The following is a 57,671-nucleotide window of genomic DNA, read 5'->3' as shown; positions in this document are numbered from 1 at the left end:
TCTCGCGCCCCATCAAGGGCCACGACGGCACCTACATCTTCATCGCCACCATCGATGCCGCGCCGTGGCAGGATTCGCTGCGCGAAGTGCTTGCTGAAGTGGTCAGCCACGGCGACTGGGTCAAGACGCTGGCCGTCTACCCGCGCCGCGAACGCCCGAATCCGCCGGTCGATGCATGGATGCTGCCGACTGGGGGAGTGCACGTTGCTACGGGTACGATGTCAGCCGATGCAATGCCAGGCGACGGCGTGCAAGGCGAATCAGCCGAAACAACGCATGAGGTGGCTGCGCAAACCCGCCGCACGGCGCATACGGACGATTGGCAGCATACTGCTGCCACGAGGAGAGAATTGCTGTGGTGACTTCAATCGGCATCGTCGGCCTTGGACTGATCGGCGGGTCGCTCGCGCGTCGCGCCGCCGCCCGCGGGTATGAGGTGCTGGCGTGGAACCATACTCCCAGGCCATACGAGACCGCTCGCCGCGACGGCATCCAATGCGTGGAGACCTTGGAAGGCTTGGCGCAGGCCAGGCCGGAGCTGCTTATCCTCTGCAACCCGCTCAAGGCTATGCCGAGTATTCTCGCGCGTCTCGCCCCGGCCATCGACCCGGATGTGACCACGCTGAGTGATGTGGGCAGCGTCAAAGGCATGGTGCGTGAGCAGGTGTCTCAGGCTGGTTTGGGCGGCTGCTATGTCGGCGCGCACCCGATGGCAGGCAACGAGCATTCCGGATTCGAGGCTTCCGACCCGGCGCTGTACGACGGTGCATTGTGGGCCATTACCGTCGACGCCGACACCGAATACCGGCGTTTCGCTGATGTCGCCCGGTTCATCACCAATGGCTTAGGCAACGAGCTCATCGTGCTTGACGATGCGACGCATGATCGCGCCGCCGCGCTGATCTCCCATATGCCGCATGCCGTCGCCACCGCGATGATCAACGAGCTGTGCGCCAGCCCCGAGCGCAATATCGCCGCCGCGCTCGCCGCTGGCAGTTGGCGCGACATGACCAGGGTGGCGCTGACCGACCCGAATCGTACCCGTGCGATGATCGACGAGGACCGTACGAATGTCGAAGTCTTGCTGCGCAGCATGGCCGCGCGGCTGCTTGCATTCGCCGACGACCTGCAGCATGATGACGGTGTGCACGGTGACGCCGAGGCCGCCATTGCTGAGTTTTTCTCCGCAGGCCAGTCGTTCCGCGATTTCAAGGCACAGACCGCGCGAGGTAAGCAGACTGTGCAGGGCGAGAGCCAATTGCATGAGACCACGCTCGATATCGACCCTGCCCGTTGGCAGAGCGAGCTGCTGGAATCAGCGAAGCAGGGGGAGCGAATTACGCGCTTCCTCGATGATCGCCGCGTTACGATTCGCCGCCAGCCGATAATCTGACCGCCAGTCGAAGTAGCGTCCACCGCCGCTGCCCCTTTTGTGACGCTAATCCCTAGGTTTGCGTCACAAAAAGGGCATGACGGTGTTGACACTGCCCCTTTCGTGACGCTAATTCGCAGTAGGCGTCACAAAAGGGGCATGATGACGCTGACAGTGCCCCTTTCGCGACTTGTACTCGCAGCCAGCGTCACAAAAGGGGCATCAAGGATTCGGGAGGGGAGGGGCGTCTCAGGGCTTGACCGCCCGACTCCCGCGTTGCCCCCGCCGCTCGGGAATCGGCTTGACCGTTACGATTGTGTCGGCTTCGAGGCTCACCTCCTGCTCGGGGCGAGACCCGTTGGCCGCCGCATCGCGGGTCAGTTCGAGGCGTTGCCCATCCCACGAACGGACGTAGCCGATATAATCGCGAAACTTCATGCGGCCGTCCTGGCCATCCACGCCGTCATAGACGCGCACCACAATCCGTGCTCCGGCTGGTATGTGCTGCGGTATCGGCATATGCACCCTTTCTATGCGATATTGTGAAACATTGCGAAGCAGAAACAGACTGGAACAACAATCGCCACCAAGCGTAGTCGGCTACGACGCAGCATGTCGCTTGGAGACGTCGCCGGTTCCTTTGGTATTCTTTTTTAGAGCTGTCCGGCCATGTATAGCGGCAAACGCACTACATCGCCCTCGACTGACAAAGCCTTAGGGTGCAGCACGTATCGTACGCTGACTTGCTTGCCAAACTTGTCTTTGAACTTGTCCAACGATCTGGTGGTGTAGTGTGCTGATGATTTGACTTCGATAGGGCTGACTCTCGATTTGAGGGCGGCGTTTCGATATGGCTCGACAATGAGAAAGTCTATTTCCATACGATTCGCAGTGTTCTTGCGGTCGCTGCGCGAATAGAAAAACAGCCTATGCCCACTTGCGCGCAGCAGCTGCGCCACAATATTTTCGGTGAGCATGCCTTCATTGATTGATATGCGACCGAGCAGAATGTCGCGATATATGCTGTTACCGGTCACATCGGCATTTGCCAGGGCGAGTGTGACCAGCAGGCCAGTATCGGCCATGTAGCATTTGACGGTGGCGTGGTCTTCGCTGATGCTCAGCCCTGCGCTCGGATCAGTCGAGTTGAAGCAGTCGTTGGTTATGAATGCATCGGACAGCCAGAAAAATGCGTCATCATAGTCCCTGCTTTTGGCGTTGCCTCCCAGAGCAGTGATATTGAATTTCTTTTCCTTTTTCGAAAGCTGACCAACGAGATTATCGAAGATGCGTGTCACTCGACGACGGTCCGAACCGCCGTGCTTGACGATATCTTCACGGTACAGTTTGAGAATCAGTCGCTTGGCTTTGTCAACTGCGCCGAAATCATGTGTCTCGATATAGGCGGACACTGCTTGCGGCATGCCGCCAACCAGCATGTATTCACGAAACAGCCGCAGAGCCTTGCTGTGCAAGGATTCCGGCAAGGCCTTCTGCTCAGTGAAGGCATTGCCGATTACCGCGGATAGTGGTTTTTCCCCCATAGCCCAGAGGAATTCGTCAAAATCCATAGGATTCATACGCATCGAGTCCTCTTCGGAAGGTATGAGGATGCCCGACACGGATTCGCGGATGGACACCAGCGAGCCGGTCTCGACATAGTCATAACGGCCATCAGCCACCAGCTGTTTGATGGACTCCCGCGCCTTGGGGTAGAGCTGCACCTCATCGAAGATGATAAGGCTATCCCGCTCATGCAGCTCGATGTCGTAAAACGCGGAGAGATACATGAAAAACGTGTCAAGATCGTTGCGTAGGTCTCGAAAGAAGCCGAGGACATCATCTGGTGCCTGAGCGAAATCGATGACGATTGTAGAGGAATAGTTCTCTCGTCCGAATTCCTCAGCCACGGTGCTTTTGCCCACGCGACGTGCGCCTTCGATCAGCATGGCAGTGGAGCCTTTGGCGGTATTCTTCCACTCGACCAAACGCTGATATGCTTTACGCTCAAATATGCTTGTCATGCCATGTCCTTAAAAACCTTGCAATTACTGAGTTTTACACGAAATCAAGGGTTACTGATAGCTCTATAATACACCAAATCAAGAGTAATGAGTGAGCTGAAAATACACCAAATCAAGGGTAACGAGGCTGCTGAGAATACACCAAATCAAGGGTTATGGCATTTGGTCGTGGTCATGGCATGGAAGGACACGGTAGCGGCGGGCGCGGCTGAGACTGCGTTATGGCAGATTAGTGGATAAAAACGGGTGGATCGAGCCTAGCGGACAGCGCCGAGTAGAGAGCGCCGAGCGGCAGCGGATGCTGCGATATGCTGGGCAAGGCGAGATAATTGGTCCATGAGGCAATGGCAGGGCATGGTTTGGATTCGGGTGTGGCGATGAGCATTGACGGTAGTGCAGTTAGCAGCGTGGGCGGCGGGGCGGCTCACGCGCAACGTAACGATGTATCTGCTGGCTCGCTCGCATCCGCAATCGCAGCGGCATCCGCAACCGACACATCTGCAAACAGCCTCGCAGCCGACGAAATGCGCCGATATCTGACCTATATGCGCGCGAATCGCGGCGTGAGCGCGAATACCTTGAAGGCCTATGCCGCAGATATCACCGCATGCCTTCATCTGCTCTCTCTGCGCGGCACGCAGCGGCTTGACGAGGTGACCATCGAGGATCTGCGCTCGTGGCTGGCCGCCGAATCGCGCTCGCATGCACGTTCGAGCATGGCGCGCAAAACCGTTGCGGTGCGTGGGTTCTTCGCTTGGGCGCATGAGCATGATGTGATTGCCACGGATCCTGCGGCGGCGCTGATGACGCCGAAGATACCTGACGTGCTGCCTACGGTGCTCAACGAGTCGCAGGCGCAGCGCCTGATGGAGACGGTCGAGGAGGATGCCGCTGCCGAAAACGGTGACAGGCGAGACAGTTCGAAGGCGCAGGCCGCACAAGAGGCGCAGAACACGCAGGAGCCAGTCTCCGACGGTCTTCAGCAGTCCCAATCTGACCAGACGCAGCAGCCGGGCTCTTATGCCAAGCGACGACGCACGCCTGCCGCACACGACAGCCGCCACACCAAACAACGCGATAAAGCCGACGCACGTCAGCACGCCTTGACGCTGCGCGATGCGGCCATTATGGAAACGCTCTACGCCACCGGCATCCGCGTGGCGGAGCTGGTCGGCCTGGACGTTGGCGACGTGAGCTTCGCCAATCGTACGTTCAAGGTCACCGGCAAAGGCAATAAGCAGCGCGTGGTTCCTTTCGGCGAGCCAGCTTCGCGCGCGCTGCGGTCATGGATTGCGCAGGGCAGACCGGCGCTGCAGAGCAAAGACTCGGGGCAAGCGCTGTTTCTCGGCGCGCGTTCGGCCAGGCTCGACCAGCGCATCGCCCGCAGCATCGTCCATGAGCGCTCGCGCGAGGCCGGTGTGCCGGATATCGCCCCGCACGCCCTGCGCCACAGCGCGGCGACCCATATGCTCGACGGGGGAGCGGACCTGCGCGAGGTGCAGGAGATGCTGGGGCATTCCTCCCTGAGCACGACGCAGCGCTACACGCATGTCTCCATCGAGCAGCTCAAGGCGCGCTACGGCCAGGCCTTCCCGCGCGCATAAGCATTGTGCCGTAGGCTGCATTGATACGCTGCGGCGCGGAGTGCTGCAAAAGATCTTCCAGATACTTGAACTCTGTCTCATTTATGCCTTTTATCGCGCATTAATGTCTCAAACAAGACAGAGTTCAGGGACGGCGGCGCAATTCCTGCCAGTTGGGTGGACTACTGGCGATGTGCGTCCGTTTTGTAGCGTCCGTCCATGACCGGGCGCTACAAAACGGTCTGTAAGGCTTCGTTAGCGTCCGGATTGTAGCGTCAGGACGTAGTTAGCGCTACAAAACGGACGCTAAGCATGAAGGTGTGCCTTTGTTCCATCAGCAAGCGGCCTTGTACTGCCAGTTGCTTTGGGAGTACTGGAACGAAAACGACGCTGACGCGCTGCCAGTGGCTTTTTCCTGCCAGTTACCCCGCTGTCTTCAAGTGCATAGAGACGCATAGTGGCACATAGCGCGAGACGTGTTCACCGCGCGTTCAGCCGCGAAACCCCGTGCATTGCCCATAAATTAACGCGTTCGTAACATCAGCGCCGCCGTATTTTCTCCGCAATGCGAGTCCCGGCACCGATTGCCTAAGGCGTCCACATGCTGGAAATATATTGAAATCTCAGTGCACATGCGCTTCATGATCTCTGCGAATATGCCGCGAACACGGCTCTGCGTGGATTTTGCGAGGGCGATTGCAATTTACCGGCATGAGTACAAGAATGGAATGCGATCAGCAGAGAGGTGGGCAGTATGCGGCCTTTTTGCATGAAGCGGGGATGCTTCGGCGTCCTTGCACACTACTGAATAGGAGAAATCTATGAAGAAGAAAGCGCTTGCCCTGGCAGCGGCGGCATTGTCGTTTGCCATGCTGCTGAGCGGCTGCGGCGGCTCAGGCAGTGATGCCGGATCCAAGAGCAACGGCCCGGTCATCATTTCGTCCTACAACACCGAGCCGCAGAATCCGCTGATTCCAGGCAATACCAACGAGGTAGGGGGGGGTAGCGCCATTGACCTGCTCTTCTCCCGCTTGGTGTCCTTCGACGCCAAGGGTGATCCCTCCAACGAGGTCGCCCAGTCCATCACGCCGAGCAATGGCGGCAAGACCTACACCATCAAGATCAAGGACGGCTGGAAATTCACCGACGGCACGCCGGTGACCGCGCAGTCCTTCACCAAGGCGTGGAGCTACACGGCGAACGCGAAGAACGCCTATCTGTGCTCCTCCTTCTTCTCTTCGATCGCGGGCTATGACGCGCTGCAGGATGCCAAGACCCTCAAGGGCGACGAGCAGCTCTCCGGTCTTAAGGTCGTCGACGACCACACTTTCACCGTCGATCTGAACCAGCCCGATGCGACCTTCCCGGTCAAGGTCGGCTACAGCGGCTTCGCGCCGCTTCCGGAGTCCTTCTACAAGGATCCGAAGGCCTTCGGCGAGAACCCGGTCGGCAACGGCCCCTACAAGTTCAAGAAGTGGGACCACAATAAGGTCATCTCCGTTGTCAAGAACCCTGATTACAAGGGCAATGTCAAGGTGGAGAACGATGGCGTCGATCTTGTCGATTACACCAGCACGGATGCCGGCTACGCCGATGTGCAGGGTGGCAATCTCGATGTGATGAACACTGTGCCTGCGGCCGATACCAAGACCTTCAAGACCGATTCCACCGTGCAGGCCTACAGCAAGCCGGGTTCGGTCTTCCAGTCCTTCACCATCCCGTCGAACCTGCCGCATTTCGATACCACGACCAAAGAAGGCGTGCTGCGTCGCCAGGCCATCTCCATGGCTCTGGACCGCAAGACGCTGATCGCCAAGGTCATGAACGGCATCAACACCCCTGCCGTCGAGTTCACCTCGCCGCTCACCCCGGGCTACTCGGACTCGATTCCGGGCAACGAGAACCTCAAGTTCAACAAGTCCAAGGCGCAGGAGCTGTGGAAGCAGGCCGACGCCATCTCCAAGTATGACGGCACGCTCACCTTCTCCTTCAACGCCGATGGCGGCGCCAAGCCGTTCTACGACGCAGTTGTGAACCAGCTGAAGAACAATCTGGGCATCAACGTGGCGACCAGCCCGGTGCCGACCTTCCAGGAGTTCCGTGACGCAATCACCAAGCGCTCCATCAAGGGCGCCTTCCGCACTGGCTGGCAGCCGGACTATCCGTCGCCGGAGAACTACCTCTACCAGCTCTACGATTCCGCTGCTGCTGACGGCAACGGTTCGAACGACGGCGACTACAAGAACCCGAAGTTCGACGAGCTCATGACCAAGGCATACGCCGCGCCTTCCAATGACGCCGCCAACAAGATCTACCAGCAGTCCCAGGAGATCCTCCTCAACGACCTGCCGTCCATTCCGCTGTACTACATGAACAACAACGGTGTGGCCGCGAAGGGCGTCAAGAACTTCGCGATGAACTGGCAGGGTGTTCCTGTCTACGCGCAGATCACCAAGTAACCGATGTCATTGCCGCGTGGCTGACGCTGCGCCTGCTTGGAGCTAGCGCCATCACGCGAGGCATGTGAATTAAGGAATGCGGGGAGAACCAAGTGCAAAGCTTGCGTTCTCCCCGCATTTTGTTTGTGTAATGTTGATTATTGGTTTTCGCCGCTGTAGTCAGGCACCCGAATCGGGCACTCGAATTGTGGTATGACACACAGTTCGATGATTTCGAAACACCCAGCGAACGCTAGGTGCGGTACACTGGCGAAACAAACTTGCTGGCGGTTGCATGGGAGCTTTCGCGCCCTCAATCGCCACAAAGTCATAAGGAAGAATGGAGCAACCGATGGGCAAGTATCTTCTGCGTCGTATCGTGCAGATGATCCCCGTGGTTCTCGGAACGACACTGTTGGTGTACGCGCTTGTCTTCGCCCTGCCGGGAGATCCGGTCAAGGCGATGTTCGGAGACAAGCCGGTCAATCCAGCCGTCGCAGCCCAGATCCGCGCAGAATACAACCTCGACAAGCCGTTCATCGTTCAGTACCTTCTGTTTCTGAAGAACGCGCTGACGCTTGATTTCGGACAGACCTTCGCCGGGCAGCCGGTTATCTCGGAGATAGGGCGGGCATTCCCCGTCACCATCAGGCTCGCGCTGATGGCCTTCGTGTTCGAGGCGATTTTCGGCGTTATTTTCGGCATCATCTCCGGCCTGAAAAAAGGCAAATGGTATGACTCGGTCATCCTTGTCCTCTCCCTGCTGCTGATTTCGGTGCCGACCTTCGTCACCGGCTTCCTCATGCAGTACTTCCTTGGCGTCAAATGGCGCATGCTTCCCGTCACCGCAGGCAATGACCCCGGCTTCCTGGACCTTCTGATGCCTGCTATGGTGCTCGGTTCGGTGTCGATGGCGTATATCATCCGCCTGACGCGCGCCGAGGTCTCCTCGAATCTGTCCGAGGACTATGTGCGCACCGCGCGGGCCAAGGGCATGTCGAACCAGTCTGTGCTGCTGCGCCATGTCTACCGCAATTCGATGATTCCGGTCGTGACCTACTTGGGGCAGGATCTCGGCGCGCTCATGGGCGGCGCGATGATCTCGGAGACCATCTTCAACATCCACGGCATCGGCTACCTGACCTACCAGAGCATCCTGAAAGGCGAAGGCAATCTGGTCGTCTCGATCGTCACCGTGCTCGTGCTCATCTTCGTGATCGCCAATCTGCTCGTGGACTTGCTCTATGCGGCGCTTGACCCCCGCATTCGGTACGTGTGAGACGAGGAGGAACATATATTATGTCTAGCAACATGGCAACAACATCGTCACCAGTTTTCAGCCAATCGTCCGCTCTGCCCGGTCAGGAACGCTATGTGGCTCCGATCGACGAAACGCCGCTGCAGGACGTCGATTCCATCGACGACTCCGCGCCGGCCACCAGCCTATGGCAGGACGCCTGGCGCACGCTGCGCACGAATCCGCTCTTCATCGTTTCCGCGCTGCTGATTCTCTTCATCATCTTCGTGGCGCTGTTCCCCGGCGTTTTCACGAAGCAGAACCCGAACTACTGCAATCTTGACAATTCGCTCAATCCTCCCTCGAACAGCCATCCCTTCGGTTTCGACATGCAGGGCTGCGATGTATTCACCCGCACGGTCTATGGCACGCGCACCTCGCTGAGCGTCGGCATCCTCGCCACGGTGCTGGTTGTGCTGCTCGGCGCGCTTATCGGCGCATTGGCAGGCTTCTTCGGCGGCTGGATCGATGCCGTCCTCAGCCGGCTGACTGATATCTTCTTGGCGCTGCCGATTCTGCTTGGCGCGATCGTGGTGCTGCAGATGTTCCGCACTTCGTCATCAATCTGGAAGATCGTGCTGGTGATGACCCTGTTCGGCTGGGTTTCCACGGCCCGCATCGCGCGCGGCGCGGTGATGGAGGCGAAGAACCTTGAATTCAACACCGCCTCCACGGCGCTGGGCTCGACGCCGATGCGCAATCTGATCAACCACATCATCCCCAACTCCATGGCCCCGATCATCGTGATCGGCACCACTTCGCTGGGCACCTACATCGTGCTTGAGGCCACCTTGAGCTTCCTTGGCGTCGGCCTGCCCTCGACCACCGTGAGCTGGGGCGGCGACATCGCCAACGCGCAGACCATCCTGCGCACCAACCCCTCGGTGCTGTTCTATCCGTCGGCCGCGCTGGCCATCACCGTGCTGGCCTTCATCATGATGGGCGATGCCGTCAAGGACGCGCTGGACCCGAAGAGCCGTACGGCCTGAGCGAGGAGCAAGAGGATAACGATGAGCGCAACAATGAATACGACGAATACGACGGATGCAACGGATGCAACGAGTAGCGAAAGCAAACTCGAAGCCCTGCAGCGCGCGCAGGGACCGTTGCTTGAGGTGAAGAACCTCGAAATCGATTTCACCACGGACAAGAAGCATGCGGTCCACGCCGTGCGCGATTCCTCCTTCAGCGTCTACCCGGGGCAATGGGTGGCCATTGTGGGCGAGTCCGGATCGGGCAAGTCCACTTCCGCGATGGCGGTGCTGGGCCTGCTGCCGGGCACTGGGCATGTGGTCGGCGGCTCGATCAAGTTCGAAGGCCGCGAGCTGACCGGCGCCACGCAGAAGGACTTCGAGCAGCTGCGCGGCGAGAAGATGGGTCTCGTGCCGCAGGACCCGATGAGCAATCTCAACCCTGTCTGGCGCATCGGCGCTCAGGTCAAGGAGTCGCTCAAGGCGAACAATATGGACGTTGCGCATGAGAAGCGCTCCGACCTTGCCAAGGCGCTGGCCGGCGATGAAGTGACAATCAAAAGCGACGACGACGAGACCTTCATCGGTTCGACCGAGCTGCCGGGGCTGTTGCAGGGCGCTTCCGAGGCGTTGGCTCAGGCCGGAGTCGAGGCTGGGAAGGCCGAGGAGCTCGTGAAGGGCTTCGGCCAGAGCTGGGTTCCCGGCTCGCAGACCCGCTGGCGCGTCGCCGATGACCTCATCCATGCCGGCGTCAGCGATGACGCGGCTTGGACGCTCGCCAAGAGCCACGTCACCGGTTCCACGCAGGACGACCGCATCGCAGGGCTGCTCTCGGAGGCCGGTCTGCCGCAGGCCGCAGTGCGCGCCCGGCAGTTCCCGCACGAATTCTCCGGCGGCATGCGCCAGCGCGCGCTGATCGCCATCGGCCTGGCCTGCCGCCCCGATCTGCTGATTGCGGACGAGCCGACCTCGGCGCTTGACGTCACCGTGCAGAAGAAGATCCTCGACCATCTGCATATGCTGACCGACGAGCTGGGCACCGCCGTGCTGTTCATCACGCACGATCTTGGTTTGGCAGCGGAACGCGCCCAGCACATCGTCGTGATGTACAAGGGCCGCGTCGTGGAATCCGGGCCGTCGCTTGAGGTTTTGCAGCACCCGCAGCATCCGTACACCAAGCGGCTGGTTTCCGCAGCGCCGTCCTTGGCCTCGCAGCGCATCATCTCCGCCCATGAGCGTGGAGAGGACGTCGAAGACCTGATGGAGCATCAGGTCAAGGGCGAGAAGGTGCTGGAACGCAGCGAGCACATCATCACCGTCGACCATCTGACCAAGGAGTTCAAGCTCCCGCGCAACAAGGAGATGTTCAAGGCCGTCGATGAAGTGTCGTTCTCGCTCAAGCGCGGCACGACGCTGGCCATCGTGGGCGAGTCCGGCTCGGGCAAGTCCACCGTCGCCAACATGGTCTTGAAGTTGCTCGACCCGACCGAGGGCACCGTCACGTATGAGGGCAAGAACATCGCCGGATTCAAGGGCAAGGAGCTGCTTGACTTCAGGCGTCATGTGCAGCCGGTCTTCCAGAATCCGTACGGCTCGCTCGACCCGACCTACTCCATCTTCCGCTCGATCGAGGAGCCGCTGCGCATCCACGGCATCGGCGACAGAAAGAGCCGTGTGAAGCGCGTGCGCGAGCTGCTTGAATTGGTCGAGATGCCGACTTCGGTGATGCAGCGCTACCCCAACGAGCTGTCGGGCGGCCAGCGCCAGCGCATCGCCATCGCGCGCGCCATGGCCTTGAACCCCGATGTCATCGTCTGCGACGAGGCCGTGTCCGCCTTGGACGTGCTTGTGCAGAATCAGGTGCTCGAACTGCTCAATGACCTGCAGGCTGAGCGCTCGCTGAGCTACCTGTTCATCACCCACGATCTCGCCGTCGTGCGCCAGATCGCCGATGAAGTGGTCGTCATGCAGCAAGGCAAGCTCGTCGAGCACGCCACCACCGACGAGGTCTTCAACCACCCCCAGCAGCAGTACACCCGCGATCTGCTCGACGCCATCCCCGGCGGCAACCTGGCGCTGGGACTGGACTAAGTTAGGGTTCTGGGTTCCAGATTCTGGTTTGGTCTGGGCTAGCTTGGATTGAGGTCTGAGCTAGCCCAGATTGGGTTCGGTTTCAGGCAGCATATGCGCCTGGCTGTATGAGAATGCTCTGATTACCTCATCGCAGATTCCGTTTTAGTTTCGCTGTCATGCATGGTTCGTACTGATGGCAGCAGGAGCGGGGCAAGAGTGAACAGCACTACGATTGCGATGAGGTAGATGAGGGTCTTCGCGCCGCTGGCGTCGTAGGCGGATCCGGTGATAATCACCCCGATGGGGACTGCTACCAGAGATCCGAAGGTGTCCAATGATGACGCTGCGGGCAGGAATCGTCCGGGGACTGAGGTCTGCAGCGCTGTCTGCCAGACGATGGTGAATACTTCGGTTCCGAAGCCGCAGGGGATAAAGGCGACGAAGAGCAGCACAGATGATGGATGCAGCATGAGCGCGATCATGGGGCAGGCCATGAGCAGCGAGCATATGAGGCCAACGACTAACGGGCGCTTGAAAGAGACTTTGGACAGCAGCAGCCCGCCTACCACCATTCCAATGGCCATCGCGCTTAACGCCGTGGACCATCCTGTTTTCCCGATGCTGGTGGATAAGGCGATTTTGAGTCCTGCAACGCTTTGGAATCCTGCGAAGGCGGCGTTGACCACGGCGAAGGAAAGAACAATGCCCCATACCCAAGTGAACGACATCAGCGTTCCTAGGCTAGAGGCGAATGAGACGCGCGCGCTTTTTTCGGTTTTCGAGACGGTCATGTTCATTGGAATTCCGCATAGTGCCGTTGCCGCATACATAGCAGCTGAGACGTAAAGTCCCATAGCCGGATTCCGCTCGGTAACGACAAGTCCTGCGACTACCGGCCCTGCGACCATGGCGCCGCTTCGTAGTATGGCTATCCAGGAATTCGCGCGTCGTAGTTTCTCGGCGGGAGCAATCAGTGGAAGCAAGGATGTGAACAGGGGAAGGGTAAACGCTGCGGACACGCCATTGACCGCCTGAACGATGGCGAACATCGAAGTCGTGATGGAACCGCTGGCGATGAAGAGCGCCGCCGTAATCTGCGATGCCGCTGCGCAGAAACCGGAGATGAGGAAAATCCAGCGTACTGCAATCCTGCCTATGACGAACCCTGCAATCGGCAGCGTTACAGCCATGCCGATCGTTCGTGCGGCAACTACGATGGATAACTGCTTGGCATTGCCTCCCAACGAGAACTGAAAGCAGTAGGCGATGACCAGAGGTGCCATGTATTCGGCGAGCAGACTCACGCCTCTGGAAAAGAAAAAGGCGTATAGCAGATTCTGCCCTTGTGCCGAACGGGAGGAATGGAATCTTTCTTTCAACGTCATCGCCTTCGATCTCGTTGTCTTGTCAGCATGAGCATATTCTACGTTTGTTTTTGCTATGTTGCTATGTTGCCATGAAAGTAGCGACACACAGCCTCCGAAAACTCACACCACGGTGAGCGTGACGACTGTGGTCGTGCCTTTGGCGTCGCGCACGCGCACCTGCTGGCCGGGGGAGGGATCCTGCAGACGCACGGTGTGGGTGATGTCGCCAAGCGGCGCGGAAACCTTGACGCGCAGGCCCAGAGCCTCGATGGTCTTCTTGGCATCCTCGGTCTTCTGCCCACGCACATCGGGAATCGTGACCATTTCAGGGCCTTTGGAGATAACCACATCGACGCTGTCGCCCCAGTGCAGCTGGGTGCCGGCCTTGACGGAGGCCGAAATCACATCGCCGGACGCCACGGTGTCGCTGAATTTCTCGGAGTATTGGGGTTTGAGCTTGGCGTCGTCGAAGGCGGCCTGCGCATCGTCTTTCGAGCGGCCCACCACATCGGGCATGCTCACCGGCATCGGCCCTTTGGACAGCACGATGGTGATTGCCTTGTTGTGGGCCATCGTCGTCCCCGGGTTCGGGCTGATCGAACTGGCGGCGTTCTGTGGCAGATTCAGCGAATATTCGTCCCTTGCCACATCATGCGTGACGTTCGTGAAGCCCGCGCGTTTGAGCGCGGCCATCGGGTCCTTGCCGTTGGCCGAGGACGGATCGAGGATATCGCCGGGAATCGTCGCCTGCTTGATGCCCTGCGAGACGACCACCGTGACCTGGCTGCCGTCTCTCTTATTAACATGGTCTCCGACGTGTTCGGGCCGTGTGGCGATGACTCGGCCTTTGGCAACGGTATCACTGTAGGATTGTGAGATTTGGTAGGGGATGTTCGCCACTTTCAGCGTGCTTTCGTATGGCTGCCAAGCCGCATCAGTGATTGCACAGGGTGTGTTGTCCGAGCAGCTCACATCGCTTGGCCTTGGCATCGTCCAATAGCTGCCGGGGCCGCGCAGATACCACCAGCCCACGCCGCCGCCGGACAGCGCGAGCACGAGCGCCACGACGAGCGCGATGATAAGCGGCTTTCTGCGGCTACTGCTGTGCGTGGCGGGGTCTGTGGCGGGGTTCGGATTGGTGTTCGCAGCGGGGGATTGATCGTCCTGCTGCATGTTGAGGGCCTGCGCACCTTGCATCGGCCTCGCTGGCATCATGCCGATGGTCTGCGTTGCCTGGGTCGCCTGAGCTGCTGGCTGGATGGTCTCGGTGGATGCCCCGTCGTACTGGCTATTGCGGTTATTGCGGTTGTCGGCCTGCCTGATTGCCGGCATCACGCGCGTCGATGTGGGCGATGTGCCCTCTGGCAGCGTGCTGGTCGCCGAAAGATCATTGCCGGAGGGCGAGTCTGCGTTCGTTGCATTCGCCATCGTGCTGGTTGCGCCCGCCATATTCGCATTGCTTCCCGACTGCGAAGGCGGAGTAGGGGGAACCGGCACCGGAGCCGCACCGAGCGGGGTATGAACAGTGTCGGAGACAGCCGTGCCATCTCCTAAGGATTGCGAACCTGCACCGGCAGCGTTGCCGACACGCGCAGGATCCAGCCGATACTGCCACGCCTCCACACCCAAGCCCGTCATGATGCCGCGCAACTCGCCGAGCGCTTCCTGAGCGTTCTCGGGCCGCGCCTGCACCGATCGTGCAGTGAGATGGGCGATGAACTGCGAGACTGCCGCATCAATGCCGGGGCAGGGGCCGGCAAGCGCGGGCACATCCTCGTGCACATGCTTGAACACGAGCGTCACAGGATTATCAGAAGTGAAAGGAACTTCGCCGGCAAGCATCTCCCAGGCCATGATGCCCACCGAGTACAGGTCGCCCTGCGCGGTGGCCTGATTGTGCTCGATCATCTCCGGCGCAAGATAGGCGGCGGTGCCCAGCAGCATGCCGGTGGAGGACAGCGTGGCCTGCGACGCGGCCCGAGCCAGGCCGAAATCGGTGATCTGCACATGGCCTCGGTCGTTGAGCAGGATGTTCTCCGGCTTGATATCGCGGTGGACTACGCCGGCGCGATGTGCCGCCGCAAGCCCGTCAAGCGTCTCGGCGATGATGCGCAGCGTCTCGCGCACGCTGAAAGTGCCTTGCGTGTCCATTTCGTGACGCAGATTGACGCCGTGGACGTACTCCATCACCAGACAGGCGAGACCTTCGTATTCGCCGGTGTCGTAGACCTGCACGATATGGGCGTTCGCGATGGCGGCAGCCGATTTGGCCTCGCGGTGGAAGCGCTCGACGAACTGGTCGCGATGCGGACCCTTGGCCAGCTGCGTGTGCATGACCTTGATGGCGACGGTGCGTTCGAGCCGCTCGTCAAGCGCCTGATAGACCGTGGCCATGCCGCCGTCGGCGATTTTGCGCACGATGCGATAGCGTCCCTCGATCAGCTGCCCCTCGGGCGCGTGTGCGGCTTCAGTCATGGCGGTGTGCGCTTAATCCCTTGTTCTTCATGGATGTCTTCATGGGTGATGTGAAAATAATCACCCGAGTCAAGTCTACATGCGCATGCGTGTCGTGCGTTGGCTTTGCGGCAGCAGATGCGAGCAGCCTTCGATCAGGATGCTCGCGGCGCAAGCTTTGGCACGGGGGAATGTGCTGTCGTTATCGCTGTCGTTATCGCTGGCGTCGCTGACGTTGCCGGCACCGGTGACGTCAGCAATGATGCTTTCCGCGATGTCGTCAACGGCGCTGTCGATGGCGGCGAAGGCCAGGCTGCGCTGCTCGGCGATGCGCTGTTCGGACTGTACCAGAGCGCCGGTGCGCTCGAACAAGGCGATTGTTTCCCGCACCTCGGCGTCGGTGCGGCACGGCGCTCCGTAGATGGCGACGAGTCGGGCGCGGTCGGCGGGATTGGCGCGCTGCAGCGCATCGGCCAGCAGCACCGTGTGCTTGCCCTCGCGGATGTCGCCGCCAACTGGTTTGCCGGAGGAACGGCTCGAACCCTGCACGTCGATCAGATCGTCAGCGAGCTGGAAGGCGATTCCCAGTGGCTCGCCAATGCGCACGGCATGGCGATGCGATCGCTCAGGAGTCAGCCCCGCCGCCAGAAAGCCCAACTCAAGCGGAGCGATGGCGGTATAGCTGGCGGTTTTCCAACGGAACACTTCCAGCGATGCGGCTGCGAGCCGGGCCGGGTCATCGAGCGCAATTTCCTCGGCGGACAGATCGAGCACTTGCCCGTACGCGACATTACGCTGCATGGCGAGGAACACGCGTAGGCCCTCCACTTGATTGTGCAGCATGCCCAAAGCCTCCTGCGCAACATGCGCGCTCAGCGTGGCAAGCGTGTTGCCCAGCATGATGGCGAGCCCGGTGCCGATGCGCGTGTCGCCTGATGCCGCTTCCAATGCCTTGTGCGCGCTCGGCTCGCCGCGGCGCAGATCGGAATCGTCGATGATGTCGTCATGGATAAGCGCCGAGGTCTGGTAGATTTCCACGGCCGCAGCGAGATCGACCATCGCAATGCGTGCCGAAACATTGGCAGATTTGGGGTTTTCCGGATTGCCTTGCTGTATTGCTTGTGCCGCGTCGAAGGCCGACAATGCCAGCAATGCGCGCAGCCGCTTGCCGCCGGCATTCGATGCGGCCGCCTGCGCACGCACCGCCGGCATCAGGCCGCTATAGCCGTCGAACTGGGTGGAATGGCTGGACCGGGTGGACTGGGTGAATTGTGGAGCAATCCAGGCTTCCGTCAATTCGCCAATACGGGACTCAAGGGTGCGCAAATCATGATCCGTGCTCATGTATATGAGTTATCCACAGCGTGCTGACAAAACAAGAATGGCGTCATTGCAAGGCCTACAACCATTTATCCACATTACCCGGATTGGCTTGCGCTGCGGATGCGCGCTCCAGCATAGTGGAATGACCGGCTGCGATTCCAAGCGACCGGCTGCCAGCGGCTTCGTTGCGATGGAGTTGTTTGGCGGGCATGAGACACGGCATGAGCATAAGGAGGAGATTATGGATAGCGATACGGTGACGCTTGCTGGCGCGGATGCGCGCGTTGGCGCGGGCAAACCGAAGACCTCGAACGAACCGAAAGGCAAGGAGAGCGCCGAAGACACGGGCTGCGAGGCTCTGGCCAAGCGCTTTCGCAAGCAGCGCGGGGAAAACGGCATTGCGCAGGCCGATGCCGCATGGGTCGAACAGCCGTTTGCGGCGTGGCTGCGGTGCCTGGACGAAGAAGGGCCGTGCCCAGGCATGCAGGATCTGGAGGCGCTGGCCGTTGGCATGGCCGAGGCGCTTGCGATTAGGGACGCGCTGATCGTCTCGCTGGTGGCGGGACGCGGGCAGTGCGATATGCACCGTATGGTCGCGTTCGCCTCCCATCCGCACGATCCGCGCAATGCCCGCAGCATGTATCGCCTGCTGCGCACCGCCTTCGAAGACGAGCACGCCGAGCTTGACAGGCGACGCTGCCATGCCGGCATCGCGATGATGCGTGACACGGCCGATGCCGTTCCTGGGCGCTTCAAGGTGCAGCCGCTGGCCGTCGCCGGGTATATCCTATGGTGGATGGGTGAGGCCAGAGCGCTCGAATATGCGTTGCGCGCCTTGGGATTGGATCAGGGCTGTACGCTGGCAGCGATTGTCTGCTCCGCGCTGGAACACGGGATAGGTCCTGCAAACAGCGGGGAACGGCGAGTTCGGGGCAGACCGTCGTGAAAAGAATGGGCGGGTCGCGGGAATAATCGTCCGTGCGAGGTGGTTAACTCCAATAGTTGACGATTTGCCCTTGCCAGAAGTGCGCCTTTGTGCTATGCGCGTTCTGGCAGGATCACTCAGGAGGATAAGTTTGGCCACGAAGGAAACGACGGCGATCACGGAACAGGCTGACCAGGCTACCGGCAGCGCCTCCTCGAAGCAGGCAGCGCCGCAGCGTCCGACTTCCAAAACGGATGGCTCCAAGACGAGCAGTGCCGCCGCTACGACGAAGAAGACTGCTGCAAAGACCAGCGCCGCAAAGACCACTGCGAAGACCGCTTCCAGCAAGTCGAAAGCCACCTCTACGGCCGCTGCGAAGAAGGCGGCTGCGAGCAAGTCTTCGGCGAAGAAGAGCCCGGCCAAGTCAGCCTCACCGGCGGCATCCCGCAGCACCCATGACGACGACGAGGTTCTGGACAAGGATCACATCGACGACGAGGACGTTGAGGATATGGACGCCATCGATGCTGATGATGTCGACGACGATCAGCTCGATGATGACGTTGATAGCGATGACGACAACGACGATGCGGATGATGACGCTGACAGCGACGATTTCGACGATGCCGGCGAGGATGACCATGACGACGGCGAGGAGGAAAAGAAGCACGCCGAAGAGCCGGTGGTTCCCAAGGCCAAGGGCGTCTTCGTGGTGCGTGACGACGACGATGACGAGAATCTGACGCCTTCGGGCAACCCGAAGCGTCGCGTGGTTGCGGCCGGCGCCACAGCCGACCCGGTCAAGGACTACCTCAAGCAGATCGGCCGCGTGAGTCTGCTCAATGCCGAACAGGAGGTCGATCTTTCCGAGCGCATCGAGGCCGGCCTCTACGCCCAGCATCTGCTCGACAGCGAAGGCGAGGGCATGGAATTCCGCCGCAAGCGCGAACTCAAATGGGCGGCGAACGACGGCAAGAAGGCCAAGGACCACCTCCTTGAAGCAAACCTGCGACTCGTGGTCTCGCTAGCCAAGCGCTACACCGGCCGCGGCATGCTCTTCCTCGATCTGATCCAGGAAGGCAATCTGGGCCTCATCCGCGCCGTCGAGAAGTTCGACTGGAAGAAGGGATTCAAGTTCTCGACCTACGCCACCTGGTGGATTCGCCAGGCCATCACCCGCGCCATGGCCGATCAGGCGCGCACGATTCGCGTGCCCGTGCACATGGTCGAGGTCATCAACAAGCTTTCGCGTGTCCAGCGCCAGATGCTGCAGGATCTCGGGCGTGAGCCCACGCCGGACGAGCTGGCCCGCGAGCTCGACATGCCGGTCGAAAAGGTGCAGGAGGTACAGAAATACGGCCGCGAGCCGATTTCGCTGCACACCCCGCTCGGCGAGGATGGCGACTCCGAATTCGGCGATCTGATCGAAGACACCGACGCGATTGCCCCCTCGGACGCTGTGGCCTTCTCCCTGCTGCAGGAGCAGTTCAAGCAGGTGCTCGAAACCCTGTCGCCCCGCGAGGCGGGCGTCATCAAGATGCGTTACGGCCTTGAAGATGGCCAGCCCAAGACGCTCGATGATATCGGGCGCGTCTACGGCGTGACTCGTGAACGCATCCGTCAGATTGAATCGAAGACCATGTCGAAGCTGCGCCACCCCTCGCGTTCGCAGACGCTGCGTGACTTCCTCGATCAGTGATTCGGTCGTCGGAGCAATATATAGCGCTGGGGTGATGCCCTGTGGTTCAGGCTCTTCCCGCCGTCAGCTGGCGACGAGAAGAGCTTTTCGTTGGGTGAATTGAGGAGAATAAGTGGCTGAGGATTACAGCGCCAAGAACCTGTCGGTGCTCGAAGGCCTGGACGCCGTGCGCAAGCGCCCCGGCATGTACATCGGTACGACCGACAGCCAGGGGCTTATGCACTGCCTGTGGGAGATAATCGACAACGCGGTGGACGAGGCGCTGGCGGGCGCGTGCAGCCACATCACCGTCACGCTGCACGACGACGGCTCTATCGAAGTGGCCGACAACGGCCGCGGCATTCCCGTCGACGTGGAGCCGAAAACCAAGCTCACCGGCGTCGAAGTCGTGCTCACCAAGCTGCACGCCGGCGCGAAATTCGGCAACGACTCCTACAACGCCGCCGGAGGTCTGCACGGCGTGGGCTCCTCGGTGGTCAACGCGCTCAGCTCCCGGCTGGACGTCGAAGTCGACCGCAACGGCAAGACCTATCATATGGCGTTCCACCAAGGGCATCCGGGCATCTACAAAGACGCCAATCCGCAGCAGCCTTCGCCGGATGCGCCTTTCAAGCGCACAAGGAAGAACAAGCCTACCGAGCTCGAAATCATCGGCAAGGTCAGCCCGCGCACCACCGGCACGCGCGTGCGCTACTGGGCTGATCCCGAGATATTCAACGACACCGCCGAATTCAGCTACGACCTGCTCATCGACCGCGTGCGCCAGACCAGCTTCCTCGTGCCGGGCCTCAAGATCACTGTCGTTGACGAGCATATTCTCGAAACCGGCGATGCCGACGTTGACGATCTGCTGGAAGTCGATGCCGAATCGGCGGCTGCAGACGCTGAGAACGTTGGGAATGCTGAGGCTACGGCAGCCGACGGGGCTACCGACGATGACGATGACGATGACGGATTCGAGTCTGAGATTTTTGCGCCTTCCGCATCTGCACAGGGCGACTCGGCGCCCGCGGCGGCTGCAGCGCCGGTCTCCGTCGCTTCGCTGGTCGTCACCCAATCAGGCGGCCATACCCACCGGCGCGTAGAGGAATTCCTGCATACCGGCGGGGTCAAGGACTTCGTCGATTATCTTTCGCACGGCGAACCCGTGTGCGGCATCTGGCATATCACCGGCAGCGCGACCTACAACGAGGAAACGCAGGCCGTGGACGAGAATGGCGAACTACACGCGCAGAAAGTCACGCGCGATTGCGGCGTCGATATCGCGCTGCGCTGGATCAACGGCTATGACACGACGCTGCGCAGCTTCGTGAACGTCGTGGAGACTCCGGGCGGCGGCATGCATGTCGACGGCTTCCTGCAAAGCCTGACCAAGCAGATTCGCAAGGCCGTGGAAGACAACGCCCGCAAGCTCAAAGTCAATCTCAAGGATGCCAGCACCCGCGTCGAGCGCGACGACATCCTCGCCGGGCTCGTGGCCGTCGTCACCGTGCGTATCGCGGAACCGCAGTTCCAAGGCCAGACCAAGGATGTGCTCGGCACAGCGGCGGTGCGCGGCATCGTCTCGCGCATGACCGACAAGCAGTTCGGCGAGATGATCGCCGGCTCCAAACGCGGCTACAAAGAGCAGTCAGCCCGCGTGCTTGAGAAGATCACCAGCGAAATGCATGCGCGCATCCAGGCACGCAAGACCAAAGAAGTCACGCGGCGCAAGAACGCGCTCGAATCCGCCTCCATGCCGCCCAAGCTCTCCGACTGCCAGCCGGGCAACGACGACGTGGCTGAGCTGTTCATCGTCGAGGGCGATTCCGCGCTCGGCACCGCCAAGGCCGCTCGTAATTCGAGCTTCCAGGCGCTGCTGCCCATTCGTGGCAAGATCCTGAACGTGCAGAAGGCCTCACTCGCGCAGATTCTCGCGAACAAGGAATGCGCGGCGATCATCCAGGTCGTCGGCGCGGGCTCGGGGCCGAACTTCGACATCGAACAGGCCCGATACAACAAAATCGTCATGATGACCGATGCTGACGTGGACGGCGCGCATATCCGCACGCTGCTGCTGACGCTGTTCTACCGCTATATGCGCCCGCTGATCGAATTCGGCCATGTCTATGCCGCCGTACCGCCGCTGCATCGCATCGCGCTGACCGGCAAGCGCAAAGGCGAGTACATCTACACCTATTCAGACGACGAGCTGGCCGGCAGACTTGACGAGCTGACCCGCCAGCACATCGATTTCAACAGCGAAGTGCAGCGCTACAAGGGCTTAGGCGAGATGGATGCCGACCAGTTGGCCGACACCACGATGGACCCGCGCACGCGTATGCTGCGGCGCATCCGCATGGAGGACGCAGCGCACGCCAGCGACGTCTTCGAGCTGCTTATGGGCGACGAAGTGCCGCCGCGCAAGCAGTTCATCATCGAGAACGCCGACGACTTCGACCGCTCGCGCATCGATACCTGAGTACTTGAGTGGCATCGGCGTGTACAGAAGCTCTACGGAGAAGGGCGTGCAGCCCCCGGCACCTTCATGCTATGCCTGCATGCCGGCTGTGTTTGTTTGGTTGGGTTTTATTTGCTTTATTGGCGTCGTTCGCGGCAGGTCTGCCCGAGTCTGCGTGACAGGGCGATCGGGTCGAGCAGATCGTCGAGTTCGGCGTCGGGCAGCTGGGTGCGCTCGCCGGCTATCTGCCGCACGGTTGTGTGCTCGCGCATAGCCTCTTGCGCGATTTGCGCGGCCCGCTCGTAGCCGATGGAAGCGTTCAGTGATGCGGATATCGAAGGGGAGGACTGTGCGTGCAGCAGGCCTGCGGCGACGTTGATGGTGATGCCGTCCACGCAGTTGGCTTTGAACATATGCATCGCGTTGTCGAGCAGCTCCATGCCGTCGAGCAGCGAGTGAACGATGACCGGGTCGAAGGCGTTGAGCTGCAGTTGGGCCTCGGAGGATGCCCAGGTGACGGTGGTGTCCATGCCGAAGATCCTGAAGCAGCATTGGTCGACGCATTCGGGGATGACCGGATTGATCTTGCCGGGCATGATGCTGCTGCCGGCCTGGCGGGCGGGCACGTCCAGCTCGTTGAAGCCGTCGCGCGGCCCCGAGTTGAGCAGGCGCAGGTCGTCGGCGGCCTTCTTGAGATGGACCGCGAGGTTCTTGAGCGCGCCTGAGAGCGTGATGTACATGCTCATGTCGGTGGTGGCGCTGATAGGGTCGGGCGCGGCGGTTATCGGCAGCCCGGTGTCCTCGGCCAGTCGGGCGGTTGCAGTCTGGCGGAAGTGCAGATCGGCGCAGATGCCGGTGCCTACGGCGGTGGCGCCCAGGTTGAGCTCGCTCAGCTGGGGGATGAGGGATTCCAGGGTGAGCCAGTCGCTTTTCAGGAAGCTGGCGAAGGCGTGGAACTCCTGGCCGAAGGTCATTGGCACGGCGTCCTGCAGTTGAGTGCGGCCGATGGTCACGTCGTTGATATGCCGATCGGCGAGGTCGTGGAAGGACTTGGCTAGGGTCTTGCAGGCGATGGCTAGGGGTTTGATCTCGCTGATGAGTGCGAGCTTGGCGGCGGCGGGGTAGGTGTCGTTGGTCGACTGAGACTTGTTGACGTCGTCGTTGGGGTGGATAAACGTGTAGTCGCCCTTGGCGTGCCCGCCGAGTTCCAAAGCCCGGTTAGCGACCACCTCGTTCGTGTTCATGTTCAGCGAGGTACCGGCCCCGCCCTGCAGCTGGTCGATGGGGAACTGGCCGGCCAGGGCGCCGCCCTCGATCTCCAGACAGGCCGCGACGATGAGCCGCGCCTTGCCCTCGTCGAGCAGCCCGAGCTGCGCATTGGCCTGGGCGCAGGCGCGCTTGACGGTGGCATAGGCCTTGACCAGCTGCGGGTGGCCCGCGTCCGGGCGCCCCGAGACGGTGAAGTTGCGCGTGGCGCGCAGCGTGTGGATGCCCCAATAGGCGTCGGTTGGTACGTCGAGCTCGCCTATGCAGTCGTGCTCGCGGCGCGTGAGGCGCTGGGTCTGCGGCGCATCAGCTGTGCTGGCTGAGACCAGCTGAGTCTGTACGGTCGGTTGCGTGGACGATTGTACGATTGCCTGGGCGGCCTTGTGGGCGCCTAGCGTTTCGGTTGTGGATGTTGGCTGGTAGGACATTGTTTGGTCTGCCATAATGGGCACCTTCCATCGTTGTTGCCGCAATCAATCATCGCGAATTATGTTACGAAACATCGCATCGGCGCGGTGTGTTGCGTTATGAGGGGATACGCGTGTCGCATCTGGCGTAGGTGGGCAAGTATGCGCCAGAAGTTCAGGCGCGAGTCATATGCGTTGCGCGTCACAACTCCCGCACTAACCTGACCCTTGTGCGGGAGTTGTGATGTTTGACGGCGCTGAAATGAAACAACTCCCGCACTGTGCTCGTGGTAATGCGGGAGTTGTAACGTTTGCAGAAGGGTACGTGGCTAGCACGAGGTGCAATGAGGAAGCTGGCGGTTGCGTTACGAGCTATATGCCTATGTGCGATGGCGGGAAAGCCGCGCCGTTGAAATGCTGGGTTATCGCGTGTCGTGAACCGGTTCGTGATTGAATAGCGGAGTTATAGGAACGTTCGTACATCATGGGTGAGGGCAGCGGAACGCACTCTCTCTGGCGTGCTCGCAACGCAGCGGCCTGACCAGTCGCTGAGTCCGCCAGATTCTACCCGCAAAGGAGCTCATGTGGCCAATCTGCTGCTTGCCGTGATCTACATCGCCTTCATCAGCCTGGGGCTGCCTGATTCGCTGCTGGGGTCGGCCTGGCCCACGATGAGCCATGATCTTGGCGCTCCGCTGTCATGGGCGGGCGGCATCTCGATGGTGATTTCGGCGGGTACGATTATCTCCGCGCTGCTCTCCGACCGCATGACGCTGCGCTTCGGCGTCGGCAAGGTCATGCTGACTTCAGTGGCCACCACCGCCGTGGCGCTGCTGGGGTTCTCCCTCGCACCGAACTACTGGACGCTGCTGCTAGTGGCGATTCCCTACGGTCTGGGAGCGGGCGGCGTGGATGCCGCGCTGAACAACTACGTGGCCATCCACTATGCGAGCAGGCATATGAGCTGGCTGCACTGCATGTGGGGCGTCGGCGCCTCGCTCGGCCCCTACATCATGGGATTCGCGTTGAACCGAGGCCAAGGCTGGTCGTGGGGCTATCGCTATATCGCCATCCTGCAGGTCGTGCTCACGGTGGTGCTGACGCTTTCGCTGCCCTTGTGGAAAGGGCGGGAGTCGGCGGTCGCAGGGAAGGGCGACGCTCCCGAAAGTGCGAACAAGTCCCATGCGTTAGCCGAATCTGTCGAATCTGCCAACGCTGCCAACGCTGGCAAGGCCGTCAAACCGCTCGGCTTTAGACAGATCATTGCCATCCCCGGTGCCAAATCCGTATTCGTGACCTTCTTCTGCTATTGCGCGGTCGAATCCACCGCCGGCCTATGGGCGAGCAGCTACATGGTGCTGCACCACGGGCTGGACGCGAAAACCGCAGCAAGCTGGGCGAGTCTGTTCTACGTCGGCATCACTATCGGACGTGCGCTGAGCGGTTTCATGACGATGCGATTCAACGATCCGACGATGATTCGCATTGGCCAGACGATTATGCTGTGTGGCATCGTGCTGCTCATGGTGCCCTTCCCGGGGCAAATCATGGCGCTGGTCGGGCTGATTCTGGTCGGGCTGGGCTGCGCGCCGATCTACCCGTGCATCATCCACTCGACGCCTGCGTATTTCGGCGCGGACAAATCCCAGGCCATCGTCGGCGTCCAGATGGCCAGCGCCTACGTCGGTGCGCTTGCCATGCCGCCGCTGTTCGGCCTGATCGCCGACCACACCTCGATTTCGCTGTATCCGATCTTCCTGCTGCTCATACTGGTGATCATGGTCATGATGCATGAGCTGCTGCGAAGCACGGCGCGGCGGTGTGGTGGTTTTGCCTGAGTATGTTCTGATTGCTGGTCAATAAAATTCTGCTCACTGCTTGGGTTATTGCCGGTTTTTAAAGAATGCGAATAATTGTTTGGTTTGTATGGATGCCATTGCCATGAGCGTGCCGATCTGGGCGGTGGCGAGGGCTGCGGACAGGAGCGGCAGTTGCGTAGCGGTCAGTGTCAGGGCGTTGCTGCGTCCGCTGACTATGGCGGTGAACAGGTAGATTGCTGCGGCTGCGCCCAATAATGCGGGTAGGCTCCAAGCGAGGGTTTCGATGGCTTGTGTTTTCCAAATGTCTTGTCGGGGCAGGCCCATGTGCAGATTGTCGGCGATTTCGATACGACGTGCGCGCAGGGAGACGATGGCGATGAGCATTGCTGTGATTGGCGTGGCACAGAGCATGGTACGGGTGGCGCGCTGCCGGTAGCTGGCTGCCAGGTCGAGGTTGGAACCGAGTGCCGCGTTGGCTTGCTTGGTCTGGGTGGCGGGCGCAGAGCCGGGGGTCGCAACGGCGGTGGCGTTGAGCAGACTGGCGGCATCGGGGTTGTCGGGGGTGATGGTGGCCCAGCATTCGTCGTATGGCCCGCTGCTGGCGGTGGGAATGAGGATGGCGTAGGCGATGCGCTGGTCGCGGCTGTCGTCAGGCCATGCGAAGACGCCGGCGATGTGCATGCTGCCATGCGCGGTGGCAAGGTCGTCGCCTTCACGAGCGTGCAAGGTCTGGGCGAGCTGGCTTGAGATCCATACACCCGTGGCGGCTTGCCGGGTCATGCTGATACCGAGCACGTCGGCCATTCCCGGGGTGGCGTTCCATGCGTCCAGCGGCGAAGATGACATGGCGCTCAGGGTGATGCTGCCCGTCTGGCGCAGCGCTCCGGTGGCGGTGATGGGGTGCGCTGTCGTGCGTTCGCTGCTTCCTGTGGCTTGGGTGAGCGTGTTGCAGTCGGCGGGGTCGATCTGCTTGTCTCCTGCGATGATGTGGATGGCCGCGCCGCTGGCGAGCCATTGCCGGGATTGTTCCTGCATGGCCAGGATCGAGGTCAGGTCGAAGAGGCAAGCGGTCAGTGCTACAGCGAACAGAATGACGGCGCAGGTGATGGCGCGCGTGGTTCCGGAGACGATGTCGCGCCATGATTCTGAAACGATGCTGGGAAACTTCATCAGATGCTTGTCCTCTCTGGCTGCGTGCCGTCGACTGTCGGGCTGTCTCGCCAGGCGAGGTCGATGATGCGGGTGCAGGCGGCGCGTGTGTTTGGATCGTGGGTGGCGATGACCACGATGGCGTCCTCTTGGGCGAGACCGGCGAGGGTGTGATCCACGTCGCTGGCTGTGCGCTGGTCGAGCTGGGCGGTGGGCTCGTCGACGAGCAGCAGGTCGGGTTTGCTGGCGATGGCTCGTGCGAGCATGAGACGCTGCGCCTCGCCGCCGGAGAGTTCACGGAATTCGCGCGCGGCCACGGACGCAAGATGGAATACGCTCATGATAGCCAGGGCCTGGTCCTCGGCTTGGACGCGATTGAATCCCTGACCGAGCAGAGGTTGGACGACGTGATCGATTGCAGTGCGTCGTGCTATGCCGTGGGGATTCTGGAACACCCAGCGTATGCGGGAGACGTGCTGGCGATTGATGTTGCCGGCGGCTGGGGTCTCGAACCCGGCGATGAGCGACAGAAGCGTGGATTTGCCCGAGCCCGATGGCCCGCACAAGCCAACCGTTTCGCCGGCCTGCAGAGCGAAGTCCAAGTCCCTGAACAGCCAGGGACCCTGTGCGAACCGGTGACCTACCTTCGCGCCGGTGACTTGAGGCTGCCTGCGGGGCTGAGAATCTATGGGCGCCAGCGCTGGCGCTGCGGGAGGAAGCTCGCAGACTTCGCCGAGCTGTGCGATGAGCGGCTGGCCAGTATTGGGTTGTGTGGCGGGAATGGTCATTGCGCGGCTCACTTCCTTGCGCCATCGATTGGGCATTGGAGGCGGTCGAGGCTGTGTCCGAGCTTGATTGTGCTGATGGTCGCTTTGGCGTTGTCGGGTTGGATGAGCGTAGCTCCTAGGCCGGATCCGATAATCGTGACCGGCGTAGCGTGCTTGCCGTCCGCTGAGACGCAGGCCTTGTCTCCGGATTGGCCGGTGATGGCCGAGGGCGGCACTTTGATTGCGTTGATTGGCTGGTCGAGCGCGAGCGAGGCTGTGGGCTTCTTGCCGCCTTGGTCGGCGATGGCGGCCTTGTACCCGTCGCTGGACTGGATCTTATTCAGGAACGTCTGGTCGCCGACGCGCCCTTCGATCTTGTCCAGGGCGATGCTCGCTCCGAACAGGGTGAGCGTGCGTTTGCCCGCGCTCAGGCCGGAGGGCACGGGGAATGTGGCGGCGGTCAGTTGCCCGCCGGTCTTCATCACCTCGCCGCCGTCGGACAGCGTGGCGTTCAGACCGGCCGTGCACTGGGTCGGCGTGATGGACGTTTGCGAGATCCAGACGGTGTTCTCGGGCCTTATCCTGCCATCCGGCTTGGCCACTCCGGCGTTGGCGAGCAACTGGCTGACGCCTGCTGCGGTCAGTCGCCCGTAGGCGCCGTTGCCTTCCGAGGCGTAGCCGAGCCGCATGAGCTCCTGCTGCAGGGCCAGCACGTCGGGGCCGGCATCGCCCTCGCCGAGCTGCCGGTACAGGGGCGTACCGGTGTGCAGGGTGATGACCGGGCTGCCGTTCACGCTCAGCAGTCTGCTTCCCGAGTCCATCTGGCGTCCGGGCGAGCACAGGTCCTCGCTCACCGTGCCGGAAGCATGCGTGGTCAGTGACTGCTCCGGGCTTGTCTCGAATGATATGTCGACCGTGCGCTCGTCCGCGAACGACTGCCGTCCGGCTGTCGCCGTGTCCGCCGCAACGGCCGGTTCCAAGCCGGCTGGCGTGGGCATGGGAGCCAGCAACGCCGCGCTGAGCACGCCAGCCGCCAAGGCGCTCAGCGTTGTCAGCGTCATGGGAATAGCGATTCTCGCCTGCATCATGAGTTCCTTTCCGCTAGCTGATAGCGACTGCCAGACCGGCTCCTGCGAAACATGCCTGGGCCGCGTCGCTGGATGTGTCAAAGGGGAGATTGCGTTTGATATCGTCGCCTTGCAGTGCGTTCGCGAGTCTTTTGCCGGTCCATTCCTTGCTTACCAGGCCGCTTTTCTTCAGGCATGCCACAGCGGCCTCGTTCGAATCGGCGAGCAGATCGGGATTGCCCTGCTGTATCGCGTACAGGGATTCGATGATCTTGCTCACGCCTTGGGAGCACTGGTCCGAGATCTGCATATATTTGTCGACCTCCGCTTGCGAGGAGGGCATCGGTTCGGCTCCTAGGTATTGGTACAGGCCGTTGGGGAGCTTGTGAGTGCGTTCGGCGAACCCGTGCTCCTTCTCGCAGGCCATCTGCTTGCTGTGGGCGGTCTCGTAGTCCTCGGCGCTGATCTTGCCGGTGCCTTTGGCGCGGTGCAGCACCTCGCGTTCGAACGGGCTGAGCGTCTTCTTGGCCAGATACTGGTCGAACAACGCGTTCATGCTCGATGCAATCCGCTCTCCGGAGGGATTGCCGTCCTCGCTGCCGCTCGCGCTCCAAGGCATGGAGCATGCCGTCAGCGCGGCGAGCAGCCCCAGAGATGCTGCCAGCGCTGTCAGCCGTTTCACGCAGCTGTTGCCTGTAATCGTATTCATCATGATGCTTACCTCTGCGATGTTCGTTTATTTGCTGTTGAAGTCGGGGTCGTGGTAGTCGGGGACCTGCGTCTGGCATTGGCCTATCGCAACGTCCCGGTCCGTGTCCTTCGCATCCGAACCGGCCGATCCCGAGTGGGGGTCTTCGACGCGGAAGACGACTCGGTCGCCGTCCACGATGTCGGCGGGCACCCCGTTCTCGTTCAGGCAGTCGCGGTACTGTTCGGCGGCTTCCTTGCCTGCGCCTTTGCCGGGCTTCGGCGCATTGCCAGCCGTGCTGCCCTCCGGTAGTTCGCTGCCTTGCGTCTGGCTGGACGGAACTTGTGTTTGCGCGATGCCGCCGCTGTTGTTCTCGCCGCAAGCTACCAGCGGCATCGTAATGGCGGCCAGCAGCATGATTGCGGTCAGTTGTGTGGTCCGTGTGGTTCGCATGGAGTCCTCCCTGGGGTTCGGCTGGCCGTGTGACCGGCGACTTCCATCACAGCAGAGGCTTGGTGAGTGCTAGGTGCGTGTCGCCCTCACCTAAAGCACACCCGGAGCGTGCAGAATAGAAGAGTCGTTTTTTATATAGTTCATAGCGGAGGGAGTGCGCATGGCGAGGATTCTGATTGTCGAGGATGACGCCGATCTGTCGCCCGTGCTGGATGATTGCCTGAGGCATGAGGGCTACGCGACGGCGATGGCGGGCACCGGCGTCGAGGCGCTTGACGCCTTGTCGCGCGAAAGCTTCGACGTGATGCTGCTTGACCGGGACCTTCCAGTGCTTTCGGGCGACGAGGTCATGCGCGCCGTGGACCGACTGCACGTTCCCGTCAGGACGCTGATGCTGACCGCCGCCGGCGGCATCGACGACCGCGTGCAGGGCCTGGATCTGGGGGCCGACGACTACCTGCCCAAGCCCTTCGCCTATCCCGAGCTGCTTGCCCGCATCCGCGCCCTGCTGCGCAGAGGCGACGCGGACGCGCCCACCCTGCTCATCCACGGCCGCTTGGCCGTGGATACCGTGCGCCGCCTGGCGTATGCAGACAGCCGGCCCCTTGATCTCGCGCCCCGCGAATATGGAGTACTCGAAGAGCTCCTGCGAGCCGACGGCGGCTGGGTCGGCACCAACGAGCTGCTTGAATCCCTTTGGCCGGCTGAGGCGCGCGAGCAGCCCGACGTGGTGAAGACCACGATATATTCGCTGCGCCGCAGACTGCCCGATTCCTCACTCATCGCATCTTCACGCGGGGAAGGATACCGCATACCATGAGCGCCACCGGCAAGCACAGCAGCCGCCGGACGCGGAAACCCGCCAGTTTCCGCATCAGGCTCGCCCTTGGCGTGGGTGTCGCCTTCCTCGCCATGCTGATTGCGATTATCCTCGTGCAGAATCTGGCCCTTGACTGGGCCTTCCAGCATCAGGCGGACACCATGTCTGCCGGAACGCAAACTCGCGCGGACGATTTGGCCGCATCCGGCGAGGGCACGCAGGGCGTCCAGCCCCGCCAGCGCTCCGAATCGTGCGTCGGCGCCAGCTGCGTTGACGGAGCCGCCCCATCGGCCGGGAGCGTGCCAGATGCGCCGGCCGTCACCACCGGTATGATTACGACTGTCAGGGACGGGGTCGTGCAGTGGATGCGCTATGGCTCGATCATCATATTCGCGGTATTCGCACTGCTGGCGGTTCTGGTGATTTGGCGGCTGTCCGCCAGACTGTCTGCCAGACTTGACTCCATCAGCCGCCAGGCCCAGCAACTCGACCCCGAGCACCCGTCCGCGCGCATAGCGTTGTCCAATCCAGACGCCGAGACCCAAGGGCTGGCCGATACCCTCAACGACATGCTCGACCGGATCGAGCAGGCCAACGACCGACAGCGATCCTTCATCCGCAACGCCGGCCACGAGCTGAAGACTCCGACCACCACGATCGGCGCCAGTTTGGAAGCGCTCATGGCGCAGGGTCGATTCCCCCAGGATGTGCGGCCCACCATTCAGCACGCTATCGACGCGAATCGCAAAAGCGCAGAGCTCATCGCCAGCCTGCTTGAGCTCTCCCACATACAATCCGAACCCGGTGCGCGCCTGCAACCGGTCGACCTCGCCGCGCTGACACAAAACGTGATTAGCGAGCATGTCGTCGCCATCACGGCATCCCACTTGCAAATCGACCAGACCGGGCTCGACATCGGACAAAAGGCGGCCGACGGGGCGCACGGCTGCGTGGTGCAGGCGGATCCCCGCTATCTTCGCATAGCGCTCGACAACCTGCTGCGCAACGCCATCGTCCACAACATCGACCAAGGCACTATAACTTGTATCATGCGCGTCGATGACGGTGGCACTTCCTTCGCCATCGCCAATACCACGGCCCCATGCACGGAGGGCAAGGACACGGACGATCTGCTGCAGCCCTTCCATAGAGGCGACGCCACCCGCCTGTCCGGCAGGCCCGGGCATGGCCTGGGTCTGTCCATCGTCCAATCCTGCGCCCAGGCCATGAAAGCACGGCTCTCGATCGCCCGGCCCGAGACGGGCCGCTTTGAAGCCACACTGCGCTTTCCGTGACAGCCCGAGGCGATGCGGACCCGCTGAAGACGGGCGGTCATGAGAGTGTGCATTCATAGGATATACTGACTCCTTGGTCAATATTAAAGGTGAGGATGTCAATGAAAAGGGCGGAACGTAGACAGAGAACCCGTGAAGCGATCTTGGAGGCCGCTGCACAAGAATTCGAGGCATGCGGATATTCCAAAGCCACTCTGCAGGCGGTTGCCGACCGCCTCGGCATAGTCAAGGGCACGGTGCTGTTTCATTTCCAGTCGAAGGATGCTCTCAGGCAGAACCTCATAGAATGGGCCAATGAGAGGCTGTCCGAGGCTGTGACTGAATGCCAGGACTTCGAGCAATGGCGAAGCATGCTGACGGCGATCGCCGAACTGTATTACAAGGACGCAAGAATACGCGCGGGTCTCATGCTGCACGACGAGGACATCCAGAACGATGCTTATCATCAGCTCGAATGGGAGCAGAAGCTTGCCATACAAACGGAGAAGTTCATCAAGAGGAAGAATGACATCGGCTCCGCGATTGCCAGACAGGCCATGCAGACCATGTACAGCTCTATCATTCGCCGTCGCTGGCGAGACATGAGCGAGCTTCTGCAGGCTCTCGATTTCATGTTCTCCTTGCTGGCGGGTTATAACGAACGCGACGATTCGATAGACCGCTATAAGAAACAGTGATATCCAAAATGCCATATTATTTGACTGACTGGTCGGTCAGTAAGTATTATGGGTTCTGTCAGCCAACCGGCTGGCAAAACTCAGGCAAAGGGGAAATCCCATGAGCATCACAAAGAAGAGCACGGGCCTTACGGCGAAAATCGGAGTGGGAGTGGGAGTGGCCGTGGCCGTGGCTGCAATGGCATTCGCAGCCCCGTCTGCAAGTGCCTCCGTGAACTATGCGCTGCATGCAGGACGCGACTATGCGCAGGCCCAGACTTGGACGAACAACGGCAACCAAGGTCGCTCGTACGCCCAGCACGGCTCGCGCTCCGCCAGCACCGGCTGGACCACGCAGTACAGCGGTGCCTATGCTGACAGCGGCACTTCAAACAGCTATCATGCGCAGGTCTGGTGGCGCTAAGCGAATCGTCAAGAGGGGGTCGGGTGGGTGCATATCTGACCCCCTCTTTTTGATACCAAATAATTCTGGCATGACAGTATTCTGGCTCTTCATGTTTTGTTGTAGAGGATTTGCCAGGATTCGCTTGATTTTCCTTTTGCGACCTAAACCAATGCTGCGTGTCCCTTCTATGGACGACAAAACGAGAAAAGCTCGTAAATATAGCATGGGAACTTCCGTTTACGGTCTGTCAAACGGTCGAGTTGATTGCTGATTCGACCGCTGTGCGTGGTAGCTCAAGGCGTGTCGCATGGTTGGCTCGCAGTCGCCACACTCTGCCATAATCGAACATATGTACGAATGCTTGAACCTGTTCTCGACGCCGACCCGGGCGTGGTTCGAGCATGCATTCCGCGAGCCGACTTCGGTGCAGCAGCAAGCATGGCCGGTGATCAGCGCGGGCGGCAATGTGCTGGTGATTGCGCCTACCGGGTCCGGCAAGACGTTGACGGCGTTTCTGTCGGCCATTGACCGGCTAATGACGCATGGTGATGTTCATGAGAGTATGGGCGATGACGCACGACAGCTTGCAGACGAGACCGCGCAGTCTAATGGCACGATGCAGTCCAATGACACGGTGCAGCCTAAAGACACAGCCCAGTCCAATAACACAGCGCAGACTGTCACAAACCATGCTGCCTCGGCTAGCCAGACAAAGCTTGAGAAAGGCCGCGTCAAACGTGGTGTTCGCGTGCTTTATATCTCTCCGCTCAAGGCGCTCGCTGTCGATGTGGCGCGCAACCTCAATGCGCCACTGGCGGGAATCGCCGAGGAATGCCGCAGCGAGGGCGTCACGCCACCCGATATTCGCGTAGCCATCCGCAGCGGCGATACGACGCCGAAGGAGCGCCGGTCAATCGCCACGCATCCGCCGGATATCCTCGTCACAACGCCCGAATCGCTCTTCCTGCTGCTTACTTCGAAGGCCCGCAGCATCCTGTCCACTGTCGAGACGGTGATTCTTGACGAGGTACATGCCTTGGCCGGTTCGAAGCGTGGCGCTCATCTAGCGCTGAGCTTGGAACGACTTGACCTGCTTACGGCTGCCCCAGCGCAGCGCGTGGGGCTGTCCGCCACCGTGCGCCCGGCCGCGGAGGCAGCGCGGTTCGTCGGCGGCGGTCGCGACGTTGCTATTATCGAGCCGAAAGAGCGGCCAGCCATGGATCTGCGCGTCGTGGAGCCGCTGGCTGACATGCGCGATATCCATACGTCGAAAGCCGTGGCATCGGCCAGTTCTGGGACGCGCGGGCACATCAGCGGGGTGAGCCCTGCCATGCAGCGCCTCGCTGAACGCTCGGAGATCGTAGCGAAGAAGTCTGCCCGCGGTAGTTCATCTCATCTTGGGCAGCTCCCTAGCGGCACTGACAAGGATTTCTCGGGGTCGATTTGGCCTGCCATCGAACGCGATGTGCTCGATGAGATTCTGCGGCACCACACCACGCTGGTTTTCGTCAATTCGCGCGGGCTGGCGGAGCGTCTCACCGCCAAGCTTAACGACCTTTACGCCGAAAGCCTTGGCGGTGCTGGTTCCCAAGTCCAATCATCATCGCGGCATGACTACGGTTCCGCAGCCCATTATGATTCGGCGGTCGGCTCCTCGACAAACCTCGTCGAATCCCATGACGGTGACACGACCATCGCCATGGCCCATCATGGGTCGGTCTCCAAAGACCGGCGCAAACGGATCGAGGAAGACCTCAAGCACGGCCGGCTGCGCTGCGTCGTCGCCACGAGCAGCTTGGAACTCGGCATCGATATGGGTTCGGTCGATCTGGTGATACAGATCGCGCCGCCGCTTTCGGTGTCATCAGGACTGCAGCGTGTCGGCCGCGCCGACCATCGTGTGGGTGGCGTCTCGCACGCCCTGTTCTACCCCTTGACTCGCGAGCAGCTCATCGGCTCCGCGGCATGCATCGAAAGCATGACCAAAGGCGATATCGAGCCGCTGAGCGTTATTTGCAGCCCCTTGGATATCCTCGCCCAGCAGACTGTCGCTGCGGCCGCAATGGATGATCTCAAACCCGACGACTGGTATGCGACCGTGCGCCGGGCAGCGCCATTCGCCACGCTCGAGCGCGATATGTTCGACGCCGTGCTCGGCATGCTCACCGGCAACTACGACAGCGAGGATTTCTCGGCGTTCCGCCCGCCACTGCAATGGAACCATGAGAGCAATGTCATCTCGGCGCGCCCTGGCGCACAACGTCTGGCCGTCACTTCGGGCGGCACCATCCCCGATCGCGGCATGTACACAGTCGTTCTGCCCGAAGCGCAGGCGGGGCCAGGGCCGCGTCGGGTGGGCGAGCTTGACGAGGAGATGGTCTACGAATCGCGGGTCGGCGACGTGATTACTTTGGGAACCTCCACATGGCAGATCAAGGAGATTACCAATGACCGCGTCATCGTCAACCCGGCCCCCGGCCGCACCGCGCGGCTGCCGTTCTGGCATGGAGAAGGCAACGGGCACGATGTCGGCTTCGGCACATCCAAGGGCCGCTTCATCCGCGAAGTGACGCAAGGGCTGATATCAGCGCACGACGGCGAAAGCGCACGATTCAACGAGCCTATTACGCGTCGATTGCACGATGACGGGCTTGACAATAATGCCTGCGCGAATCTGGCCGGCCTGCTCAGCGAACAGGTCGCCGCGACCGATGCGGTTGCCAATGATCAGCAGCTCGTGGTCGAGCGCTGCGAAGATGAGGAAGGCGATTGGCGCGTCATCCTGCATTCGCCCTTCGGCAGGCGGGTGCATGAACCGTGGTCGATGGTCGTTGCCAACCGGCTCAAGGCACGCTACGGCTTCGACGGGCAGTGCTATGCAGCCGATGACGGCATCGTGGTGCGCATACCCCAGACTGATGCTGATATTCCTGCGGACCAGATATTCCTGTTCGACCCGGACGAGCTGCAGCGTGACGTCGAGAATCAGGTTGGTGAATCGGTGCTCTTTTCCGCGCGATTCCGCGAGTGTGCGGCGCGGTCGTTGTATCTGCCGCGTACCAAGCCCGGCAAGCGCGTGCCGCTCTGGCAGCAGCGCCTGCGCTCCGCTCAGCTCTTGCAAGCCGCCAGAACGCAGCGCAACTTCCCACTGATTTTGGAAACTGCGCGCGAATGCCTGCAAGACGTCTACGACCTGCCAGCGCTACGCCGCATCATGACTGCGCTGGACAGCGGCGACATGCAGCTGCATGATGTGTACACCGAAACGCCCTCGCCGCTGGCAGGCAATCTGCTGTTCGGCTTCGTCGGCTCGGTCATGTACCAGTACGACGTGCCGCAAGCCGAGCGCGCCGCCTCGCTGCTGTCGATGGATCCGGAAGTGCTCGAACGCCTGATAGGCGGTAATCGCATTGCGGAGGTGCTTGACGAGCAGACCACCCACGACGTCGAAGAAGAACTGGCGCAGACCCATTTCTGGAACGAGCTGGCAAGCGACGACGTGACCGGGCGGGTCACGCGTTACGCCAAAACGCACGGGCCATTCACCGCTGATGAAGCGATTGCGGCGCTGGGATTTGACGCCGTCAGCGTGGTGCGTGAACTGGATGCCTTGGCTGCCCGAGGTGACCTGCTGAGCGGACATTTTACGGGGGAGGGGACTGGTGTTGCTGGCGTTGCACAGTATCTGCATCGCGACGTGTTCCGGCGCATCCGCAACCGTTCGCTCGCCAAAGCGCGAGCCGCCATCAAACCTGTCAGCAGTGCGGCTTATCAGTCGTATCTGATTCGTCGGCAGGGAGTAATGAGCGTGGGCGCTGCTGCGAGCGAGGGAACTGACCCTACTGGTCATGCGGCCGTTGGTGCTCATAGCGCCGATAACAGAGCATTCGAAGGCATGTCTTTCGAAGGTGTTGACGGCCTTCTGCGCGTTATCGAACAGATGGAAGGGCTGTCATTGCCAGCGTCGCTGTGGGAATCCGCGATATTCCTGGCACGTATCCGCGATTACCAGCCATCCATGCTCGACGAGCTGCTTTCCAGCGGCGATATCGTCTGGGTTGGCTCAGGCAGTCCCGCGCACGGCGAAGCCGGTCAAATCGCCTGGCATCTCGCCGATTCTCCGCTACTTGTGGCTGCTGCCGTCGATATCGTGCAAACGCGTGACAATGTCGAATCAACAAGTCCAGCAACATCACGCATTATGCCTGATGACGCGATCATGCAGACGCTGGAATCGGGCGGTGCCTATCCGATTCATCGATTGGCAGCGTTGTGTACCGAAACCGCTGAACAAGTGATGACCAATAGTAGTGTTACATCGTTGATGGTGAACGAGTCGACTGGCGAGCTTTCCGCCCCGTGGACGGAAAGCGAGTTCCAAGAGTCACTATGGAATCTGGTATGGTCCGGCGCAGTGACGAACAGCTCATTCGCCCCCGTTCGAGCACTGAGCGCCCCTCGTTCCGCTCGGCGTGCCGTGCCTCGCCGCCATGGTTGGAGCTCCCGGGCGCGAGTGCGTGTCACGGTGCCGCCGGCGCTCAGCGGATTGTGGTCATTAGTGCCGCGGGATTCCGATAATCAAAGCTATGGTAATGAATCTTTCGGAAGCCAGAATCATGAAGGCTTCGAACGCATAGCCGTAGCCCGTGTGGAGGCGTTGCTGGAACGGTACGGAGTCATCGCGCAGCCGGTAATCGACCGAGAATCGATTCCGGGCGGTTTCGCGGGCATCTATCCGGTGCTCAAAGCGATGGAGGAAGCCGGCAAACTCGTGCGCGGCATGTTCGTCACCGGCCTGTCCGGCGTCCAATTCGCCGAACGCCAGACCGTGGACGCCCTGCGCGCCCAACAGCGCGAGCTTGACGCGCAGCGAGACAACGAACCGCAGGCAGTGCAACAGCATGCCGAATCAACGCAACTCCAGTCCGAGCCGAGAGATCCTCAAGCATCGCAATCCTTCGGAAGCCAGCAAGATAAAGCCGCGCTGCAAGCCGTGGCTCTAGATGCACTCGACCCGGCGAATCTCGCCGGGGGAGCCGTCCCATGGCCGCAGACCCTGTCGGAAGGCGGCCGCAAGCCTTCGCGCCGCGAAGGCAGCAGCGTCGTCATGGTGCGAGGCGAGGCAGTGCTCTACATGTCTCAGCGGCATCTCCTGGTCTTCTCGAACAACGACGCCATTCTCATCGCCGCACTGCGTCAACTCATTCCAGCGCTGCAACGCAACCATCACGGCGGCATTGTCATCGCCGATGTCAATGGCGATCCTTTAACCTCCACAAGCCGCTACACCCGTCTGCTGCGTGCCATCGGATTCGTCCCCGCTCCCCAAGGCATGACCTTGTATCGATGAGTTAGGCGCGGGCATCACTTCGTCAAGTGCTGTTGTAAGTGAATCTTCATTCTTGCCAGTGTGAAATGGCTACCTCATTGAGGTGACCATTTCACATATGCGGTAAATACGATGCGAAGATGCAAACGACCACATCTTGCTTGAAGAAGAGCATGGTATATCGGTTATTCTCCGATGGTGTTGCCGAGTTCGCTAACCAGCTTCGCCAAGTTGGCTTCGTTGCGACGATAATGCGTCCATTGCCGCACCCGTGTCGAAATCACCAGGCCTGCTCGTTCGAGCACCGACATGTGGTTTGAAACGGTTGGCTGGGCGAGTCCTGTTTTGGTTTGGATTTGCGTGACGCAGATTCCGTATTCGTCCGGGTCTGCAATGACGTTGTCCATCGGAAAATTGGCCCGGGGCTCTTTGAGCCACACGAGAATCTGCAAACGCACGGGGTTGGCGATGGCCTTCAGCGCAGGTATGAGAGAATCCGGCGTGCGGCCCCTTGATGCTGCGTTCCCACGTATGCCAGTCTGACTCATAGTCGTTTCGCCTCATAACAACACGGATTAATCGGAATATTTCTATAAGTCTATTTGGCAAGGTGGGCAAGAGCAAATTGCTAGCCTGCGGCTGAAATGTATTGTCTGGATTTCGATGCCTTTGTTTGTGACACTGCGTAGCAACATCGAATATCTGTATATAGTTATATTGTAATATTCAAATATAAAGATACGATTTGCAATGTCACATATCAGGAGATGGGAAGCATGGAAAATGCAAAACAGTCGGAACGGCCATTGGGACTGTGGGCGCTGGCCTTGGGAGGATTCGGCATCGGGCTGACCGAGCTGTCGGTGATGGGCATATTGCCCGAGATAGCCCGAAGGTTCTCCGTCGGGGCGGACACCGCGGGGACGCTGGTTTCTGCATATGCCATTGCAGTGGCCTTGGGTGCTGTGTTCCTCACGCTGGCGGTCCGAAGAATCGATCGCAAGAATGTGCTGGTGGGTCTGGTAGGGCTGTTCATCGTCGGGAACCTGGTGTGCGCCCTGGCCCCGAGCTTCCCGGTGCTCATGATCGGGCGAATCATCGCCGCCCTGTGCCACGGCGCCTACTTCTCGGTCGGCTCGGTTGTGGCCGCCGACATGGTCAGCGAGAACAGACGGGCGGGTGCCATCTCCCTGATGTTCGCCGGACTGACCGTCTCGAACGTGATCGGCACGCCCTTCGGCGCGTTCCTGGGGCAGCGCTGGGGATGGAACACCATCTTCTGGGTGCTGACCGGCATCGGATTCCTCGTCCTGCTCAGCACATGGCTGTTGGTGGACAAGACACCGGCAGGGGGCGAGACCGACCTGCGCGGGCATCTCGCCGCCCTGCACCGCCCGAGCCTATGGGCCTCCGTGGCCCTCAGCGTACTCACCTTCGCCGCGCTGATCGGCCCGTACACCTACGTCTCGTACATCCTCACCGGAGTGGCCGGCTTCCGCTCCACGCTATTGCCAGCGCTGCTGGTGGCCTACGGCATAGGAACCTTCATCGGCAACATGGTCGGCGGACGGGCCGCCGACCGCTCGCTGGACGGCTCACTGCTCACCTTCATCGTCGGTCTCGCCGTCGTGCTGGCGCTGTTCGCAGCTCTTGGGCAAATGCTCTGGATATCTCTCGTAGCGCTGGTGCTATGGGGCGTGCTTGGATACGCCACCGCGCCCGGACTGCAGCTGCGGCTCATGAACCACGCGAAGGACGCCCCCACAATCGGCTCCTCGATGAACATCGCCGCGCTGAACGTCGGCAACGCCAGCGGAGCATGGCTGTGCGGCATCCCCCTCGGCTCGGGCGGCACCAACGCGCAAGGCACACTTTGGATCGGCGCGGTACTCGCCGCCGCAGCCGCTATGGTCCTGCTGATTTCAACAAAACTCGAAAGTCAATTCAAAGCAATCAAGCAATCATGAACATGAGCATAGGAGCTGCATTGCCGCATGTACTCAGTTCGAATTCAGGCCGGTTGCATTTTTGGCTAATCGTCGGGCCATTCTCGCCCAAACATGCCTGATGACAGTTCGGCATGCGTGCAGATACGGCGCATCGTCAACGAGCGTTTCGGATAGGGCGGCGAAAACAACACCAGCACGTCATCCGCAAGATGAAACTCCATGCAACCGTTGTAATGCCCGCCACGATTGTCAAGCACATGAGGCTCATACGAATCGCTCACCGCGCCCTCAGGCACTAGTTCGTCAGCGATGATCATGTCCAAGTCCTCGACAAGTGCCGGATGCTTGACTATCAGCCTATCGACATCGCCATCGAAATCAGTCGAATACCGGACATCAAACATCTCGCCCGGCCTTTCGGAGTTTCTCAGCGAAATACCTATGCACATCGTCAGGCGTATGCCACACGCCCACAATCTCATCGCCCTCCGCCGAATCGCTTTCGCGCACATCAGCGTCATAGGCGTAAGCATCAACCTCGCGACTTAGCTTCGCACGCAAATCAACACCGCGACGCCGCGCCTCAGCCTCAGCCTTCGCATACTTCACATCATCAAAAGTCAACACAGTCATAACAACACCTCCTTCGCATTCGATAGCTCAAGCATACAATGAGGCGCAATTCTCCTGAGGCGGAAGAGCGAGTCCTCTCCCTGCCCATAAACAGCAGGCGCATACATGCAAGCCCTAAAACCCGCGCAACCGCGCAATCTCACGCCACAAACCCGATCGGCGCATCGAGATCCACGCCTGACGCATCGCGACGCATGTCGGGCTTCGGCAGGTCGATGGGCGAGCCGGAAACCGTGCTGGCGCGCAGCGGATAGGAGTCGACCCATGCGGCGATCAGGGTGTTCTGGCCTTTGAGGAAGCGCTGGGAACGCACGCCGCCGGTGCCGCGGCCCTTCATCGGGTACATTTCGAGCGGAGTGACCTTCGCAGCACCGTTCTCTGTGCCCTCAAGCGCGTCAGAGTCCCCGGCCACGGTGAGCACCACGGCTCCGGAGGCGGAGAACAGGCCGTTTTCGCCCTCTTCGTAGGTCCAGGCGACCTTGCCGGCCTGCACCACGTTGAACGCCTGCGCCCGGCAGCCCTCGGCAAGTTTAATGCCGGCCATGCCGCCCGCCGAACGGCCTTGCGGGCGCACGACTGAACCGGCGAAGGTGAGCAGCGAGGAATCCGAGGAGATGAATACCAGCCGGTCGTCATCGGCTGCGGGCGCGGCGAACAGCACGCGGTCGCCGTCTTTGAGATCGATGACGCTCCACGAATCCATGGTCGTAGGTGACTCCCGATTCCAGCGCTTGACAACGCCGGCAGCAGTGCCGATGGCCAGCGGCGGCTCAGCGCCTCCTAACGATACGGCGGTGACGACGTGCTCGCCGGCAACCGGGTCCGTGCTTTCGGTCTGCGTCAGCAGCTCGTCGGCCTTGACCGCGCCGCTGAGCGACAACGTGACCGAGGCTGGCAGGGCGGGCAAGTCGGCCACCTGTGCGAGCACCAGCCGCCCAGCCGAAGTAATGAGACCATAGGAGGCCAGCGTCGTGGTGGGGAAGACGGTAACGATCTGGTCGTCGGCTGCGCGGCCGTCCGAAGCGGAATGCGTCTGCCAGATGTCCAAGGCGCTCGGCGTGCTGCGGGCGATCAGCCCTGAGGCGCTCATCAGCACCGTGCATGGCTCGTCGTCCAGCTGCAGCGCCGAAGCTGCCTCATCGGCGTTCCCGGCCTTGCGCGCGGCGGCGGCCGCTTCGACACCGGCGGCCGCCGAGGACACCGACGAAGCGGCATGCATGGCCGCAAGCGCCGAGGCAGACAGCGTTTCGTCGCCTTCGGCGCTCACTGGGGCCAGATCGCCGGAAGGCCCTTCATCAAGCAGCACCGTGCGGCGCGGCGTGCCCCAGGACGCCACAGCCTCGTCCATTTCGTCGGTGATGACCCGATCGAGCGCCTCGCTCGACGCCAGAATGCGTTCCAATTCCTCGATGCTGCGCTTCAAGTCATCGCGCTCGGATTCGAGCTCGATGCGGCTCATGCGCGTCAGTCTGCGCAAGCGCAGGTCGAGGATGTACTGGGCCTGAATCTCGTCGAGGTCGAACACGGCCATCAGCCGCGTCTTGGCGCTCTCGGCGTCTTCGGAAGTGCGGATGACCTGAATGACCTCGTCGATATCGATCATGGCCAGCAGCAGGCCTTCGACCAAGTGCAGCCGCTCCTGCGCCTTCCTGCGGCGGTATTCGCTGCGGCGGCGGATGACGGCACGCCGATGCCCGACCCACACCTCAAGCATCTCTTTCAGGCCCATCGTATGCGGGCGTCCGTCGACCAGCGCGACGTTGTTGATCGAGAAATTGTCCTGCAGCGGGGTGAACTTGAACAGCTGCGCGAGCACGGCGTTGGGGTCGAAGCCGGTTTTGACCTCGATGACGAGCCGGGTGCCGTTATGCCGGTCGGTCAGGTCGATCGCGCCGGAAATGCCTTCGAGCTTGTGGTTCTTCACGCTTTCGGAGATGCGTTCGAGCACCCGCTCCGGGCCGACCATGAAGGGCAGCTCCGTGACGACAATCGCCCGTTTGCGAGCCGTTACGTTTTCCAAGTGCGTGGCCGCGCGAGTCGTCAGCGTGCCACGGCCGGTCGCGTAGGCCTCGCGGATGCCGTCGCGGCCGATGACGATGCCGCCGCCGGGCCAGTCGGGCCCAGGCACGAAGCGCATGAGATCCTCAAGCGTGGCGTCGGGATGATGCATGAGATGCTTGGCTGCGGCCACCACTTCGCCGAGGTTGTGCGTGGCCATATTCGTCGCCATGCCCACTGCGATGCCCGACGCTCCGTTGACCAGCAGATTCGGGATAGCGCTGGGCAGCACGGATGGCTCGCGCAGTTTGTTGTCGTAGTTCGGCGCGAAATCGACGGTATCCTCGTCGATGCTGGCGTTCATCCCCAGCGCTGCCGGAGCCAGCCGCGCCTCGGTGTATCGGGAGGCCGCAGGGCCGTCATCAAGCGAGCCGAAGTTGCCGTGGCCGTCGACCAGTGGCAATCGCATCGCGAAAGGCTGCGCCAGACGCACCATAGCCTCGTAAATGGCCGAATCGCCGTGCGGGTGCAGTTTGCCCATCACCTCGCCGACCACGCGCGCTGACTTCATATAGGCGCGGTCGGGCGTGAGATTCATCTGGCCCATCTGGTAGATAATGCGCCGCTGCACCGGCTTCAACCCGTCGCGGGCATCCGGCAGCGCGCGCGCGTAAATCACCGAGTACGCGTATTCGAGGTAGGACTTGCTCATCTCCTCGTTCAGCGGCGTCTCGACGATATGCTCCTTGACCGTGCGCGGGTCGAAGGCCGCCTGAGCCGATTTGCGAGCACGTGCCATGCCGGAACTCCCTTGCCTGTCGAGTGCGATTGAGTGTGAACCGCCCCATGATATCCCAAACGGTCGGCCAACAGCGTTTCCGGTTGCAGCAGTCCTGTTTATCGGGCTTGTTCGGCAGTCTTGTTTGGCAGCGCGAAATTCGGGTGGAGACATGCGGAGATACGAATGCGATAATGCGATTTCGCTCGATTCCAAGCCATTTTCGTGCTGCGGTGCTTGAATGGTGCGTATGAGTGTTGAAGTGCCGGATCGCAAGACGTTGCTGGGATTTGTGCCGACGGCGCAGTATGGGGACTTCGATGGCGCTGCAAGTGCAAGTGACTCGGGCAACAATCCTGCCGATATCACCGTGCAGCGGGGCGGCGCAAGGCATCTGTCATCCGTGCTTCCAGCGCTGTCCAGTGCCATCGGCCACCCGATAACCACCGCTGTGCATAAGAATCCCGCTGCATTGCAAGGTGCGCTTGGCATTCCCGACGCACGTTCGGCCATCATCGTGCTTGTGGACGGCTTGGGATTCTGGAATCTCAATCTGCGCATCGGGCATGTGCCCTACCTGCGCTCGCTGCTGCGTGATTGCGCGAACCAGCGGCCCATTTCGACCTGCGCGCCGAGCACTACGGTGGCTGCGATGGCCACCTTCGGCACTGGCACCTGCCCAGGACTTACGGGCATGGCAGGCTACACGCAGCGCAATCCACAGACGGGGGAGCTGTCGCAGCTCATCCAGTTCAGGCAGGCGATTGCGCCGCATGACTTGCAGCGCCAGCCCACGGTTTTCGAGCGCTTGGCCGAGCAGGATGTGCCAGTAACCAGCTCGGGGCTACCCAAGTTCGCTGATTCACCGCTGACTCAGGCGGCGCTGCGCGGCGCGCGATACGTCGGTAACACGAAGCCAGAGGACAGGGTCAGGGCGGCATGCCAAGCGGCGCGGAATCCGGGTCTGACGTATCTGTATCTCCGTGATACCGACAAGGTGGGGCATGCGTATGGCTGGAATTCGCCGGAATGGATAGCAGCCCTCGAAAGCGTCGACGCGCAGCTGGGCATGCTGCATCGCAACGCCCCGCGCGGCACGCTTATCGTGATCGTGGCTGACCACGGCATGGTTTCCGCGCTGCCCGAGGAGCGCATCGACATCGCGTTGACACCGCAGCTCAGCGACGGCGTGGCGCTGGTCGGCGGGGAGCCGCGGGCCGTGATGCTGTATGCCGAGCAGGGTTGCACGGCCGATGAGATTGCCGGGCGTTGGCGGGATTATCTTGGGTCCCGCGCCTTGATACGTACACGCGACCAAGCCATAGCGGAGGGCCTGTTCGGGCCGGTCAATTCGCGTGTCGAGCCGATGATTGGCGATGTGGTGGCGCAGTCCTCAGGCAATATGACCCTCGTGGACTCGAGCACCCAAACCGACAAGGCCACGCGGCTGCCGAGCGTGCACGGCTCGCAGACCATGATGGAGATGGATGTGCCCTGCCTGATCGACGTCATCTGACTAGTGTCAGCTGACGGCTTGCAGAAGCCACGCTGATAGCTAATTAGCCGATTAGCCAATGCCGCACCACCCATGCGTTGCGTTTCATACGCTACGACGATGCTGACATATGAAATGTTACATATGAAGGCCCTATTGCGTTGCGTTTCGTACGTCAGCCATGAGTTAGCGTGCAAAAGGCGACGAAGTACCAGTACATGTACCTGAGAGTCAGCCGAGCTGTCTTCAGTCGCCGAAGAGAATCTCATCCCAGCTGGGCACCGCCGAGCGCCGGGACTTGCGCTTTGACGGCTTTGCCGCGTCGGACTTCGATTCCTTCGACGTCTTGCGCCCTGATTGCGTAGCAGCATCATCCGTGCCGTTGCCGGAGGCAGTACCATGCTCTTCGGCAGAAGCAGCGGAAGCGACGGAATCAGCAGCGACGGCAGCAGAGTCTTCGGCGTGCGACGTGGCTGTGTCGGCATCGATGCCTGCATCCGAGGCAGCGGAACCAGCCGACGCGGCATTGCGCGGGCTGACATCCAGTGGCAGAAGGTTCAGCGCCGAAGCGTCAGCCGATGCCGACGCGCTCGCATCGACGCGCCCGTCGGCGCTGGCCTGCTTCCTAGGAACGACTGTTCCCGGAAAACCCCGCGTGTCGCGTTCGTCGGCAGCAGGATGCCCAGCCGGTGCCGACGAACCCTTAGCGCCGCCTGAGGCAGACTTTGCCGAATGTGCGGAACCTCGCAGCATATCCCGCGACCCATCCTGTGGCCTGTTCTGCGGCTGCGCCTCGCCTTCGCCCGCCCCCCACGCGGATACTGCCCGTTCGATGCGCGCCGAGCGAATCGAATCACCCGGTATCCCCAGCACGATGGAGAACGCGTCGTCAAGCTCGCCGTCCGTATTCGCAGCCGTATCATCCGCATCGCGATCATGGGGATTAAAGCCCCCCAGCAGTCGTGTCGCAGTCGGATTGAGGCAGGTGACCGCGTTGTCATGCATATTCCACGTCCATTCGGCGCGCAGATGGCGACCCGCCGAATCGAATGCGGCCGTAATTCGCCACGGCTCAAGTCCCCGGCGTGTCGCAGTCCATTTCAGCGATTCCATGCCGATGCGCGCGGTGGCCAGCGTGCGCTCGATGAGTTCGGCCATGGTGTGCACGCGGCTTTCCTTCGGCGCGGGGACGATGAGGAACTGTTCGATGGCGTACTGCTTCTCGGTCTGCACCGAAGCCGAGAAACGCCTGACCAGCGCAGGGCTCAGCCCGTATCGCTGAGCCACATGCGCGGGTTCGGCACCGGCGCGAATCAGCGTCTGAATCTGCGAAATCGGCAGGCTCTGACCGCTCGAAGGCTGCTGAATGTCAAGGGATTCGGACTTGATCTGCTTGGCCTCGAGGATCGCGCGTTCCAGCGTGTCATTCACCTCGAGAGCGAATTGTGAGCCGTCAGCCGAAAAGACAAGATCGCCCGACGGGCTCACCGTGACGAAACTTGCCTGCGTGAGTGGCTTCTCCGGCATTGCGCACCGCTTTCCTCATTGTTTCTCGTCTATCGTATTACTTATTTCCATTGTGCCCCACGTGTCGTATTTTACGAGCTTTTCGAATCGTGTATCCTATGCGGGGTAAACGTCATGTATTCTATGGCGCATAATACGACGTCACGGATGAAAGGATTGCGATGGCTCAGGATTATGATTCCCCTCGCAACAAGGACGAGGACGAGGAATCGCTGCAGGAGCTCGGCAAGGGTTCGCAGAATTCCTCCAATGAGATCGACGACGACGAAAACGCCATCGCCGAGGATTATGAGCTGCCTGGGGCGGACTTGAGCAACGAGGATGCCTCGGTCACGGTCATTCCCATGCAGGGCGACGAGTTCGTCTGCTCGCAGTGCTTCCTGGTGAAGCACCGCAGCCAGCTGGCTTATATGGACGAGGATGGTCAGCCGGTCTGCAAGGAGTGTGCTGCCTGATGGCCTACGACGAGGCATACAACGAGCCGGAGCAGGTCGAGGTGCTGGTGCGCTCCATCGACCCGTCGCAACCGGTGACATTGTCCTATGCGATTGCGGGGGATGCCGGCGCAGATTTGAAGACCACTGAGGATTTCTCGCTCAAGCCCTTCCAACGGGCCTTGGTGCCCACAGGCGTCGCCATCGCGCTGCCTGCCGGCTATGTCGGCCTGGTGCACCCGCGCTCGGGTCTTGCGGCCAAACAGGGCGTCACGGTGCTCAACGCGCCAGGAACGATTGACGCCGGCTACCGGGGGGAGATCAAGGTGCCGATCATCAACCTTGATGCGGAGCATACTGCGGTGTTCCACGCGGGCGATCGCATCGCGCAGCTCGTCATCCAGCGGTATGTTGAGGCGCGTTTCGTCGAAGCCGAAACGTTGCCCGGCTCCGATCGGGCGCAGCGCGGCTTCGGCTCGACCGGCATCTCGTCGTGATTGACGTTTCAGCCGGTCAGGCGCTGTGAACACTGGATGCTGCGAGCCGCTGTACGACGGCATCACAGCCGGAGAGACCATGCTGCGGCGTGCCGACAGTGAAACGCTCGAAGCGAAGGTAGGATAAGGAAGCAATGCGAGGGAGGTGGATCGATGTCCGGCAAGGAAAACGAAAGCGGATCGGCTCGTATGCTGGGTTGTGAGATCAGCGGCGATCCGCTCGATCCGCTCGCCCCAATCGTGCGAGTGTGCTCATACCATCATCCCGACGGGGATATGGAGATACTCGAGCGGGCCTACCGACGGGCGGTCAAGCAGCACTCCTCGCAGCGCCGCAAGTCCGGCGAGCCTTACATCATTCACCCGCTGGCGGTCTCCCAGATTCTCGCCGACCTGGGCATGGGGCCCATCGTCGTGGCGGCGGGCCTGCTGCACGACACGGTTGAGGACACCGACTACAGCCTGGAGCAGTGCCGCGCCGAATTCGGCGATACGGTCACCGGCCTGGTCGATGGGGTCACCAAGCTGACGAAAATGGACTACGGCGATTCGGCGCAGGCTGAAACGATTCGCAAGATGGTCGTGGCCATGAGCCGTGATGTGCGCGTGCTGGTGGTCAAGCTGGCCGATCGCGTCCATAACGCCCGCACCTGGCGCTACGTCAAGCAGGCAAGCGCGCAGAAGAAGGCCCGCGAGACGATTGACGTCTATGCGCCGCTGGCCAACCGGCTGGGCATGAACGCCATCAAAACCGAGCTTGAGGAGCTGAGCTTCAAGGTCCTCTACCCGAAGATCTACAACGAAATCGTCGTGCTCGTGGCCCGCCGTGCCGGTCAGCGCGATGTGTATCTCAAGCAGATTCTGGCCGAGATCAACGAGGATCTCGCATCGCAGCACATCACGGCGGCGGTCAGCGGGCGGCCGAAGGATTATTTCTCGATCTACCAGAAGATGATCGTGCGCGGCCACGATTTCTCCAACATCTACGATCTGATGGGCGTGCGCATCATCGTCGACACGATTCAGGACTGCTATGCGGCCCTTGGCGCGGTGCATGCGCGGTGGAGCCCGGTGCCCGGCCGCTTCAAGGACTACATCGCGATGCCCAAGCTCAACATGTACCAGAGCCTGCACACCACGGTCGTCGGACCGGGCGGCAAACCGGTCGAGATTCAGATTCGCACGTGGGACATGCATCGGCGCGCCGAATTCGGCATCGCCGCCCACTGGCGCTACAAGGAGAACGGCCAGGCCGGCCGGCCGCTGAGCACGCCGGGCAAGGCCGATCGCCAGCGCGAGGACAGCGACCATCAGGAGCTGAGCGAGGCCGATAACCTCAAATGGATTCAGCAGCTCGCCGACTGGACGAGCGAAACGCCGGATTCCGACGAGTTCCTCGGCTCGCTCAAAGAGGACCTGGGCTCGGCCGAAGTCTACGTATTCACGCCGAAAGGCAAGATCATCTCGCTGCCGGCCCGCGCCACGCCGATCGACTTCGCCTACGCCGTGCACACCGAGGTCGGCCATCGCACGATGGGCGCGCGCGTCAACGGCCGTCTAGTGCCGTTGGACACCGTGCTGGAGAACGGCGACACGGTTGAGATTCTCACCTCGAAATCAGATAACGCCGGACCGTCGCGCGACTGGCTGAGCTTCACGAAAAGCCCAAAGGCGCGCAACAAGATACGCCAGTGGTTCAGCAAGGAGCGCCGCTCCGAGGCCATCGAAGAGGGCCGCGACGAGCTGATTCGCGCCATGCGCAAGCGCGGGCTTCCTGTCGCCTCGATGCTCACGCCCGGCGCGCTCATCGGCATAGCGGACGATCTCAATCTCGACAATGCCGATGCCGTATTCGCCGCGATAGGCGACGGCCAGATCTCGACGCAGAACGCCATCGCCCACTTGGTCAAGGACGCCGGCTCGGACGAAATCAGCGAGGAAGTCGAGCAGGAAGCCCTGCCGCTGCGTCAGTTCGAGCAGGGCAAGTCCAAGACCAGCTCCTCTGGCGTGGCCGTCAAGGACGTCGGCGATGTGTGGGTCAAGCTGGCCCGCTGTTGCACGCCGGTGCCCGGCGATGAAATCGTCGGCTTCATCACGCGTAATCAGGGCGTTTCGGTGCACCGCGCCGACTGCCAGAACATGCTGGACTTGGAGAAGCACCAGCCCGAGCGTGTCATCGAAGTGCAGTGGACCAGCACCAAGGGCTCGTTCATGGTCAGAATCCAGGTCGAGGCGCTTGACCGTCCGCATCTGCTTTCCGACGTGACCCGCGTGCTCTCCGACCACGGCGTGAACATCATCTCCGGCTCGGTCTCCACCGGCACGGATCGCGTCGCCACCAGCCAGTTCTCCTTCGAAATGGCCGATCCGCAGCATTTGAGTCGACTGCTGGCTTCGGTGCGCAAGATTGACGGCGTGTTCGACGTCTATCGCATCACCGGTGCCAAGGATTCCGCCGAGCCGCGCCTGCGCAAGATGTAGCGTGAGACGGTTCAGACGCAACCAAGGTACGTTCAGACTTCCAGCAGCGCCTCGGCGGTTGCGCGGTCTGTGACGAGCACATTGATGAGCCTGCCGACCAGACAGGCATGAATCGCCTTGAGCTTTCGGGCTCCCCAGGCGATGCCGATAACCATTGGTATGCGTTTGAGGCGTTCGAAGTCGATGGATATCGTCCGGTCGCACAGTTCGGTGTGGATATGGTTGCCGTCGGCGTCGATGAGATGGCCGCAGATATGGCCGACGACGCCGGTGTGCTGAATCTCGCGCAGCGTGCGTGCATCCATGTAATCATCGAAGATGTGTCCCAGCCGCTGCCCGGTGGCCGCGCCGACCCCCACGATGGCCGTGTCTGCGCCGCCACCGAGCGCCAGTGCGGTGGCGATCTGCGGCTCCTTGCGCATGGCGTTGGCGATATGGCTGGATGACAGGACCATCGGCACGGGCAGGGCGGTGAAGGTGCCGCCCAGTCGCTGCGCCAGCATGTGGCACACGGCAGGGGAGTCGATCATCGGATTGGCCGGGCTCAGGCAGCCGATCATCTGCGCGACGTTCGATTTCGGCCAGTCGCATACCGGCACTTCGCGCACGGCGGCGGCCACGGCGTAGCCATTCGACACCGTAATCAGGGAATTCGGCGCGCAGATCTCCGTGAACAGCGCCGCGGCGCAGCGAGGCACCATAAGCTCCGGGCTGTCGTCATGCGGCATCTGCGCCACTCGGGCATGCGTGAGGTGGAATTTGGCACACAGCGCATCCTCCAACGAGCGCAGGTGCTCCAAAGGATGCCCGATGGTGATATGCACGATGCCCAGATCGCGAGATTCCTTGAGCAGCCGCGAAATGGTGGAGTGCGAATAGCCGATTTCCTTGGCGATCTGCGTCTGCGTCTTATCGTCCTGGTAATAGGCGCGCGCCACCTTGAGCACCAGGCCGATATGCTCCCGCGATCCAGCAGTGACAAGCGATTCATCTATGAACATATGTTCATTTTATATCAATATGAACAATGAATTGCCGTTATTTTGCGGTAATTGTATGGATAATATGTCGCGTTTATTTTCTTACTATGAACATTTGTTCATCACTATGATGCGGATGATGCCGGTGATGACCTATCTTCTCAATTGTCAGGTTCCCCGAGCGCTGTGGGCGCGGGGCAGCGAAACGGAATAACAAAGGAGTTGTCATCATGGCATTTGCACGTACGATTCTAGGAGATGTGGACCCTGATTCCCTGGGCGTCGTCGACGCGCACGACCATCTCATCCGCGTCGGCGCGGGGGAGGTCTACATCGACCGCGACCATCAGCTTGATTCCGTCGAAAAAGCCGTCGAAGAAGGCGGCTACTTCGCACAGGCATCCAAGCAGTGGAGCGCCAACGGCGGCACCATCGTCGATATGTGCCCCATCAACTGCGGCCGCAATCCCGACAAGCTCGCCGAAGTGGCGAGGACGGTCGAAGGGCTGCAGGTCATCGCCGCGACGGGCTTCCACCGCGAGCATGTCTATTTGGAGACGCAGTCGCACTGGATCAACCGCTATTCGCTCGACGCCATCGCCGAGCTGGTCATCGCGGATGTGCGCGAGGGCATCGACAGGAACGACTACTCCGGTCCGATTGTGGAACGCACGCCGTACAAGGCAGGCATCATCAAGATCGGCACCGCCTACGGCGCGATCACGCCCTTCGAGCACAAGTGCATGGAGGCCGCCGCCATCGCTTCGATTGAGACCGGCTGCCCGATCAACACGCACACCACCTTCGGCACCTGCGGGCTCGAACAGGCGCAGACGCTCATCGAGCTGGGCGTGCCGGCCGACCGGATTGCCATCGGCCATATCCAGCGCAACGCCGACACCTACTACCTGGAGCAGATTCTCGACCTCGGCGTGTATCTGGAAATCGACGGCACGAACCGTATCAAGTACCAGCCCGATTCGAACCGGATGGCGGAGCTGGCCGCCTTCAAGAAGGATGGATTCGAGGATCGCATCCTGCTGGGGACCGACTCCGGAAAGCGCTCGTATCAGAAGGCCTATGGCTCCGTCTCCGGAATCGACTACAACCCAGCCGTCGATGGGCCGCGCATGATCGACGAGGGCTTCGACCCGGACTATGTGAACAAGCTGCTGATCGGCAATGCACGCACCTTCTTCGCATTTCGTGGGGAGGACTGATCACGATGAGCATGATTTCGCAAACCACCAAGCAAACCGAAACTAAGCAAAGTGAAGCCAAGCAAACCACCAAGCAAACTGAGATCAAGCAAAGCAGGGCATCGACGTTGCAGCGCCCGCGCTTGCAGATCGCGCTTGACACCACGGATATGCCGAGCGCGATCAGGCCACTGAATGCGGCCATCAGCCAGATCGACGTCATCGAGTGCGGCACCATTCTCATCATCGCCGAAGGCTTGCGGGCTGTCCGTGAGGTTCGCGCTCTATACCCGAACAAGACCATCCTCGCGGACGTGCGCATCGCAGAGGCAGGAGCGCTGATCGCGCGCAACTGCTTCGAAGCGGGGGCCAACTGGGTTTCGGTCGTGGCCGGGGCCTCGCTCACCACCGTCGAGCGGGTGGTCAAAGTCGCTCAGGAATTCGATGGCGAGGTGCAGATCGAGCTCGGCGAGGAGTACGACCCGGACAAGGCCAGAATATGGCGCAGACTTGGCGCGAAGCATGTCATCGTCCATCGCTCGCGCGATGCCGAAGCGGCAGGCAAGCTCACGTGGGGCGCTGATGACATCGCACGCATCCGCGAGCTGCACGACATGGGATTCACCGTCACCATCACCGGGGGCGTGAAAACTCAGGACATCGCCTTCTTCAAGGGTTCGCCAGTGGGCGTGATCATCTCGGGCCGTGGCATCGTCAAGGCTGAGGATCCGGTTGTCGCCGCGAGCGAGCTGAACGAGGCCATCGACCAAGTGTGGCCGCAATGAGCAGCGTCACTCTGGGCATCTACGAGAAGGCGCTGCGACGCACTGACGATTGGCGGGCCTTCTTTGCGCAGGTCGTCGAAGGCGGGTTCACCTTCATGGACCTGTCCATCGACGAGACAACGAAGCGCATAGCGCGCCTGGACTGGACCAAGACGCAGCGGCGCGAGTTTCGTAGCGCGGCTGAAGATGTACGTGTGCAGATTGGCGGCATGTGCCTAAGCTGCCACCGCAAGATCGGCCCAGGCTCCGCCGATGCTGCGATTCGCCGCGAAGCGCAGGAGATATTCCGCAAGGCGATCGAGCTGTGCTACGACACCGGCATCCCCGTGGTGCAGGTGGCCGGGTACTACGCCTACTACGAGCAGGCGGATCCGGGGCAGCGCGAGCGCTATGTCGATGCGCTGCGCGTCGCCGCCGAATACGCCGCCCAAGCCGGCGTCATGCTCGGCATCGAGAATGTGGACGGCAACGACGTCACCTCGATCACCAAGGGATTGGCGATATGCGACGAGGTCGGCTCGGCCTGGTTGTCCATGTACCCGGACGTCGGCAATCTCGCCGAGCAGCAGCTCGACACCGTTGCGGAGCTGGAAGCAGGGCAGGATCGTATGCTCGCCATCCATCTCAAGGATGTGCTGCCCGGCCAGCCCAGGCGCATCCCTATGGGAACCGGAATCGCTGATTTCCCTGCGGCGTTCGCGGAGCTTGAACGGCAGAACTGGTCCGGACGCATGATGATCGAGATGTGGAACGACGATTCCCTGCGCTCCAGCGCCATCTGCGCCGATGCGCGCGTGAAGATCGAAGGCTGGCTCAGCGCAGCCGGCATACAGGTCGTATCGCGCTGACGGACGGCGCTGACAGTGCTGACGATACTGATAAGCGCCGTTGCTGTGCAGGAAAAACCGCACGCCAGCTAATGAAATCAACCATCACCAGATACAAGGAAGTATTGTCATGACTACATATGATCTTTCGACCATTGGCAAGGGGCAGATCCGCTTCACCGTCGACAGCGGCGAACGGCTTATGTTCACCCGCAACGTCCGCATGAATCCGGCCTGCTCAGAAGCCAACGTAGCCGGCCTGACCGCGCAGCTCGGATGGCGCACGCTGTGGACGAGCTCGCTGCCCGAAAGCGATCTTGGCGACTACATCCTGTCCGAGTACCGTTCGGTCGGCGTCGACATGCACACTATGGTGCGCAAACCCGGCGGCCGCACCGCGCTCTACTTCATGGAGCCGGGGGCAGGGCCTATGCCGGCGAACGTCATCTACGACCGCGAATGGACGCCGTTCCGTTCCACGGGCATCGACGAATACGACTGGGATACGATGCTGGACACCGAAGTCGTCTTCCTGACCGGCATCACCGCATCCCTCACCGACACCACGGCGCAGGTGGTGCGCTACGCCGCCGATGAGGCAGTCAGGCGAGGCGCCGAGGTGATTCTCGATGTCAATTTCCGGCGCAAGCTGTGGAGCGGCGAACGGGCGCGCAAGGTCCTCGAACCCCATCGCCGAGCGCGCCAGCGTGCTGTTCTGCTCGATCGGCGACGCCAGCAAGGTCTTCGGCATCGAAGGAACGCCCCAGGAAGTGACCGCCAGGCTCATGAAGCGCTTCGGCAGCCGATACGTCGTGTCGACCGACCACATGAACGGACCATACCTGCGTGGTCCCGAAGGCTTCACCGCCTACGCGACCACAGCGGTGCCGGTCATCGACAGGCCCGGCGCGGGCGATGCGTTCATCGCGGCGACGATTCACGGATACCTGTCGGGCGACATCGCCTCGGGCGTGCAGTGGGGCCAGCGCGCCTCCGAATTCGCCATCACCCATATGGGCGATCTGACGCGCATACGGACAGGGGAGCTACGCATCCCCCTGGGAACCGACATTGATCGCTGAGCGTATATACAGGCCGTATATATCGCCTTCACTGTAAGGATGGGATTATGAATAGCATTGCAGCCGTTGCGACGCATGCCCCCGTGACGGCATACGAGCAAATCGACGCAAGGCCACTCACCGGCCACCAGAAAAGCATCATCTCGCTGGCCATCGTCGGCAACATCTCGGAGTTTTTCGACATGTTCCTGATCGGGTTCGTGGTGTCGCTGCTGACCGTCGCCTGGCATCTGACAGGAGTGGAGGCCGGGGTCATCCTGGCATGCTCCGGTCTGGGCACGGTCATCGGCTCCATTATGTGGGGCGGTCTGGCCGACCGATATGGACGCAAACGCGCCTTCCAATGGTGCGTGGTCTGCTTCGTCGTGTTCACGGCCCTCTCCGTGTTCCTGCCGACCGGAGCATGGCTGTTGCTGGCCATACTGCGCGTCGGTGTCGGCATTGGCGTCGGCGGCCTGAACATCACCTCGATTCCCTACGTGCAGGAGTTCGTGCCGTCCAAGTCGCGTGGTCTGCTTTCGGGTCTGGCTTCGGTGTTCATCCCCTTGGGCCTGCTGCTTGGCTCCATATCCCAAAGCATCGTTGGCGACAACTGGCGCGTGCTCATCGCACTGGGCGTACTGCCGGTTTTCCTGCTCGTCTGGCTGAGATTCGTTCCTGAGTCCCCTCGTTTCTACCAGATCAAGGGTCGCGATGACGATGCGCGCAAAGCTCTGGCATGGGCTTTGGAAATGCCTGTCGACCAGGTCGGCGAGCTGCCGCAGGTGACGCTTATGGAGAAGGCCAACTACCGTGTGCTGTTCTCGAAGCATCTGAAGTCCTTGGTGATCATTTCGCTTGGATCGTTCTGCTTCATTCTGGGCAGCTTCGCGATTCAGTCCTGGGGCCAGACCCTGCTGAAAGATGCCTTCGGATTCCCCATCCAGACGGTCGCCTACTTGTTCATGGGGGTTTCCGTGGCCGACTGCATCGGCCGCTTCGGATCCGCCTGGCTCGCCGACGTCAGCGGCCGCCGGTGGACGATGTTCCTCTTCGGCATCATCGGCGCGGCCGGATGCTTCTACGCGGCGTTCTTCCATGATTCCGGCTGGGAGTTCTACATAGCGGTGCTGATCATCATGACCTTCGCAGACGGCGCGTTCGGCATCCTCAACGCCTTCGGCGGTGAGCAGTTCCCCAACGACGTTCGCTCCACCGGCTTGGGAGTCGGGTATGGCATCGGCGCAATTGCAAAAGTCGTCGGCCCGGCCTTCATGGGACTTCTGGTGGGCGGCAACTTCATCGCCCAGCACATCGACATCGGCGTCATCACCACGGCATTCACCTTCTTCGGTGCATGCCTGACCATTGGCGCAGTCACCTACCTGTTCGCACGGGAAACCAAAGGCAAGAATCTCGAAAGCCTGTGACACTTGCTGCCCACGGTGATTCATTCGGCTGGTTGCGCTGCGCCCTGCAGAGCCGCTCCACTCGAAGCGTCGCAGCCTGCAACCAGCCGAATGGGCGAGGAAAACGAAAAACAGTATGGGAAAGAGGTAATTATCATGGCAACTCTAGCTGATTTCGGACCGGAAACAGTAGCCGAAGTAAAGCAGGTGCGGCAAGTCGTCGCCGATCTGCACAAGCAGCTTATCAAGTGGAATCTGGTCGTGTGGACTGCAGGCAATGTCTCGCAGCGCCTGCGCACCGCCGATCTGCTGGTGATCAAGCCATCCGGCCTGCGCTACGAGTATCTGACGCCGAGCTCGATGGTGGTGTGCGATTTGGATGGCAATGTGGTTGACGGAGCCGAAGCGCCGTCATCCGACACCGCATCGCACGCCTACATCTACCGGCACATGCCCGGCGTATACGGCGTAGTGCACACCCATTCGACCTATGCGACCGCATGGGCGGCCACCGGGCAGAACATCCCCTGTGGCCTGACGATGATGGGCGACGAATTTGGCGGACCCGTGCCAGTCGGCCCCTTCCGGCTCATCGGCTCGGAAGCGATCGGACAGGGCGTGGTGGACACGCTCAAGCAGTACCCGCATTCCTCCGCCGTCCTCATGCGCAACCACGGCCCATTCGTCATCGGCAAGAATGCCGAGGATGCCGTCAAGGCGGCGGCGATGACCGAGGAGGTGGCACATACGATGTGGGCGGCCCGGCAGCTCGGCGACATCATCCCTATTGAGCAGTCGGATATTGATAGTCTGAACGACCGTTACCAACACGTCTACGGCCAGCACTGATGCGATGGAGCGTCTTCTTCGTTACGGAAGGCTCGACGTACCCTTGTACGCCTTCGCCTTTCGCGCCTTGAAGACGCACGCATCGCATCAGTGCTGGTTCCCAGCACCGGTGTCAGAGGGCGTCCCCTGCGTTGTGGAAGGCTCGATGTGCCCTTGTACGCCTTCGCTTTCCGCACCTTGGGGTCGCACGCGTCATGTCAGTGCTGGTTCCCAGCACGAGTATTACAGGGCGTCTTCTGCGTTGCCCCTCGGTCGACGTACTTTTGTACGCCTTCCCTCGGTGCGCCTTGAAGACGCACACATCGCATCAGTGCTGGTTCCCAACGTGGTGCGGCGGGGTGAATCTGGTGGTTTTAGGATTGCTTGGTGTGCCTGATGTTGAGGGAGATTGCCGCCGCTACGACTGCTACGAAGCAGCCGATCAGTAGGCCGACGAACCCTGACTGGCTGGGAATCGTTGCGCCGCCGAAGTGCACGCTCATGCCGGCGAGAATCATGGCGATGACTGCCGAGGATACTGATGTGCCAATCGAACGCATCACGGTGTTGAAGCTGTTTGCCGAGGCCTTCTCGTTGGCGGGCACGCCGTTCATGATGAGGGTCGGCATGGCTCCGAACGCGAGGCCGGTTCCCATGCTGCCGATGACCGAGGAGACAACGAGCGCAACCAGCGAATGCAT

Annotated in this window: 45 protein-coding genes and 1 pseudogene (2 of these 46 cut by a window edge); 28 read left to right on the top strand and 18 right to left on the bottom strand. The window is 61.1% G+C overall.

The window, feature by feature from the left end; genetic code table 11:
• Together DDF78_RS06475 and DDF78_RS06470 are read left to right on the top strand one after the other, a co-directional pair.
• A protein-coding gene (locus DDF78_RS06475; protein WP_152580934.1) for a prephenate dehydratase crosses the window boundary here: on the top strand, positions 1-362 show its 3' portion. It extends 823 nt beyond the left edge of the window; only the last 362 of its 1,185 coding nucleotides appear in the window; its start codon lies off the left edge, out of view; its stop codon occupies positions 360-362.
• Complete coding sequence (locus tag DDF78_RS06470) at positions 356-1,393, top strand: prephenate dehydrogenase (RefSeq protein ID WP_152580933.1); 1,038 nt, start codon at positions 356-358, stop codon at positions 1,391-1,393. The genes DDF78_RS06475 and DDF78_RS06470 overlap by 7 nt, the downstream gene beginning before the upstream one ends.
• A gap of 228 nt (positions 1,394-1,621) precedes the next feature.
• Here the strand turns inward: DDF78_RS06470 and DDF78_RS06465 are convergent, their stop codons facing one another.
• Together DDF78_RS06465 and DDF78_RS06460 are read right to left on the bottom strand one after the other, a co-directional pair.
• Positions 1,622-1,891: a DUF6725 family protein gene (locus tag DDF78_RS06465; RefSeq protein WP_152580932.1), complete on the bottom strand. Its 270-nt coding sequence runs from the start codon at positions 1,889-1,891 to the stop codon at positions 1,622-1,624.
• 134 nt (positions 1,892-2,025) lie between these two features.
• Positions 2,026-3,396, bottom strand: coding sequence for an ATP-binding protein (locus DDF78_RS06460; RefSeq protein WP_152580931.1), 1,371 nt, complete (start codon positions 3,394-3,396; stop codon positions 2,026-2,028).
• Between the two features lie 524 nt (positions 3,397-3,920).
• On the opposite strand from DDF78_RS06460, the gene DDF78_RS06455 reads away from it, so the two are divergent.
• The 5 genes from DDF78_RS06455 (at position 3,921) to DDF78_RS06435 (ending at position 11,776) form a co-directional block, all read left to right on the top strand.
• Positions 3,921-5,000: a tyrosine recombinase XerC gene (locus tag DDF78_RS06455; protein ID WP_152581001.1), complete on the top strand. Its 1,080-nt coding sequence runs from the start codon at positions 3,921-3,923 to the stop codon at positions 4,998-5,000.
• Positions 5,001-5,800: 800 nt separating this feature from the next.
• Positions 5,801-7,438: a peptide ABC transporter substrate-binding protein gene (locus DDF78_RS06450; RefSeq protein WP_152580930.1), complete on the top strand. Its 1,638-nt coding sequence runs from the start codon at positions 5,801-5,803 to the stop codon at positions 7,436-7,438.
• Between the two features lie 331 nt (positions 7,439-7,769).
• Positions 7,770-8,696 carry an ABC transporter permease gene (locus DDF78_RS06445; RefSeq protein ID WP_152580929.1) on the top strand — a complete coding sequence of 309 codons (927 nt, stop codon included), beginning with the start codon at positions 7,770-7,772 and terminating at the stop codon, positions 8,694-8,696.
• A gap of 20 nt (positions 8,697-8,716) precedes the next feature.
• Positions 8,717-9,703 (top strand): ABC transporter permease, encoded by a 987-nt coding sequence (locus DDF78_RS06440; protein ID WP_237564582.1) that lies wholly within the window; start codon positions 8,717-8,719, stop codon positions 9,701-9,703.
• Between the two features lie 33 nt (positions 9,704-9,736).
• Positions 9,737-11,776 carry a dipeptide ABC transporter ATP-binding protein gene (locus DDF78_RS06435; protein ID WP_152580999.1) on the top strand — a complete coding sequence of 680 codons (2,040 nt, stop codon included), beginning with the start codon at positions 9,737-9,739 and terminating at the stop codon, positions 11,774-11,776.
• 122 nt (positions 11,777-11,898) lie between these two features.
• Here the strand turns inward: DDF78_RS06435 and DDF78_RS06430 are convergent, their stop codons facing one another.
• From DDF78_RS06430 to DDF78_RS06420, 3 genes are all read right to left on the bottom strand, one after another.
• Complete coding sequence (locus tag DDF78_RS06430) at positions 11,899-13,137, bottom strand: MFS transporter (RefSeq protein ID WP_162000737.1); 1,239 nt, start codon at positions 13,135-13,137, stop codon at positions 11,899-11,901.
• Between the two features lie 108 nt (positions 13,138-13,245).
• The gene (locus DDF78_RS06425) at positions 13,246-15,600 is read right to left on the bottom strand and encodes a Stk1 family PASTA domain-containing Ser/Thr kinase (protein WP_152580927.1); all 2,355 of its coding nucleotides are present in this window, start codon (positions 15,598-15,600) and stop codon (positions 13,246-13,248) included.
• A gap of 75 nt (positions 15,601-15,675) precedes the next feature.
• Positions 15,676-16,923, bottom strand: a complete 1,248-nt coding sequence (locus DDF78_RS06420) for a polyprenyl synthetase family protein (protein ID WP_152580926.1) — start codon at positions 16,921-16,923, stop codon at positions 15,676-15,678.
• Between the two features lie 121 nt (positions 16,924-17,044).
• Between DDF78_RS06420 and DDF78_RS06415 the strand changes: the two genes are divergently transcribed.
• From DDF78_RS06415 to DDF78_RS06405, 3 genes are all read left to right on the top strand, one after another.
• Positions 17,045-17,848 (top strand): DUF4192 family protein, encoded by an 804-nt coding sequence (locus tag DDF78_RS06415; RefSeq protein ID WP_162000736.1) that lies wholly within the window; start codon positions 17,045-17,047, stop codon positions 17,846-17,848.
• Between the two features lie 94 nt (positions 17,849-17,942).
• A complete protein-coding gene (locus DDF78_RS06410) occupies positions 17,943-19,526 on the top strand; it encodes an RNA polymerase sigma factor (protein WP_152580924.1) in 1,584 nt (527 codons plus the stop codon).
• A gap of 112 nt (positions 19,527-19,638) precedes the next feature.
• Positions 19,639-21,987 carry a DNA gyrase/topoisomerase IV subunit B gene (locus DDF78_RS06405; protein WP_152580923.1) on the top strand — a complete coding sequence of 783 codons (2,349 nt, stop codon included), beginning with the start codon at positions 19,639-19,641 and terminating at the stop codon, positions 21,985-21,987.
• Positions 21,988-22,103: 116 nt separating this feature from the next.
• On the opposite strand, the gene DDF78_RS06400 is transcribed toward DDF78_RS06405, so the two are convergent.
• A complete protein-coding gene (locus DDF78_RS06400) occupies positions 22,104-23,675 on the bottom strand; it encodes an aspartate ammonia-lyase (protein WP_237564580.1) in 1,572 nt (523 codons plus the stop codon).
• Positions 23,676-24,223: 548 nt separating this feature from the next.
• Here DDF78_RS06400 and DDF78_RS06395 point away from each other — a divergent pair.
• Positions 24,224-25,477, top strand: coding sequence for an MFS transporter (locus DDF78_RS06395; RefSeq protein WP_152580922.1), 1,254 nt, complete (start codon positions 24,224-24,226; stop codon positions 25,475-25,477).
• Between the two features lie 45 nt (positions 25,478-25,522).
• Here DDF78_RS06395 and DDF78_RS06390 read toward each other — a convergent pair whose 3' ends face one another.
• Genes DDF78_RS06390 through DDF78_RS06370 form a run of 5 tightly spaced genes read right to left on the bottom strand, consistent with a single transcriptional unit; the run spans position 25,523 to position 29,583 of the window.
• Positions 25,523-26,629, bottom strand: a complete 1,107-nt coding sequence (locus DDF78_RS06390; RefSeq protein WP_152580921.1) for a hypothetical protein — start codon at positions 26,627-26,629, stop codon at positions 25,523-25,525.
• Complete coding sequence (locus DDF78_RS06385) at positions 26,629-27,396, bottom strand: ABC transporter ATP-binding protein (RefSeq protein ID WP_152580920.1); 768 nt, start codon at positions 27,394-27,396, stop codon at positions 26,629-26,631. The genes DDF78_RS06390 and DDF78_RS06385 overlap by 1 nt, the downstream gene beginning before the upstream one ends.
• 8 nt (positions 27,397-27,404) lie before the next feature.
• A complete protein-coding gene (locus DDF78_RS06380; protein ID WP_237564579.1) occupies positions 27,405-28,463 on the bottom strand; it encodes a peptidoglycan-binding domain-containing protein in 1,059 nt (352 codons plus the stop codon).
• Between the two features lie 13 nt (positions 28,464-28,476).
• Complete coding sequence (locus DDF78_RS06375; RefSeq protein ID WP_152580919.1) at positions 28,477-29,154, bottom strand: hypothetical protein; 678 nt, start codon at positions 29,152-29,154, stop codon at positions 28,477-28,479.
• A 24-nt stretch (positions 29,155-29,178) separates the two neighbouring features.
• A complete protein-coding gene (locus tag DDF78_RS06370; protein ID WP_152580918.1) occupies positions 29,179-29,583 on the bottom strand; it encodes a hypothetical protein in 405 nt (134 codons plus the stop codon).
• Between the two features lie 160 nt (positions 29,584-29,743).
• Here DDF78_RS06370 and DDF78_RS06365 point away from each other — a divergent pair, with 160 nt between their 5' ends.
• From DDF78_RS06365 to DDF78_RS06345, 5 genes are all read left to right on the top strand, one after another.
• Complete coding sequence (locus DDF78_RS06365; protein ID WP_152580917.1) at positions 29,744-30,403, top strand: response regulator transcription factor; 660 nt, start codon at positions 29,744-29,746, stop codon at positions 30,401-30,403.
• Positions 30,400-31,698 carry a sensor histidine kinase gene (locus tag DDF78_RS06360; protein WP_152580916.1) on the top strand — a complete coding sequence of 433 codons (1,299 nt, stop codon included), beginning with the start codon at positions 30,400-30,402 and terminating at the stop codon, positions 31,696-31,698. Before DDF78_RS06365 ends, DDF78_RS06360 begins: the two co-directional genes overlap by 4 nt.
• Positions 31,699-31,799: 101 nt before the next feature.
• A complete protein-coding gene (locus DDF78_RS06355; RefSeq protein ID WP_162000735.1) occupies positions 31,800-32,375 on the top strand; it encodes a TetR family transcriptional regulator in 576 nt (191 codons plus the stop codon).
• Positions 32,376-32,475: 100 nt separating this feature from the next.
• A complete protein-coding gene (locus tag DDF78_RS06350) occupies positions 32,476-32,778 on the top strand; it encodes a hypothetical protein (RefSeq protein ID WP_152580914.1) in 303 nt (100 codons plus the stop codon).
• 331 nt (positions 32,779-33,109) lie between these two features.
• Entirely contained in the window at positions 33,110-38,110 is a 5,001-nt protein-coding gene (locus DDF78_RS06345) for a DEAD/DEAH box helicase (protein ID WP_152580913.1), read from the top strand.
• Between the two features lie 164 nt (positions 38,111-38,274).
• Here the strand turns inward: DDF78_RS06345 and DDF78_RS06340 are convergent, their stop codons facing one another.
• Positions 38,275-38,637, bottom strand: a complete 363-nt coding sequence (locus DDF78_RS06340; RefSeq protein ID WP_152580912.1) for an ArsR/SmtB family transcription factor — start codon at positions 38,635-38,637, stop codon at positions 38,275-38,277.
• Positions 38,638-38,865: 228 nt separating this feature from the next.
• Between DDF78_RS06340 and DDF78_RS06335 the strand changes: the two genes are divergently transcribed.
• Positions 38,866-40,056 carry an MFS transporter gene (locus tag DDF78_RS06335; protein ID WP_152580911.1) on the top strand — a complete coding sequence of 397 codons (1,191 nt, stop codon included), beginning with the start codon at positions 38,866-38,868 and terminating at the stop codon, positions 40,054-40,056.
• A gap of 65 nt (positions 40,057-40,121) precedes the next feature.
• On the opposite strand, the gene DDF78_RS06330 is transcribed toward DDF78_RS06335, so the two are convergent.
• The 3 genes from DDF78_RS06330 to DDF78_RS06320 form a co-directional block, all read right to left on the bottom strand.
• Complete coding sequence (locus tag DDF78_RS06330; RefSeq protein ID WP_152580910.1) at positions 40,122-40,442, bottom strand: type II toxin-antitoxin system YafQ family toxin; 321 nt, start codon at positions 40,440-40,442, stop codon at positions 40,122-40,124.
• Positions 40,435-40,671: a hypothetical protein gene (locus DDF78_RS06325; protein ID WP_152580909.1), complete on the bottom strand. Its 237-nt coding sequence runs from the start codon at positions 40,669-40,671 to the stop codon at positions 40,435-40,437. Before DDF78_RS06325 ends, DDF78_RS06330 begins: the two co-directional genes overlap by 8 nt.
• A gap of 139 nt (positions 40,672-40,810) precedes the next feature.
• Positions 40,811-43,468: a DNA gyrase/topoisomerase IV subunit A gene (locus DDF78_RS06320; RefSeq protein ID WP_152580908.1), complete on the bottom strand. Its 2,658-nt coding sequence runs from the start codon at positions 43,466-43,468 to the stop codon at positions 40,811-40,813.
• A 229-nt stretch (positions 43,469-43,697) separates the two neighbouring features.
• On the opposite strand from DDF78_RS06320, the gene DDF78_RS06315 reads away from it, so the two are divergent.
• Entirely contained in the window at positions 43,698-44,963 is a 1,266-nt protein-coding gene (locus tag DDF78_RS06315) for an alkaline phosphatase family protein (protein ID WP_152580907.1), read from the top strand.
• Between the two features lie 225 nt (positions 44,964-45,188).
• Here DDF78_RS06315 and sepH read toward each other — a convergent pair whose 3' ends face one another.
• Positions 45,189-46,469, bottom strand: coding sequence for a septation protein SepH (gene sepH / locus DDF78_RS12115; protein WP_152580906.1), 1,281 nt, complete (start codon positions 46,467-46,469; stop codon positions 45,189-45,191).
• Between the two features lie 161 nt (positions 46,470-46,630).
• On the opposite strand from sepH, the gene DDF78_RS06305 reads away from it, so the two are divergent.
• The 3 genes from DDF78_RS06305 (at position 46,631) to DDF78_RS06295 (ending at position 49,881) form a co-directional block, all read left to right on the top strand.
• The gene (locus DDF78_RS06305; protein ID WP_152580905.1) at positions 46,631-46,924 is read left to right on the top strand and encodes a DUF4193 domain-containing protein; all 294 of its coding nucleotides are present in this window, start codon (positions 46,631-46,633) and stop codon (positions 46,922-46,924) included.
• Entirely contained in the window at positions 46,924-47,400 is a 477-nt protein-coding gene (gene dut / locus DDF78_RS06300; RefSeq protein WP_152580904.1) for a dUTP diphosphatase, read from the top strand. Before DDF78_RS06305 ends, dut begins: the two co-directional genes overlap by 1 nt.
• A gap of 153 nt (positions 47,401-47,553) precedes the next feature.
• Positions 47,554-49,881, top strand: coding sequence for a RelA/SpoT family protein (locus tag DDF78_RS06295; RefSeq protein ID WP_152587865.1), 2,328 nt, complete (start codon positions 47,554-47,556; stop codon positions 49,879-49,881).
• A gap of 32 nt (positions 49,882-49,913) precedes the next feature.
• On the opposite strand, the gene DDF78_RS06290 is transcribed toward DDF78_RS06295, so the two are convergent.
• Positions 49,914-50,882 (bottom strand): sugar-binding transcriptional regulator, encoded by a 969-nt coding sequence (locus tag DDF78_RS06290; protein ID WP_152580902.1) that lies wholly within the window; start codon positions 50,880-50,882, stop codon positions 49,914-49,916.
• A 209-nt stretch (positions 50,883-51,091) separates the two neighbouring features.
• Between DDF78_RS06290 and DDF78_RS06285 the strand changes: the two genes are divergently transcribed.
• From DDF78_RS06285 to DDF78_RS06260, 7 genes and pseudogenes are all read left to right on the top strand, one after another.
• Positions 51,092-52,081, top strand: a complete 990-nt coding sequence (locus DDF78_RS06285) for a phosphotriesterase family protein (protein ID WP_152580901.1) — start codon at positions 51,092-51,094, stop codon at positions 52,079-52,081.
• Positions 52,082-52,086: 5 nt separating this feature from the next.
• Positions 52,087-52,845 (top strand): orotidine 5'-phosphate decarboxylase / HUMPS family protein, encoded by a 759-nt coding sequence (locus DDF78_RS06280; RefSeq protein ID WP_202613231.1) that lies wholly within the window; start codon positions 52,087-52,089, stop codon positions 52,843-52,845.
• A complete protein-coding gene (locus DDF78_RS06275) occupies positions 52,842-53,693 on the top strand; it encodes an L-ribulose-5-phosphate 3-epimerase (RefSeq protein ID WP_152580900.1) in 852 nt (283 codons plus the stop codon). The genes DDF78_RS06280 and DDF78_RS06275 overlap by 4 nt, the downstream gene beginning before the upstream one ends.
• A 109-nt stretch (positions 53,694-53,802) precedes the next feature.
• A pseudogene (locus DDF78_RS12310) lies at positions 53,803-54,330 on the top strand (PfkB family carbohydrate kinase); the annotation flags it as partial.
• On the top strand, positions 54,302-54,754 hold the full coding sequence (locus DDF78_RS12305) for a PfkB family carbohydrate kinase (protein WP_273221125.1): 453 nt from the start codon (positions 54,302-54,304) through the stop codon (positions 54,752-54,754). The pseudogene DDF78_RS12310 and the gene DDF78_RS12305, both read left to right, overlap by 29 nt.
• A gap of 47 nt (positions 54,755-54,801) precedes the next feature.
• The gene (locus tag DDF78_RS06265; protein ID WP_152580899.1) at positions 54,802-56,163 is read left to right on the top strand and encodes an MFS transporter; all 1,362 of its coding nucleotides are present in this window, start codon (positions 54,802-54,804) and stop codon (positions 56,161-56,163) included.
• Between the two features lie 135 nt (positions 56,164-56,298).
• Positions 56,299-56,991: an L-ribulose-5-phosphate 4-epimerase gene (locus DDF78_RS06260; protein ID WP_152580898.1), complete on the top strand. Its 693-nt coding sequence runs from the start codon at positions 56,299-56,301 to the stop codon at positions 56,989-56,991.
• A 353-nt stretch (positions 56,992-57,344) separates the two neighbouring features.
• On the opposite strand, the gene DDF78_RS06255 is transcribed toward DDF78_RS06260, so the two are convergent.
• A protein-coding gene (locus tag DDF78_RS06255; protein ID WP_152580897.1) for an MFS transporter crosses the window boundary here: on the bottom strand, positions 57,345-57,671 show its 3' portion. It continues 1,098 nt past the right edge of the window; only the last 327 of its 1,425 coding nucleotides appear in the window; the start codon falls outside the window, past its right edge; the stop codon is at positions 57,345-57,347.

The organism is Bifidobacterium tibiigranuli (assembly GCF_009371885.1).
Taxonomy (GTDB): domain Bacteria; phylum Actinomycetota; class Actinomycetes; order Actinomycetales; family Bifidobacteriaceae; genus Bifidobacterium; species Bifidobacterium tibiigranuli.
The sequence above is the reverse complement of the archived record's forward strand: the minus strand, read 5'-3'. Positions and strand labels throughout refer to the sequence as shown.

Excerpts from the sequence above, each read along its gene's own strand:
- DDF78_RS06280 (WP_202613231.1), top strand. The coding sequence starts at position 52,087 with ATGAGCATGATTTCGCAAACCACCAAGCAAACCGAAACTAAGCAAAGT.
- DDF78_RS06265 (WP_152580899.1), top strand. The coding sequence starts at position 54,802 with ATGAATAGCATTGCAGCCGTTGCGACGCATGCCCCCGTGACGGCATAC.
- DDF78_RS06315 (WP_152580907.1), top strand. The coding sequence starts at position 43,698 with ATGAGTGTTGAAGTGCCGGATCGCAAGACGTTGCTGGGATTTGTGCCG.
- DDF78_RS06445 (WP_152580929.1), top strand. The coding sequence starts at position 7,770 with ATGGGCAAGTATCTTCTGCGTCGTATCGTGCAGATGATCCCCGTGGTT.
- DDF78_RS06370 (WP_152580918.1), bottom strand. The coding sequence starts at position 29,583 with ATGCGAACCACACGGACCACACAACTGACCGCAATCATGCTGCTGGCC.
- DDF78_RS06260 (WP_152580898.1), top strand. The coding sequence starts at position 56,299 with ATGGCAACTCTAGCTGATTTCGGACCGGAAACAGTAGCCGAAGTAAAG.
- DDF78_RS06410 (WP_152580924.1), top strand. The coding sequence starts at position 17,943 with ATGCGCGTTCTGGCAGGATCACTCAGGAGGATAAGTTTGGCCACGAAG.
- DDF78_RS12305 (WP_273221125.1), top strand. The coding sequence starts at position 54,302 with ATGTCAATTTCCGGCGCAAGCTGTGGAGCGGCGAACGGGCGCGCAAGG.
- DDF78_RS06325 (WP_152580909.1), bottom strand. The coding sequence starts at position 40,671 with ATGACTGTGTTGACTTTTGATGATGTGAAGTATGCGAAGGCTGAGGCT.
- DDF78_RS06460 (WP_152580931.1), bottom strand. The coding sequence starts at position 3,396 with ATGACAAGCATATTTGAGCGTAAAGCATATCAGCGTTTGGTCGAGTGG.
- DDF78_RS06420 (WP_152580926.1), bottom strand. The coding sequence starts at position 16,923 with ATGAGCACGGATCATGATTTGCGCACCCTTGAGTCCCGTATTGGCGAA.
- DDF78_RS06285 (WP_152580901.1), top strand. The coding sequence starts at position 51,092 with ATGGCATTTGCACGTACGATTCTAGGAGATGTGGACCCTGATTCCCTG.
- DDF78_RS06425 (WP_152580927.1), bottom strand. The coding sequence starts at position 15,600 with ATGACTGAAGCCGCACACGCGCCCGAGGGGCAGCTGATCGAGGGACGC.
- DDF78_RS06360 (WP_152580916.1), top strand. The coding sequence starts at position 30,400 with ATGAGCGCCACCGGCAAGCACAGCAGCCGCCGGACGCGGAAACCCGCC.
- dut (WP_152580904.1), top strand. The coding sequence starts at position 46,924 with ATGGCCTACGACGAGGCATACAACGAGCCGGAGCAGGTCGAGGTGCTG.
- DDF78_RS06335 (WP_152580911.1), top strand. The coding sequence starts at position 38,866 with ATGGAAAATGCAAAACAGTCGGAACGGCCATTGGGACTGTGGGCGCTG.
- DDF78_RS06330 (WP_152580910.1), bottom strand. The coding sequence starts at position 40,442 with ATGTTTGATGTCCGGTATTCGACTGATTTCGATGGCGATGTCGATAGG.
- DDF78_RS06465 (WP_152580932.1), bottom strand. The coding sequence starts at position 1,891 with ATGCCGATACCGCAGCACATACCAGCCGGAGCACGGATTGTGGTGCGC.
- DDF78_RS06355 (WP_162000735.1), top strand. The coding sequence starts at position 31,800 with ATGAAAAGGGCGGAACGTAGACAGAGAACCCGTGAAGCGATCTTGGAG.
- DDF78_RS06380 (WP_237564579.1), bottom strand. The coding sequence starts at position 28,463 with ATGATGCAGGCGAGAATCGCTATTCCCATGACGCTGACAACGCTGAGC.
- sepH (WP_152580906.1), bottom strand. The coding sequence starts at position 46,469 with ATGCCGGAGAAGCCACTCACGCAGGCAAGTTTCGTCACGGTGAGCCCG.
- DDF78_RS06440 (WP_237564582.1), top strand. The coding sequence starts at position 8,717 with ATGTCTAGCAACATGGCAACAACATCGTCACCAGTTTTCAGCCAATCG.
- DDF78_RS06290 (WP_152580902.1), bottom strand. The coding sequence starts at position 50,882 with ATGTTCATAGATGAATCGCTTGTCACTGCTGGATCGCGGGAGCATATC.
- DDF78_RS06365 (WP_152580917.1), top strand. The coding sequence starts at position 29,744 with ATGGCGAGGATTCTGATTGTCGAGGATGACGCCGATCTGTCGCCCGTG.
- DDF78_RS06340 (WP_152580912.1), bottom strand. The coding sequence starts at position 38,637 with ATGAGTCAGACTGGCATACGTGGGAACGCAGCATCAAGGGGCCGCACG.
- DDF78_RS06375 (WP_152580919.1), bottom strand. The coding sequence starts at position 29,154 with ATGATGAATACGATTACAGGCAACAGCTGCGTGAAACGGCTGACAGCG.
- DDF78_RS06305 (WP_152580905.1), top strand. The coding sequence starts at position 46,631 with ATGGCTCAGGATTATGATTCCCCTCGCAACAAGGACGAGGACGAGGAA.
- DDF78_RS06455 (WP_152581001.1), top strand. The coding sequence starts at position 3,921 with ATGCGCCGATATCTGACCTATATGCGCGCGAATCGCGGCGTGAGCGCG.
- DDF78_RS06350 (WP_152580914.1), top strand. The coding sequence starts at position 32,476 with ATGAGCATCACAAAGAAGAGCACGGGCCTTACGGCGAAAATCGGAGTG.
- DDF78_RS06400 (WP_237564580.1), bottom strand. The coding sequence starts at position 23,675 with ATGGCAGACCAAACAATGTCCTACCAGCCAACATCCACAACCGAAACG.
- DDF78_RS06390 (WP_152580921.1), bottom strand. The coding sequence starts at position 26,629 with ATGAAGTTTCCCAGCATCGTTTCAGAATCATGGCGCGACATCGTCTCC.
- DDF78_RS06385 (WP_152580920.1), bottom strand. The coding sequence starts at position 27,396 with ATGACCATTCCCGCCACACAACCCAATACTGGCCAGCCGCTCATCGCA.
- DDF78_RS06345 (WP_152580913.1), top strand. The coding sequence starts at position 33,110 with ATGTACGAATGCTTGAACCTGTTCTCGACGCCGACCCGGGCGTGGTTC.
- DDF78_RS06295 (WP_152587865.1), top strand. The coding sequence starts at position 47,554 with ATGTCCGGCAAGGAAAACGAAAGCGGATCGGCTCGTATGCTGGGTTGT.
- DDF78_RS06415 (WP_162000736.1), top strand. The coding sequence starts at position 17,045 with ATGACCGGCTGCGATTCCAAGCGACCGGCTGCCAGCGGCTTCGTTGCG.
- DDF78_RS06435 (WP_152580999.1), top strand. The coding sequence starts at position 9,737 with ATGAATACGACGAATACGACGGATGCAACGGATGCAACGAGTAGCGAA.
- DDF78_RS06450 (WP_152580930.1), top strand. The coding sequence starts at position 5,801 with ATGAAGAAGAAAGCGCTTGCCCTGGCAGCGGCGGCATTGTCGTTTGCC.
- DDF78_RS06275 (WP_152580900.1), top strand. The coding sequence starts at position 52,842 with ATGAGCAGCGTCACTCTGGGCATCTACGAGAAGGCGCTGCGACGCACT.
- DDF78_RS06320 (WP_152580908.1), bottom strand. The coding sequence starts at position 43,468 with ATGGCACGTGCTCGCAAATCGGCTCAGGCGGCCTTCGACCCGCGCACG.